Source organism: Deltaproteobacteria bacterium (assembly GCA_023382265.1).
Taxonomy (GTDB): domain Bacteria; phylum JAMCPX01; class JAMCPX01; order JAMCPX01; family JAMCPX01; genus JAMCPX01.
This window is the reverse complement of record JAMCPX010000022.1, coordinates 1-57671: the sequence shown is the minus strand read 5'-3', so window position 1 is coordinate 57671 and position 57671 is coordinate 1. Positions and strand designations below refer to the sequence as shown.

50 protein-coding genes and 1 tRNA gene (1 of these 51 running past the window's edge) are annotated in these 57671 nt (G+C 38.7%); 38 read left to right on the top strand and 13 right to left on the bottom strand.

The features are described from left to right. Positions 1-760 carry the 3' portion of a hypothetical protein gene (locus M1381_04485; GenBank protein ID MCL4478343.1) on the top strand. The gene continues 698 nt to the left of window position 1, outside the view, so the window shows 760 of its 1458 coding nt (coding positions 699-1458); its start codon lies beyond the left edge, outside the window; the stop codon is at positions 758-760. A 91-nt stretch (positions 761-851) separates the two neighbouring features. On the opposite strand, the gene M1381_04480 is transcribed toward M1381_04485, so the two are convergent. From M1381_04480 to mnmA, 6 genes are all read right to left on the bottom strand, one after another. Next, positions 852-1751: an ABC transporter permease gene (locus tag M1381_04480; protein MCL4478342.1), complete on the bottom strand. Its 900-nt coding sequence runs from the start codon at positions 1749-1751 to the stop codon at positions 852-854. 15 nt (positions 1752-1766) lie between these two features. Continuing rightward, the gene (gene ftsE / locus M1381_04475) at positions 1767-2423 is read right to left on the bottom strand and encodes a cell division ATP-binding protein FtsE (GenBank protein ID MCL4478341.1); all 657 of its coding nucleotides are present in this window, start codon (positions 2421-2423) and stop codon (positions 1767-1769) included. A gap of 87 nt (positions 2424-2510) precedes the next feature. Beyond that, entirely contained in the window at positions 2511-2930 is a 420-nt protein-coding gene (locus M1381_04470; GenBank protein ID MCL4478340.1) for a hypothetical protein, read from the bottom strand. Further along, positions 2931-3413, bottom strand: coding sequence for a DoxX family membrane protein (locus tag M1381_04465; GenBank protein MCL4478339.1), 483 nt, complete (start codon positions 3411-3413; stop codon positions 2931-2933). Between the two features lies 1 nt (position 3414). After that, a complete protein-coding gene (locus M1381_04460) occupies positions 3415-3921 on the bottom strand; it encodes a rhodanese-like domain-containing protein (GenBank protein MCL4478338.1) in 507 nt (168 codons plus the stop codon). Beyond that, positions 3903-4976 (bottom strand): tRNA 2-thiouridine(34) synthase MnmA, encoded by a 1074-nt coding sequence (gene mnmA / locus M1381_04455; protein MCL4478337.1) that lies wholly within the window; start codon positions 4974-4976, stop codon positions 3903-3905. Before mnmA ends, M1381_04460 begins: the two co-directional genes overlap by 19 nt. A 222-nt stretch (positions 4977-5198) precedes the next feature. Here mnmA and fba point away from each other — a divergent pair, with 222 nt between their 5' ends. From fba to purB, 3 genes are read left to right on the top strand one after another with little or no spacing between them, the layout of a single operon-like run. After that, positions 5199-6122: a class II fructose-1,6-bisphosphate aldolase gene (gene fba / locus M1381_04450; GenBank protein ID MCL4478336.1), complete on the top strand. Its 924-nt coding sequence runs from the start codon at positions 5199-5201 to the stop codon at positions 6120-6122. A 2-nt stretch (positions 6123-6124) separates the two neighbouring features. After that, entirely contained in the window at positions 6125-7555 is a 1431-nt protein-coding gene (gene pyk, locus M1381_04445) for a pyruvate kinase (protein MCL4478335.1), read from the top strand. A gap of 21 nt (positions 7556-7576) precedes the next feature. Then, on the top strand, positions 7577-8872 hold the full coding sequence (purB, locus tag M1381_04440) for an adenylosuccinate lyase (GenBank protein ID MCL4478334.1): 1296 nt from the start codon (positions 7577-7579) through the stop codon (positions 8870-8872). On the opposite strand, the gene M1381_04435 is transcribed toward purB, so the two are convergent. Genes M1381_04435 through M1381_04420 form a run of 4 tightly spaced genes read right to left on the bottom strand, consistent with a single transcriptional unit; the run spans position 8873 to position 11349 of the window. After that, on the bottom strand, positions 8873-9604 hold the full coding sequence (locus M1381_04435; GenBank protein ID MCL4478333.1) for an alpha/beta fold hydrolase: 732 nt from the start codon (positions 9602-9604) through the stop codon (positions 8873-8875). Continuing rightward, positions 9597-10193: an RlmE family RNA methyltransferase gene (locus M1381_04430; GenBank protein MCL4478332.1), complete on the bottom strand. Its 597-nt coding sequence runs from the start codon at positions 10191-10193 to the stop codon at positions 9597-9599. Before M1381_04430 ends, M1381_04435 begins: the two co-directional genes overlap by 8 nt. Positions 10194-10202: 9 nt before the next feature. After that, positions 10203-11129: a M23 family metallopeptidase gene (locus tag M1381_04425; protein ID MCL4478331.1), complete on the bottom strand. Its 927-nt coding sequence runs from the start codon at positions 11127-11129 to the stop codon at positions 10203-10205. A 25-nt stretch (positions 11130-11154) separates the two neighbouring features. Further along, positions 11155-11349 carry a hypothetical protein gene (locus M1381_04420; protein ID MCL4478330.1) on the bottom strand — a complete coding sequence of 65 codons (195 nt, stop codon included), beginning with the start codon at positions 11347-11349 and terminating at the stop codon, positions 11155-11157. 280 nt (positions 11350-11629) lie between these two features. Between M1381_04420 and M1381_04415 the strand changes: the two genes are divergently transcribed. The 3 genes from M1381_04415 to bamA are packed head-to-tail and all read left to right on the top strand — an operon-like array spanning position 11630 to position 18565. Beyond that, on the top strand, positions 11630-11809 hold the full coding sequence (locus M1381_04415; GenBank protein ID MCL4478329.1) for a DNA gyrase inhibitor YacG: 180 nt from the start codon (positions 11630-11632) through the stop codon (positions 11807-11809). Then, a complete protein-coding gene (locus tag M1381_04410; GenBank protein MCL4478328.1) occupies positions 11787-15743 on the top strand; it encodes a translocation/assembly module TamB domain-containing protein in 3957 nt (1318 codons plus the stop codon). The genes M1381_04415 and M1381_04410 overlap by 23 nt, the downstream gene beginning before the upstream one ends. Beyond that, entirely contained in the window at positions 15743-18565 is a 2823-nt protein-coding gene (gene bamA, locus M1381_04405) for an outer membrane protein assembly factor BamA (protein MCL4478327.1), read from the top strand. The genes M1381_04410 and bamA overlap by 1 nt, the downstream gene beginning before the upstream one ends. Before the next feature lie 56 nt (positions 18566-18621). Here the strand turns inward: bamA and M1381_04400 are convergent, their stop codons facing one another. Further along, positions 18622-19269, bottom strand: a complete 648-nt coding sequence (locus tag M1381_04400) for a lysophospholipid acyltransferase family protein (protein ID MCL4478326.1) — start codon at positions 19267-19269, stop codon at positions 18622-18624. Beyond that, complete coding sequence (locus tag M1381_04395; protein MCL4478325.1) at positions 19266-21065, bottom strand: ABC transporter ATP-binding protein/permease; 1800 nt, start codon at positions 21063-21065, stop codon at positions 19266-19268. The genes M1381_04400 and M1381_04395 overlap by 4 nt, the downstream gene beginning before the upstream one ends. 304 nt (positions 21066-21369) lie before the next feature. On the opposite strand from M1381_04395, the gene M1381_04390 reads away from it, so the two are divergent. From M1381_04390 to lspA, 22 genes are all read left to right on the top strand, one after another. Then, the gene (locus tag M1381_04390; GenBank protein MCL4478324.1) at positions 21370-22002 is read left to right on the top strand and encodes a LysE family translocator; all 633 of its coding nucleotides are present in this window, start codon (positions 21370-21372) and stop codon (positions 22000-22002) included. Positions 22003-22131: 129 nt separating this feature from the next. Then, positions 22132-22914 carry a nucleotide exchange factor GrpE gene (gene grpE / locus M1381_04385; protein ID MCL4478323.1) on the top strand — a complete coding sequence of 261 codons (783 nt, stop codon included), beginning with the start codon at positions 22132-22134 and terminating at the stop codon, positions 22912-22914. A gap of 25 nt (positions 22915-22939) precedes the next feature. Then, on the top strand, positions 22940-24769 hold the full coding sequence (gene dnaK / locus M1381_04380) for a molecular chaperone DnaK (GenBank protein MCL4478322.1): 1830 nt from the start codon (positions 22940-22942) through the stop codon (positions 24767-24769). After that, positions 24766-25872: a molecular chaperone DnaJ gene (gene dnaJ / locus M1381_04375; GenBank protein ID MCL4478321.1), complete on the top strand. Its 1107-nt coding sequence runs from the start codon at positions 24766-24768 to the stop codon at positions 25870-25872. The genes dnaK and dnaJ overlap by 4 nt, the downstream gene beginning before the upstream one ends. Before the next feature lie 5 nt (positions 25873-25877). Continuing rightward, positions 25878-26441, top strand: a complete 564-nt coding sequence (locus tag M1381_04370; GenBank protein ID MCL4478320.1) for a response regulator — start codon at positions 25878-25880, stop codon at positions 26439-26441. A 33-nt stretch (positions 26442-26474) separates the two neighbouring features. Then, positions 26475-27992, top strand: coding sequence for a carboxypeptidase-like regulatory domain-containing protein (locus tag M1381_04365; GenBank protein ID MCL4478319.1), 1518 nt, complete (start codon positions 26475-26477; stop codon positions 27990-27992). A gap of 12 nt (positions 27993-28004) precedes the next feature. Then, positions 28005-28640, top strand: coding sequence for a hypothetical protein (locus M1381_04360; protein MCL4478318.1), 636 nt, complete (start codon positions 28005-28007; stop codon positions 28638-28640). A 6-nt stretch (positions 28641-28646) separates the two neighbouring features. Further along, complete coding sequence (locus M1381_04355; GenBank protein MCL4478317.1) at positions 28647-30776, top strand: hypothetical protein; 2130 nt, start codon at positions 28647-28649, stop codon at positions 30774-30776. Position 30777: 1 nt separating this feature from the next. Then, positions 30778-33993, top strand: a complete 3216-nt coding sequence (locus M1381_04350; GenBank protein MCL4478316.1) for a tetratricopeptide repeat protein — start codon at positions 30778-30780, stop codon at positions 33991-33993. Beyond that, on the top strand, positions 33993-34991 hold the full coding sequence (locus M1381_04345; GenBank protein MCL4478315.1) for a tetratricopeptide repeat protein: 999 nt from the start codon (positions 33993-33995) through the stop codon (positions 34989-34991). Before M1381_04350 ends, M1381_04345 begins: the two co-directional genes overlap by 1 nt. Next, a complete protein-coding gene (locus M1381_04340) occupies positions 34988-35296 on the top strand; it encodes a hypothetical protein (GenBank protein ID MCL4478314.1) in 309 nt (102 codons plus the stop codon). The genes M1381_04345 and M1381_04340 overlap by 4 nt, the downstream gene beginning before the upstream one ends. After that, positions 35281-35919 (top strand): MotA/TolQ/ExbB proton channel family protein, encoded by a 639-nt coding sequence (locus M1381_04335; GenBank protein ID MCL4478313.1) that lies wholly within the window; start codon positions 35281-35283, stop codon positions 35917-35919. Before M1381_04340 ends, M1381_04335 begins: the two co-directional genes overlap by 16 nt. A gap of 1 nt (position 35920) precedes the next feature. Next, entirely contained in the window at positions 35921-36430 is a 510-nt protein-coding gene (locus M1381_04330; protein MCL4478312.1) for a biopolymer transporter ExbD, read from the top strand. After that, complete coding sequence (locus M1381_04325; protein MCL4478311.1) at positions 36430-36924, top strand: biopolymer transporter ExbD; 495 nt, start codon at positions 36430-36432, stop codon at positions 36922-36924. The genes M1381_04330 and M1381_04325 overlap by 1 nt, the downstream gene beginning before the upstream one ends. A 25-nt stretch (positions 36925-36949) precedes the next feature. Further along, on the top strand, positions 36950-38299 hold the full coding sequence (locus M1381_04320) for an AgmX/PglI C-terminal domain-containing protein (GenBank protein ID MCL4478310.1): 1350 nt from the start codon (positions 36950-36952) through the stop codon (positions 38297-38299). Positions 38300-38370: 71 nt separating this feature from the next. Further along, a complete protein-coding gene (purN, locus tag M1381_04315) occupies positions 38371-39039 on the top strand; it encodes a phosphoribosylglycinamide formyltransferase (GenBank protein ID MCL4478309.1) in 669 nt (222 codons plus the stop codon). Then, positions 39036-40364, top strand: a complete 1329-nt coding sequence (locus tag M1381_04310; GenBank protein MCL4478308.1) for a hypothetical protein — start codon at positions 39036-39038, stop codon at positions 40362-40364. Before purN ends, M1381_04310 begins: the two co-directional genes overlap by 4 nt. Before the next feature lie 9 nt (positions 40365-40373). Continuing rightward, positions 40374-40817, top strand: coding sequence for a hypothetical protein (locus M1381_04305; protein ID MCL4478307.1), 444 nt, complete (start codon positions 40374-40376; stop codon positions 40815-40817). After that, positions 40795-41139: a divalent-cation tolerance protein CutA gene (locus M1381_04300; protein ID MCL4478306.1), complete on the top strand. Its 345-nt coding sequence runs from the start codon at positions 40795-40797 to the stop codon at positions 41137-41139. The genes M1381_04305 and M1381_04300 overlap by 23 nt, the downstream gene beginning before the upstream one ends. A gap of 12 nt (positions 41140-41151) precedes the next feature. After that, a complete protein-coding gene (locus tag M1381_04295; protein MCL4478305.1) occupies positions 41152-42768 on the top strand; it encodes a metallophosphoesterase in 1617 nt (538 codons plus the stop codon). Positions 42769-42892: 124 nt separating this feature from the next. Next, positions 42893-45691: an isoleucine--tRNA ligase gene (gene ileS, locus M1381_04290; protein ID MCL4478304.1), complete on the top strand. Its 2799-nt coding sequence runs from the start codon at positions 42893-42895 to the stop codon at positions 45689-45691. Then, positions 45688-46173, top strand: coding sequence for a signal peptidase II (gene lspA, locus M1381_04285; GenBank protein MCL4478303.1), 486 nt, complete (start codon positions 45688-45690; stop codon positions 46171-46173). The genes ileS and lspA overlap by 4 nt, the downstream gene beginning before the upstream one ends. A gap of 69 nt (positions 46174-46242) precedes the next feature. Here lspA and nadB read toward each other — a convergent pair whose 3' ends face one another. After that, positions 46243-47853 carry an L-aspartate oxidase gene (gene nadB / locus M1381_04280; GenBank protein MCL4478302.1) on the bottom strand — a complete coding sequence of 537 codons (1611 nt, stop codon included), beginning with the start codon at positions 47851-47853 and terminating at the stop codon, positions 46243-46245. Positions 47854-48146: 293 nt separating this feature from the next. Here nadB and M1381_04275 point away from each other — a divergent pair, with 293 nt between their 5' ends. The 9 genes from M1381_04275 to M1381_04235 all read left to right on the top strand — a co-directional run bounded on the left by M1381_04275 (position 48147) and on the right by M1381_04235 (position 57455). After that, entirely contained in the window at positions 48147-49766 is a 1620-nt protein-coding gene (locus M1381_04275) for an FGGY-family carbohydrate kinase (protein ID MCL4478301.1), read from the top strand. 413 nt (positions 49767-50179) lie between these two features. Beyond that, positions 50180-50255, top strand: a tRNA-His gene (locus tag M1381_04270). A gap of 113 nt (positions 50256-50368) precedes the next feature. Then, entirely contained in the window at positions 50369-51355 is a 987-nt protein-coding gene (locus tag M1381_04265; protein ID MCL4478300.1) for an aldo/keto reductase, read from the top strand. A gap of 112 nt (positions 51356-51467) precedes the next feature. After that, positions 51468-51770: a YggT family protein gene (locus M1381_04260; protein MCL4478299.1), complete on the top strand. Its 303-nt coding sequence runs from the start codon at positions 51468-51470 to the stop codon at positions 51768-51770. Positions 51771-51884: 114 nt separating this feature from the next. Then, the gene (locus M1381_04255; GenBank protein ID MCL4478298.1) at positions 51885-53318 is read left to right on the top strand and encodes a GMC family oxidoreductase; all 1434 of its coding nucleotides are present in this window, start codon (positions 51885-51887) and stop codon (positions 53316-53318) included. After that, positions 53315-53893 (top strand): gluconate 2-dehydrogenase subunit 3 family protein, encoded by a 579-nt coding sequence (locus tag M1381_04250; GenBank protein ID MCL4478297.1) that lies wholly within the window; start codon positions 53315-53317, stop codon positions 53891-53893. Before M1381_04255 ends, M1381_04250 begins: the two co-directional genes overlap by 4 nt. Further along, positions 53874-54713, top strand: coding sequence for a hypothetical protein (locus M1381_04245; GenBank protein ID MCL4478296.1), 840 nt, complete (start codon positions 53874-53876; stop codon positions 54711-54713). The genes M1381_04250 and M1381_04245 overlap by 20 nt, the downstream gene beginning before the upstream one ends. 58 nt (positions 54714-54771) lie before the next feature. Then, a complete protein-coding gene (gene trmFO, locus M1381_04240) occupies positions 54772-56094 on the top strand; it encodes a methylenetetrahydrofolate--tRNA-(uracil(54)-C(5))-methyltransferase (FADH(2)-oxidizing) TrmFO (GenBank protein MCL4478295.1) in 1323 nt (440 codons plus the stop codon). 794 nt (positions 56095-56888) lie between these two features. After that, positions 56889-57455 (top strand): hypothetical protein, encoded by a 567-nt coding sequence (locus M1381_04235; GenBank protein MCL4478294.1) that lies wholly within the window; start codon positions 56889-56891, stop codon positions 57453-57455. The last annotated feature ends 216 nt before the right edge of the window (positions 57456-57671 follow it).

Below are 57671 nucleotides of genomic sequence, written 5' to 3'. Positions count from 1 at the left end.
AGAACTGAAAACTTCAATACTCATATTTACACTTGTAAATTCAGAAGCGAAGACGCTTACGAAATTCCTTGAAGAAGAATTTCTTAAATATAAAACGGAAGTTAAATACCGCGAAAAAACTGTATCCACAATAGATTCTCTTGCTTTTCAGCTGAGTATAGAATTGAGGAAGGTTTTTGACCAGATATTGAAGGATTCTGTTGAGATAGGCAATCTTACAAAATTAAAAGTAGTTGTTGATTCAGCAAAAGGCATACTAAGCAACTTTATACAGCAATCAATAATACTGCTTGCCCAGAGCTTTGATCCTTATATAAAAGGGAAAGAGATATTCCCTGATTTTATTTCAAAAGTTGAGCAATCCCTTAGACTGAGAGAGGATATATGGCTTTTTAAGAGTGTAGTAGAGTTTTTTGAGCAGAATACAAACGAGAATGGTTCTATGGGCAGCTATTCCATGGAAGAACTTTTTAATATTGTAAGGGATTATATTTATTATTTTCAGGACATAGGGTTTTCACTCGTAAGATACAGTGATCATGAAGGGTTTGAGGGCTTTTTTGATAGACTAAGCATGTTCAGGGATGAAGATCTTTTAAATAAATTTAAGCTTTCAGAACTTCGTAAAACAATGCATAATCTCAAGATATATCTTGAGACCACACTTGGCCATATAGAAAATAGAGCAGAACTGAAAAATATTCCTCCGGACTTGAAACACCTTAACGCAATACTATCGCAATTTATTTCTAAAAAATAGATTAATTCCGGAAGTGTATCAGGAGGATCTCAGTGTTGAGAAGCAGAAGATGGTTTAAAACCCGTTACTGCAACCCTATTGCATCGTTGGGTTAATTGGCATTTCGTATAAACTTTCCTGCTGTTATTATGCTGCCTGCTATGCCAAGAAGTATACTGCCTATGAATATGGCAATGATGGCTTCTCTTGATAAAAATATCACGCTTACATTTGTGAAAAATACTCCCATACTGCCTTCAAGTTTGTATATGAAAAATTCATATATGGCATAAAGTAAAAGAATAGAAAGTCCTGTTCCAAATGTAATTTGGACTATGCCTTCAAGAATAAATGGTATCTCTATAAAAAGATTCGTTGCACCAACAAGTTTTAATATCCCTATTTCGTCTTTTTTTGAAAATATAGATATGCGAATGGTATTTGATATAATGATCAGAATAGAAAATATGATAAATCCGCCTATTCCTATACTGAGCATTTTCATGAGAATAATAACACCGGATAGTTTTGATGCAAGTTCTTTTCCATACTGGACGTCTGAGATGCCCATAAGTCTTTTTATAGAAGATGCAACATTATCGATTCTATTCTCTGCTATAGCCTTATCTCTCAGTGAAATAACGAAATATGCAGGCAGGATATCGGGAGACACTCCCTTCAGTATAGCCGATTGACCTTTTAATTCTTTTTTAAACTCACTAAAGGCTTCCTGCTGAGAATAATACTTTATACCTTTTACACCGCTAATTGCCCTCAACCTATCACTTACTTGCCTTATCTCATCAGCACTAATCCCGTTTTTTACATACGCTATAATGTTTATCTTACCCTGCCATTCACCAAGCACAGAATGAACATTTATATATATAAGAAAGAATATATTCAGGATAAGTAAAGCTACAGCTATAGTAACAACGGTTATGATATTGAGATACAAATTGATCTTTATTCTTTTTATTGTGGTTGATATAAAATAAAAGATTTTGTCCATGTTATAAAAATGATTTTACTTATCCGTAATCCTTCCATGCTCAAGTGTTATCACCCTCTTCCTGTACTTTGAAATAAGATTTTTATCATGAGTTGCAACTACTACGGTGGTACCTTTTGCATTTACTTCTTCAAAAAGCCTTATGGTTTCAATTGTCAAATCAGGATCAAGATTACCCGTCGGCTCATCCGCAAGCAGTATTACAGGTTCACTGACAAGAGCTCTTGCTATTGCGATTCTTTGCTGTTCACCGCCTGATAACCTTATAGGATAAGCATTTATCTTCTGATGCAGCCCAAGCATTTTTAGTATCTCCAATACCTTTTTTCGGATTTCTTTTTTCTTAACATCTAATACGGATAGTGCAAGCGCAACATTATCAAAAACCGTCCTGTCATAAAGTAATTTAAAGTCCTGAAAAACCACGCCTATATTTCGCCTCAGATATGGTATGGAGTTTCTTTTTAAACGCGTTACATTATGGCCGTTAATTATGACCTGCCCTCTTGTTGGCAATTCGGCAGAGAACATGAGTTTAAGAAGGGTTGTTTTCCCGGCACCGCTTGGACCAGTTACAAAAACGAATTCTCCTTTCTCTATCTGCAGATTAAGATCCTCAAGCACCTCGCTGCCTTTTAAATAATATTTATAAACGTGAAAGAATTGGATCATTTTCTTAAGGTATCAATCTTTAAAGCAATTGTTTTTTGTTCGGGCTTATCATCAAGTGTGATGGTTTCCTGCAAGCCTTCTTCCATCTTATTTTTCTTCTGCCGTCTCTACCAGATAATCCAGTATTACCTCATCGAGATTCTTTGTTTCGTCAATATTTATTGTGTTCTCTTCTACCCTTTGAATTTTTTCGGATGATTGTTTCGGTTCTGCAGCAGCGGCTTTATTGTTATTAAGTTGCGATTTGATCATTTCGTGAGAATCATAAACACCATCCCTGAGTTCAATTATCATTTTTTTGTGCTGGTCTTTCATCAAATCATTAACGATCTTCTCAAGTCCATCAATTTTAATAATGTCCTGATAGCTGGTCTTTTTGGTAGCAAGTATATTCCCGCCGATAAACAGATGGGTTACTATATACGGATTATCCATGCCGCTATCTTCTGTTTGAATATGAAATGTTATACCCTTATGAACTATGTTGTGATTGTGGCCTAAAAGCATTTATTTGAAATATTTTTTAAGATAGTTATCTATACTGAATATAAACTCTCTCGTATAAACAAGAAATACGGAAACAACAAAGAATATTATGTCCCTTATTATTATAACAGATCCTATTTTCTCATGCATGCCAAAGATATCAAAGCAGCCGCAATCCATTGAAACGCCTCTGAATATGTTTATAGAAACAGCAAATATAAACGCCGCCAACAATAAGCCGACAGCCAGGGCAGAACCTCTTGTAAATATACCAAGGACGAGCATTATACCTGCTAAAAGCTCAGCCCACGGAAGAGCGTACGCAAAGTATCTTGCCATAAAGAGCGGCAATATATTATAATTGACAACAATCGACTCCAGTGATTGAGGATGCAAAAGCTTGCCATAAGCTGCTATAATAAATATACCGCCGAGCAATATCCTTAATACAAAAATAATAACCGGTCTTAACATTTGAAAATTAATTATACATCTTCTCTCCATATTACGGCTCCTTTCCAACAGATGTTGGCAGATTAGCACTAACCCATCCTGGCCAACCCTCGGTTAACACATAAACGTTTATGTATCCCATTGCTATGAGATGCTTTGCAACATCCACGCTCAATCCACAGCCAATCCCGTGGCAGTATGTGATTAAGATCCGGCCCTTGGGTAACATGCCTTCATTTTTTTGGTAGTACTCGCCAAATTTATCATAAGGTATGTTGATCGCACCCTTTATATGTCCTTCAACGTACTCTGCGTTATCACGCGCATCTATGAACACAGCCTTTTTGCCGGTAAAATCATTATACGCATCCTCTATGGAAATCGTTTTCAATGAAGTGATAGATTGTACATAGCTTTCCGGAAGCATCTGCTTTACGTCGGAGTTACTCCCCTGGGCATGAAGGATTATACCGAGTATAAATGCCGCCAGGTAAATACCTATTGTCGTAAAAATAACGGTCTTCCATGAATTGTTAAAATCTAATTTAGAACTTCCCATATCCAGCCTCCTCCTAAAACCTCAGAATCATAATAAAATACAGCAGCCTGACCGGGTGTAATAGCCCTTTGAGGTTTTTCAAATTTTACTATCAGCCTGTCTCGATCTTTATCAATCAATGCCCTTGATTCCTTATGCCTGTATCTTATCCTGACATCGGCATGCAATGGTAATAAGGGTTCTTCTCCGGCTATCCAGTTAACAGCACTTACTGTAAAAGTATCTCTCATAAGTTTTACTTCATCATCAACCACTATTTTATTGCCTTTCCCATCTATATCTACCACATAAACAGGCTTTAAGCCATACACCCCTATACCTTTTCTCTGCCCTATTGTGTAAAATGGTAAACCCCTATGTTTACCCATAGTCAAGCCTTTTGTGTTTACAATTTCACCACTATGTACTTCTATATTTGTGTATTCACTTAAAAACTCATCAATACCGCCTGACGGCAAAAAACACAGCTCCTGGCTGTCATCCTTAGCACATGTTATAAGTTCGGATTCTTGCGCCAGTTTTCTTACACCTGTTTTATCAAGCCGGCCGATGGGAAATAATGTTTTCGCAAGCCTGTTCTGATCAAGCATAAAAAGAAAATAAGACTGATCCTTGTTAAGATCAATACCTTTCAAAAGTTTATACTTAACACCATCATACTCAACCCTTGCATAATGGCCAGTCGCTACATAATCAAAGTTGTTTTTTAATGCGTAATCAAGCAGCAAACCAAACTTTAGCCTGTCATTACAAAAAATACATGGATTCGGCGTTCTGCCCGACACGAGTTCTCTTGTATAGTAATCAACAACATTATCTCTAAATTGATCCCGCATATCTATTATCTCAAATTCGATGCCGAGCTGTTTTGATATTATCTCTGCATCATGAAGATCTTTTAAAGAACAGCATGGGTTCTCTGAGTTGTAAGCCCATAGTTTAAGGGCCACACCCCTTATCCTATAGCCCTGCTCTTTGAGTAAAAGTGCGGTGACAGAGCTATCCACTCCGCCGCTCATTCCTACAATAACACTCTTTTCATTGTTTATCTTCATACCGAAAAATATTTTACAACAGAATCAATAAGGTTTCAAGGTATAAATCGTGCGTGTCGTTTAAAATTGAAAAGCGTATTGAAATGTGAAATGGATTGATAAACGGATGATAGGTTTGCCAGTAACCGTTAGCTCCGGCTTTCCAGCGTAATTTTTTGGTTATACAAGAATCCTTGAACCGGTTATTCCTTTGTTGTATAAAACTCGTAAAAGGAGATGCTGATGGCACTCGTTAATCTGAAACATATTCTAACACATGCAAAGGGAAACGGCTACGCAGTTGGTGCATTTAACTTTGTGAACCTTGAAATGCTTCAGGGTATTATTGATGCAGCAGAGGATGCCCATTCTCCGGTGATCATTCAAACAACGGAAGGGGCTATTGAGTATGCAGGCATAGAGTATCTTGCTGCTATAGGCATAACTGCGGCAGAAAAGGCACACGTAGATGTTGCGCTTCATCTTGATCACGGGAAATCCCTTAATACCATAATGACGGCAATAAGGCACGGATATACCTCTGTAATGATAGATGCGTCGGATAAGCCTTTTGAAGAGAATATTGTCTTGACAAAAGAGGTTGTAACGATCTCACATACTGTTGGTGTTTCTGTTGAGGCGGAACTCGGAAGGCTGAGAGGCATAGAGGATAGATTAAATGTAGATGAGGCAGACTCAAGCCTTGTTGTTCCGGAACAGGCACTGAAATTCGTAAACGAAACGGGTGTTGATGCACTCGCGACTGCAATCGGTACATCGCACGGTGCATTTAAGTTCAAGGGAGAGCCAAAGCTTGATCTGAACAGGCTTGAAACCGTAGCAAGACTTCTTGACATCCCGCTTGTATTACATGGCGCTTCGAGCGTTCCGCAGCATATTATAGAAGAGGCTAACCGATACGGTGCAATGATTCAGGGTGCAAAGGGTGTACCCGATGATATCATGAGCCAGGCAATAAGAAGAGGTATATCCAAGATAAACACGGATACCGATCTCAGATTATCCTTTACAACGGCTATTAGAAAAGAACTTAATACGCATCCCGGGGTTTTTGATCTCAGAGAGATCCTTGGTGCTGGGAGGCAAGCAGTAAAAGATATGGTGCTTAACAGAATAGGAGTTTTTGGCTCATCAGGGAAATGTTAGATATGGAAAGAAAGACAAAAATTGTGTGTACAATAGGACCTGCTTCAGGAGATATGCATGCGATTACAGGGCTTGCCAAATCGGGTATGGATGTGGCGAGGTTGAATTTCTCGCATGGGAGTTACGCCACTTTTAAGAAATGGATAAAGAATATACGAACCGTTTCCACCGATACGGGTAAACACATAGCAATACTGCAGGACCTACCGGGACCGAAGATCAGGGTAGGTGATATCGGTAAAGGTGTGGTGTTAAAAGACAGAGAATTTATTATTCTCTCTCCGGAAAAGGCAGACATCTCAAATCATATTATCAATATAACATACAGCGGTCTATCAAGAGATGTAAAAAAGGGTAATAAGATATTTTTAAATGATGGTGCTATTAGATTAAGTGTAACGGGTGTGACAGGTATCCAGGTGCAATGCAGAGTAGAACATGGAGGGCCGCTCAGTTCCGGTAAAGGAATAAATGTCCCGGGAGTTATTCTTAACACGCCGTCGGTAACGAGAGAGGATTTAAAATCTTTAAAATTCGGATTAAGTCACGGGATAGATATGGTGGCGGTATCATTTGTAAGGAGTGCAAATGACATTGGACTAATAAGAAAAAAAACAAAAGATTACGGGTATAAAGATATATTTATAGTAGCGAAGATTGAAAAGCACGAGGCATTGACAAACCTTGAAGAGATTATTAAGGCGTCCGATGGGGTAATGGTAGCGCGCGGAGATTTGGGGGTCGAGATACCTTTGGCCGATGTACCTATTGCCCAGCGCAGGATCGTGTCATTAAGCAGGATGTATGGAAAGCCGGTTATTACAGCAACACAGATGCTTGAAAGTATGATAGAAAACCCGTTGCCAACAAGGGCAGAGGTTAGCGATGTTGCAGAAGCGGTTTATCAAGGTAGCGATGCTGTTATGCTGTCAGCGGAGACAGCGATCGGAAAATATGCACAGGAATCTGTCCGGATAATGGATGACGTATTGACCAGAACCGCGCAGGTTCTTCCGTACAAAGAATGGCTTGATCAGGGCTCTGATAACAGTGCCGTTAATAATATATATGATGCGGTTAGCGTTGCAGCATGTAGTATGGCGGATAAGCTTGAAAGCCCCGTTATTGTGGTATTTTCAAGGACAGGTGCAAGTGCGATAAGGATCTCGAGACTCAGGCCAAAATCAAGAATAATCACGTTTACGCCTTCATCTTTGATTGTAAATCGCGCAAGTTTATGGTGGGGTGTTTATTCAATGCAGATGAAATTAAAACAGAATTCCACTTTACTTATTAAAGATGCGATAAGATATCTTACAAGAAGGCGGCTTGTAAAAAATAATGATAGTATCGTTTTTGTGGCATCTTCAACAAACTCGGAGCCCGGTTCTACGAACATGGTAGAGGTGTTAAAGATAAAAAAGAAAATATAAATACAGGAAAGGGAAACGTGTATGATTAAAAGGTACAGTAGAAAAGAATGCAGTGATATGTGGACTAATGATGCTAAATATAAGGCATGGCTGGATGTTGAGCTTGCCGTGTGTGAAGCATACGCAAAAACAAAAAAAATCCCGCAGTCATCTTTTGAAAAGATAAAGGCAAAGGCAGGTTTTGATACAAGAAAGGTGGATGAAATAGAGCTTGTTGTAAAGCATGATGTAATAGCATTTTTAACTGCTGTGAAAGAGAGGGTGGGGGAGGATGCCAAGTACATACACATAGGGCTTACGTCGTCGGACGTGCTTGATACGGCATTTGCAATTCAGCTTATCAATGCGGGTAAACTGATTCTTAACGATATTGATAATCTATTAGCGGTATTGAAGGAAAAGGCGTACAAGTACAGATCATTACCCATGATTGGAAGGACGCATGGTATTCATGCAGAGCCCATAGTGTTTGGTTTGAAGTTTGTATCATGGTACGAGGAAATGAAACGGAATAGAATAAGATTCGAAAGGGCAATAGAAAATGTAAGGTATGGTAAAATAAAAGGTGCTGTCGGCACCTACGGGAATCTTGATCCCTTTATAGAGGCTTATGCATGCGATAAGCTTGGATTAAATGTTGATCCCGTATCAACGCAGGTGATTGCAAGGGACAGACATGCAGAATACTTTTCAGCGCTTGCCATACTCGCAGCAAGCATGGAGCGGATAGCAATAGAGGTCAGACATCTTCAGCGGACAGAAGTTAGAGAAGCGGAAGAATATTTTACGGAAGGACAGAAAGGCTCATCCGCTATGCCTCATAAGCGAAACCCGATACTTTCTGAAAATATTACAGGACTTTCAAGGGTGGTAAGGTCATACCTTATTGCTGCACTTGAAGACGTACCATTGTGGCATGAACGTGATATAAGCCATTCTTCTGTAGAACGGGTTATAGCTCCAGATGCAACCATACTTATTGATTTTATGCTTGCAAGGGTTACATGGCTTGTTGATAATCTTGTTGTGCATGAGGACAGGATGCGGGCAAATCTTGATATGACAAAAGGCTTGTATGATTCTGAAAAGATCATGCTTGCGCTTATTGATAAAGGACTTTCAAGAGAAGACGCTTATGCAATGGTTCAAAGATGTGCTTTTAGTGCATTTGATAGTGGAAAGGATTTTGTAGAGGTGCTCTCAACAGATGAAAATGTGTCGAGACTTCTAAAACATTCAGACATAGAACAAATGCTTGGGATAGAAAGTCATTTAAAACACATTGATCATATTTATAAACAGGTGTTTGGAGGGTAACTATGATTTGCTCTTATAATCCAAAAAATGCAGTATGTTATCAGCAGCCTGTTCTTTATCAAGATCGATTGATATGACATGATAAGGTCTTCTGAGAACAATAGAGCTTTTTATCTCGGAATCCGCAAGTTTAATAATTGTAATGCCCGCATCTTTAGATATCGTATGATCCTGCTGCGAGTATATTGTAAGGATGGGGCAGGTGATGTGTTTCAGTTCCTTATATGCAAGCCTTCTTAATCTTTCAAATTCAAACAATGCTTTTAAGGGTATCTTTTTATAGCCATTGTAAGCGGTCTTTACATGGTTATCTGCTATGTCGCTGCCGTTTTTCTTACTGTAATATAATTCGGGTATATGGAACAGACTTCCATATACATAGAGAGCATGCATAAATATCCTGTTGAAGATGCCGTAAAGTTTTATAGCAGGCGCAAGGAGGATTATGCTTTTTATCCTGTCTTTAAAGATATAAGCCGCATGTACGGCTATTAAAGCACCCATAGATTGACCTATAAGGCATACTCCGTCATCAATGCGCATGATCTGCTCGAAAACGGCATTTATCCAATCCTCCATGGTTACCGGCAATAATGCCTCCGGATTTTTAGCGTGTCCGGGAAGTGTTATGTTTATTATATCATAACCCGGTTTTTTAAGCCTTTCTGCTAAATAAACCATATCGTCGGGGGTACCCGAAAGCCCGTGCATAAGAAGGATCTTTTCACTCAATTTTAAATCCTTTGCCGATCATGTATAGTTCTGAAGACGAGTTGCGGGATGCGTCCGGTTTTGTAATATAAACCGATTTGAAGAGGTGCTCTATCTCTTTTAAATAAGGTTTTAGCTCTGTACTGTAAAACAATTTTATGAGAAAGTTCCCGTTTGATTTTAAAAGTTCGTTTAAAAATCCGATGATATTTTTTACCAGCGAAAAATTCCTATAGATATCAGTATCGGTATTTCCTGAAAGATTAACGGACAGATCCGATACTATAGCATCGAATTTTTTATTGGCTATTTTTGAAAGTGCCTTTTCCCTGATTCCCGGTTCAAGAATATCGCCTTTCAAAAAGAACGAATTTTTATGGTTTAGCGGTTGTACATCAAGCAGATCAATACCAACTACAACCCCTTTTGCACCTATGAGTTCAAGTATGACCTGCATCCATCCGCCTGGTGAGGCACCGATATCAAGCACAAGATCGTTTTTGTTTATGATCTTATAAGAATTGTTAAGCTGCTGCAGCTTAAAAGAGGCTCTTGATCTGTAGCCTTTTTGCTTTGCAAGCCTGTAATAGCTGTCTTTTCTTACATACATGCAAAAAAATTATTGGCTTGAGCCGATCAGATATCGCATTGGATTTACAGGTACGCCGTTTATCATTACTTGATAGTGCAGATGCGGCCCAGTTGACATGCCCGTATCTCCTATATTGCCAATTAACTGGCCCCTTTTTACTATCTGTCCTACTTTTACGTCAACTCTGCTGAGATGACCATAAAGTGTGGTTACCCCATAACCGTGATCAATAATTACAGCGTTCCCAAACCCATCGTCGGGTCCTGCATGCGTTACAATACCGTTTGCGGGTGCAATAACCGGATTACCTGTTTGTGTTGCAATGTCGATACCCTCATGAAGAGCCCTTTTACCTGTAAATGGATCGATACGCATTCCAAATGGAGATGTAATCCATCCCCTTGCCGGCCAGATAGAAGGCGTTGCAAGTAAAATGTCTTTTTTATCAAGTATGCCCTCATATATCTGATGCAGGCTTTGTTCCTCTATACCTGTTTTTGAAAGCAGCTCATTCATATCCATATTCATTTTTTTTACGAGCATACCCTTATTTACATCGGAAGATGGTATTGAATAGCCTCCCATGTCAAGCGTTGGACCTCCCATGCTGTACGTTGTATTATTGTTTGTTCTTGGATTCTCTATGTTCGCAAGGATCCTGATCTTCATATCCAACTGCTGCAAGGATTCGAGCCTTGATTGTAAATCCTGTATCTTGTTTGAAAAGTTCATGATCTGATTATTCTGTTCTACTACCAATTTCTTCGTTTTAAACAACTCGTGCGACCGATATTGTTGATCGAATACACTGTAAATTAAAGTTAAAAAGGATATACCGATAATACCGATTACCAGAACAACCGCCTTAATAATACCAATACTTATTGAAAACCGCTTTGTCTTTTCAGTCCCATCCGGAATAACTAAAACAGTAATTCTTTTTTTCTTATTCATAACGGTCCTTTTTTTGAATTAACTATCAATACAGCATAAATAACGTTGTTGTGTCAACAATTCTCTTATGATGTGTCCCGCCCGGTACAGACGAGAGCACTTGAACAGATAAGCTCTGGACTACAGGCGATGCACCCTGTACAACCGTTCTTTTGCTTCCGGAGCAGACTGCCACGAACAATATAGCAGACATGAGTTCTAAGGCTATTTTATTCTTCATATCCTTATGCCTCCCTTCTTCTTTTTATTTTAATTTTGGTAATTCATTAATTGCATCTACATGCTATACTTCTATTGTGCGGGGAGCCACCTACCCTTGGAAAATTCCCCTGAGTCCCAGCTTTGTTTAAAGAACCGGATCCCCTAATCCTGCGAATACAAACGCAATGCCTGTAATCGTTAAGAATAAAAATATTGTTTCATTGTCTAATCTCCTCAACGGGTGAAGATTTAATTAATCTCTTTAAATATTTTTCTTTTATTGGTATACAATAGTTATGATGAAAGTGTGCTGCCCTACATGCGGTAAAGAAGTGGAATGGACCAACAATCCTTATAGACCATTCTGCTCTAAAAGATGCAAACTCATAGATCTGGGTAAATGGTTAAATGAAGAATACCGCATAGGAGCAGATGCACATGATGAGATAGTAAAACATGATAAAAGAAAGAAAAACTAAAGTATACATATTCTATGGTATCATAGTACTTCTATTGCTTGTTATAGGCATTGTTTTTGGTACCGGTATTATAGAGCGTAAACTCGAAAGAAAGTTAGAAAAGTACGTATATAACAAAACCGGTATTAGTGTTTCTATAGGCAATATTCATACATATTTATTTAAATCTACGATCATACTTTCAGCGCTTAATATAAAAAAAGGAAGCAGCTATAACGTAAGCATAGGACGGGTGAAATTGGTATTTGAGCCTCCAAGTATTCTTAAAGAAAAGCCAAGAATTAAGTTTTTAGACTTGCAAGACGTACATGCATTTGCCGTATTGAATGTTGGAAATAATTTGTTTGCAGCAAAAAGGCGAAAGTCGAATTTTGAGGAGAGTATAAAGAATTTGCCGTTTACGGTTGATCACATTATTGTAAGTAACGCAAACTTATCATTCAGTATTCCATCCTACAAAGCATTGATCAATATAAAAAACACTTCAATGAACATTTATACGGATATACACAACGAGAACGGCAGCGGGGTAATAGATTTGAAGGATATTTATTTATCGAATAACAGAGGTGCACTAACAATAGCTGGGGTGTCATTTGACGGCAGGGTGGACAGAACCGGTATGATGATTAACCGATTCAGAATAAAAGATAATTCCGGGAACATTGTGGTAAGTGGTTTTCTAAATAATTATGTGAATCCATATCTTACTATGCACGTTAAAGCGTCTTTCCCCGATGTTGCTCAGCTCAATGCTGCAAGAAGAATATTCCCGATTTCATTCCCGGATATTCAAGGCGGCATTGACATTGACAGCAGGATAAGGGGAAGTGTTTTTAACCCCGACGCTTATGGGTACATTGTTTTTGAAAACCTTAAAATAGGTAATATTCAGGGTGGTACAGGAAAAATCAATTATACCCTGAAGGCACATAAACTCCATATAAAAAATGCCGACATAGATATTGCGGGCGGTATGGTAAAATTCGACGGGTCAATTAATATGTTCGATAACAAAATACCTTCTAAGTTCGTGCTCAGCCTTGATAATGTAAGTTTCGGTAAACTCCTCAAGTCATTGGGAGTTCCAACACCTTATGTTGATGCATCCTTAACAGGAAAGGTGAATGTAAAAGGCAGTTTTAATCCTATTTATTTTTCAGGAACAACCCGCACTGAATTTAAAAGATTTTCTGTCTACAATGATTATTTTCTTGCGAGTAAAAAGATGAAGATCTTAACGGTGAAGCCGGCTCTCGTTGATTCCAGATTTATTATAAATGACCGGTATGCGTACCTCTATCAGACATCTGCAAAAACGGATCACTCTATCGTTTACACTAACACGGCTCTTTATTTTACAGGTGCAATGTTTCTTGAATTTAATTCATCCCACGTTGATATGATCGATGTCAGCCCAATAGCCTCTATACCGTATACAGGTATAGGAGCCGTGCACGGCTATATAGCAGGTCCATTTACAGATATTGTCATATACGGCTTAACCGATTTTTCGCATTATGGTATGGAGGGTATACACATGGGGCATACAAAAGGCGGGATAAGATTCAGTAAAAACGTCTTAGCTCTCGAAGCAATCCGGATAAACCGCGGGGATACAAAAGCTTATGTTAATGGAGGTATAAGTTTTACAAAAGGGGTAAGGCTCCATCTTGTGGCTATACTCAAACATCTTTCGATGGCTGATATCGCGTACAATATTGATAAAAAGCTTACAGCGGGTGGTTATGCCACGGGGACAATAATGATTGACGGGCCAGTAAAAAAGATGAACGGCTATACCGATCTTTATTTTTCTCAGCCATCCGTGCAATGGCAGTCCTTTGATAAAGGCGTTGTTAAAATAAGCATGAACAACGGTATTGTAAAATTCGATAGGTGCATATTTAAGAAGGGTAGGGGCGAAATAAATGTAAGGGGCACACTATCAGAAAGCAATGAGGTGAACCTTGATTTTGATTCAAACAAATTTTTCATTAAAGAGATTGATCTCGTCAATAAATCACAACTACCGGTAAAAGCATTGCTTTCTTTTACAGGCAATGTGTACGGGAAGCTGACAAAGCCAAAAGCAGACTTATCTGTAAAAGTACTGGATTCCTATTATCGAGATAAGTTATTATCCGACTCAAGAATCGAGTTGAACCTAAAGAATGATGAGCTTTTTATCCGGGCGAGGTTATTCGGTGATTCTCTGTATGGTGATGCAAGTCTCAGGATAGGTAATGGGTATGAATTTGAGCTGGCCTCAAAATTTAACAATTTCAGCATGTCTCCATTTATAAAACTTTTCTCAAAAAATGATATAGCGAACGGTATTACCGGTAAGGCATGGTTTGTGGGAAAGTTAAAAGATGTGCCGGATTCTATTGTCGGGTATGTGTACTTAACGAATCTCACGTTGGGTAATCATTTTGCTGTTCTCAAGAATGGGGGACCGGTATTTGTGGATGTGGCTAACAATGATTTATACTTCAGGAATTTTTTAATAAAAGGGAAGAGTAGTTTTTTACAGCTAAAAGGTTTTGTTAATTTTAACGGCAATATCGATACACTCGTTGATGCAGATATCAATTTAAACTATTTGCCATTGTTTACAAATATGGTTGCAGGTTCAAGCGGTAGATTTAAACTTGATGCCAGAATAGAGGGTAAAGCTGGGCATACCATGATAAACGGTAATTCAGAACTCAACGGAGCTATAACGCTTTCACAATACCCTGTTGCTATTTCATCTTTAAGAACATCGGTTTTTATCCGTAATAATAGTATTACTATAAATGAACTCACCGGCATAATCAATGGAGGCTCTATGTCTGGCAGCGGGAAAATAATTACTAAGGGGATCCTGCCGGAAGTCTTTGACCTCTCTTTAATGATTAAAGGTATGAACTATGTTTATAACAATACCATCCCTGTGCATTTTAACGCTTCACTCGGTTTGAAAGGTAATTATAAGCAGCCCGTACTTCAGGGTAACGTAGACATTATTAATGCATCATATACGGATTACATTAACTGGGAGGATGAGCTGTTAAAATTTCAACACAGAAAGTATGAAGTAAAAAGTATAGAAAATAAAAAGCTTAATCCTTTACATTTGGATGTAAGCATATACGCGAATGACAGCATAGTTGTTGATAATAATTTAGTGAACAGCGTATTAAGTATGGATTTAAAGGTTATTGGAGATATAGATGACCCTGTTATTCTGGGCAATATAACATCAAATAGCGGGCAAATTGTATATAGGTCATCTACATTTAATATAGATAATATTCTTCTTACGTACACGCGGGAGCATCCCGGAAACCCGTTTGTAGAAGTGCGTGCTTCTATGGAAAATCAATATATGGTTAATAATGAATACACTGATTATATGATTTACCTGAACGTTTCTGGTGAACTTGGCAAGCTTAATATAATACTCACGTCAAATCCCCCAAACCTTGATGAGACGGATATTATAAGTTTACTTACGTACGGTGTAACTACATTTGATCTTGCTAAAAGCGGAGTCAGCTCTGTAGCGGCTTATGAGCTTGGGGCTGCTGTAGGAAGCAAGCTTGCAAAGGATATGTTTTCCGAATTTATGGGCAGCACAAATCTGAATAATGTAAAGAAATACTTTTGGATTGATAATCTTCAGATCGAACCGTATTACCCGAGAGGTCTTTCATCGACGAGCCTAAAGGTTACTGTTTCTAAGAGGATAACCAATAACTTCGTGGTCAATTATTCTTATGATCTTAACGGATATAATTTTCAACGTTTTCAGTCCGAATACAGGCTGAGTAAAAGATTATATCTGACGGGTGATTGGGATAATGAAATGTCGGTCATACAACAATCCAATACAAATAATAACGTGGGGAATATTGGCGGAGATCTAAAATATAAATTACAATTCTGATGGCCGTCCTTAGATATATCATATTTATCATATTGATCCTGATCTCTTTATCTGCAAGTGCACCTGCAGATCAATATATCGGTTCATACAATGGTATGATGATATCCAATGTTGAGCTTAAGCTTCCCCCCGACGTGAAAATGGAAGGTATAAAGGCATTTATAAAAACAAAGATAGGTACGCCCTTTAACCTTAGCGACGCAGATAACACAATAAAGCTGATATACTCAACGTCTCAATGCTCGGATGTTGAAATGATGATTAATATTACAGCAGATAATACTATCGCAATTATATATAGGTGTGAGCCTATCGTAGGAGTGGAGAAGATCGAATTTAAGGGAGTCCATGCATTTAATAATGCAGAACTCGAACACGCAGTATATATCCAAAGAGGTACTGTTTTTTACACGGGTATTTTGGATAAATTAAAAGAAAGAATAAAGAAGTTCTATTATGATAATGGATATACACGGGCAGAGGTAACTGCAAAATTCAAAAAAACCTCATACAGCGGCGGTAATATCGTTGTAAATATAGATGAGGGACAGCCTACAATCATAAATAAAATAGAGGTGTTCGGGAATCCGCTCATAACAAAAGCTGCTCTTATGGATGAGATGGGAATAAAGAGGGGCGAGCCTATCGTAAAAAATAAAATAGACAGCATACCTGCATTACTTGATAGCTACTATTATTCTCTTGGCTACTGGCAGGTTTATATATCAAAACTCAAAATAATATATTCAGAGAATCTCGATAATGCATACATAAGTATTTATGTGAATACCGGAAAGAAATTTTTGTTTGAATTTAAGGGTAATAAAAATATTAGCAATAATGAGCTTTTGGATGTTATGGGAATTAAAAAGTCGGCAGGTTTTCTCAATTTTGAGCTTTATAAAACAAAAATAGAAATCGCATACAAAGACAGAGGATTTTTTTATGCAAAAGTCAATTATCACATTATAAGGGGAAAAGATATTCATGTGATTTATAATATTCATGAAGGTAAAAAGATATACATCGCGGGTATTTTTTTCCACGGCAACAAACATGAATCAAGCTCTGCTTTAAAAGCCCAGATGTTAACATCTCCATGGAGATTGTACGCTTATATCTATGATTATCAATATAATGGAATTTTATCGCCCCAGAGATTTGATGAAGACTTAAAAGCCATTGTTTATCTATACAAGATGGACGGATTTCTTGATGCAAATATAAAGGATATCAAAATAGATTTTATGGATAAAAGGAAAGAATGGATTAATGTAAATATCTTCATAGATGAGGGCAAACAAACCCTTGTTAAAAGTATAAGTATGAGTGGCTTATCCGAAGCTATGAATGCAGCAGTTTTAAATATCTTAAATAAAATAAAACCAAATAGTGCATTTGATATGTGGGAATTGCAGAATGTCAAAAGGGCTATAGAACGATTATACTTTTCGAAAGGCTACATAAATGCCTCCGTAGATTATAATTATTTGATAAATAAACATCTTGCAGATATTTCATTTACAATAAAAGAAGGTAAAAGAATTCACATAGGAAGGATTATTATAGTTGGGAATAGGCAAACAGCTACATGGGTTATAATGGAGAATCTCATTTTAAAGAGCGGGTCATATTTTATTCCCGATGAGGTTGTGCAGAGCAGAATTAATCTTTTAAGAACCGGATATTTTGACAGGGTGGAAATAAAACCCCTGTCAGCAGAAAATGGATCAGGTAACACCGTAGATATAGAAGTGATTTTAAAAGAACGAAAAAAGCATGGTATAGAATTCTCTGCCGGTTATAGTACTGCAGTAGGCTATAGGGGTACTGCAGATATTTATGACAATAATATAATGGGCACGGCAAGATCAATTGATCTTCATGTCGGTGGAGGTGTGCAGCCTCAGATTTATTCGTTTAAACCTATGTTCAATCATAGCAACTATATAACCAATCAGAGGGATTTAGAACTTGGGTATAAAGAAAATTATTTATTCAGAACTCATTTGACGGGCAGGGTTAACCTGATTGATTCTTACATAAGAAATTTGTGGGTCGGGTACAGTTTAAAAACGCTGGGTGCAATTATGGGTGTTGATAAAAACATTGATTCCAGAATAAAATTGTCCCTGCAATATGAGTTTGAATTAAGGGAGCCTCTTAATGTTAACCCCGCTGCCGTCCTCACCCCTGCCGATGTGGAGATGACCCAGCTTGGCATTATATCTCCGCTGATCTTTATCGACGAGCGCAATAATCCATTTAACCCTACAAATGGATTTTTGGAAATCTTCAGACTTGATTGGGCAAAAAACTGGTTTTATTCTCAGGAAGAGTATCTAAAATTGTATTCTGCAACTACCAAGTACATACCCTTAAACAAAGATCTGGTATGGGTTATATCATTAAGAGGTGGTTATGCATGGCCTCTCGGGACAACGCTTGATTTACCTATAGAAAAAAGGTTCTATCTCGGCGGCGGTTCAACTTTAAGGGGATTTACAGAGGACTCTGTAGGTCCCATAGGACCGGGAAACGTACCCCTTGGAGGAGATATTATGCTGAATTATCAAACAGAGCTTCGCATAAAAATGATATGGAATTTTGATGGGGTTATATTTACAGACGGCGGTAATGTGTGGTCATCACAGTCAACATTCGTTCTGAAGGGTATGCATGATATAAGAAAAACCGCTGGTGTTGGTTTAAGGTATGTTACACCGGCTGGCGCTCTTAATATTGATATAGGCTTCAAGCTCGATAGAAGGACGGGAGAGGCTCTTACGGCATGGGACTTCTACATAGGTACAATCTTGTAGCGTGAAGAATACTTTAGAGATGCCGGATGAGAAAAAATTGAATCGTGTTTTCCGGGTTAAAGATTTTCTATCGTTAAGTCTGCCTCTTTACCTTGCTCTTCAAGCTTTTTCTGGACAACTTCTACAGCTTCCTGTCTGTTCTTAGTTTTTATATCTATAAGTTCTCCATAAATAACGATAACCTTTGTAAATGGTACCGGTATGGCAAATTTATCCCATGAACCTAATTTTAATGAATGCTTTAACCTTACTGTAACAGTCACAACAGGGATGTTCATCTGCTGTGCAAGCCATACAGCTCCGGGTTTTAATTTGTGATAAGGCCCCCTTGGTCCATCCGCCGTTATACCTATAGCATAACCGTTCTTTATATAATTAATAGCCTCGCGGGAAGCCGACACACCTCCTCTTGTGCTTGACCCTCTTATCCTGCCGAATTTGTATCTTCTTAGAACCGCATTTGATATGTTGCCGTCTTTACTTGGACTTACAAATGTAGCCACCTTTTGTTTTCTATATAGGTAAGGTAAGAGGAAAAACTCGCCATGCCAGAATACAGCTACGGTAGGATTTTTCGAAATGAATTTATCGAATGTTTCTTTTCCTTTAAAAGTGTATCTAAGGGTTAATGCCATTAAATAGGTTAATGCCCATATTACCAAACCCAGGATCCACGTTTTAATAGAACTTATATAATGCTTCATTGCATATTTTTTTGTTCTTTTTCAAAAAGTGTGTGCTGAAGCATGTAAAGTTTTTTGTAATATCCATCATTCTTCATGAGCATGTCGTGATGTCCTTCTTCTTCAAGGATTCCTTTTACTATCACTGCTATCCTGTCTGCCCGTTCAGCAGTATATAGCCTGTGTGCAATTAAAAATGTGGTCTTACCGCGCATAAGGTTTTCAAGTGCCTTTTGCACCTCACCTTCTGATTTTGCATCAAGGTTTGATGTGGCTTCATCAAGAATAAGTATCGCGGGGTTTTTCAATATCGCTCTTGCTATTGAGATCCTCTGCCTTTCGCCTCCGGATAATTTAGCACCCCTTTCACCAAGATTTGTATTATAACCATCCGATAGTTCCATTATGAATTTATGTGCATAAGCAGCCTTTGCCGCATTTACGACCTCTTCAAAAGTGGCATCTTTGGCACCATAGATTATGTTGTTGTAAACGGTATCATCAAACAAAACGGTTTCCTGTGTAACTATACCAATCATGTCCCTCAAGGCTTTAATTTTTATTTCGCTTATATCAACGGAGTCTATCTTTATTGAACCTGATGTTACATCATAAAAACGAGGTATAAGGCTTACAAGTGTTGATTTTCCTGCGCCGCTATCTCCAACAATTGCAATGATCTCTCCTTTCCTTATATCCATGCTGATGTTCTTCAATACATCTTGATCCTTGTATTTAAAGCTTACATTTTTAAAGGATATGCCTTCTTTTACTTCTGTAACAATTTTACTGCCGTCCCTGCCCGTCTCTAATGGTTCATCGAGTACCTCGAATACACGTTTTGATGCTGCAAGCCCATCCTGTATTATACTGTTTATATTACTAAGGTTTTTAACCGGCTGATATAATAAACCTATGGCAGCAAAAAACGATAAAAAACTCTCGGGTGTAAGTGTACCGTTCATGATCCTCCATCCGCCATACCAGAATGCGCCGACAAATCCTACCACCATAAGAAATTCCATGGAAGGGGTGAACAATGCGTTTACCTTTACGCCCCTCATAATCGCTACGTAAAAGTCTGACGTAAATTTCTTGAACCTGTTCACTTCATGATCTTCACTGTTAAACGCCTTAACTATGTTGATACTCGAGATTGATTCGAATAGTTTATTGTTGAGATTGGCCGCGGCAACCTGTCCCTGTATACTCACCTTCTGAAGTTTTCTTCCAACCCATACGATGGCGTATCCTACTAAGGGATAAACAAGAAATGTGAGAAGGGACAATTGCCAGTCAAGATAAAAAGCAAGACCGATAAGTACGATTATAGAAAAGCTGTCCCTTAAGCTGCCCGCAACGGCGCTCGTTACTGCACCCTGGATAAGTCCCACATCGTTCATGATCCTTGAGACAAGCGTTCCCGTATTAACATTTGAAAAATAAGCTAACGGCAGGTATTGAATATGTCCGAACAGATCATTCCTTATATCTCTTATAATCTTCTGTCCTATATTCCCCATAAAATAAGCCTGCCCATAAAATGAAAGGCCTTTTAAAAAAGCAACAACGATAAGCGTAATCGGCAGATAATAAAACAACTCCTTTTTTGGTATTTTCAAAAGGAATTTAAACGGACCTGCTACATGCAAAGTCGTTTCCGACGGATTTATTATGTACTTCACGAGTGGACCTGCTAAGTATGCAATTGCACCTGTCATAAGCGAGAGCATGATCATTAAAATCATCGCAAAGATAAATCTATCGATGTATGGAGTAAGATATCCCAATAGCCTTTTTATATTACCTTTAAACATAATCAGTATTTATTTTTTTCCTTTCCATATTATTTGCGTATAAACCATTCTATAACATAAAGCATTTGCCCGGGAAGACGGTTCATGATTCGTCTATAAGCTTGTTTAATACTTATAATATCCTGCGCAAACAATCAAAGCATTTTTTATAGTGCGCCAGAACCTTAATCAAAAGGTACGTGCGATTTTTAATCGAGATAAGAAAAAAGTCCTTCAAAAGTCCGATTTTGTAAAAACCACATAAGTCTATTTTTTTACTAAAAAAATTGTTTATGTTAATCATGTAAGGTGTATAAAAGACTCTATGGGATTGATTGGAATATTTTTTAGTTCTTTTATAATTGCGTTCTCTGGTGCTATGATGCCAGGACCTATGTTTACCGCAACTGTTCTCCATAGCAGTAAGAAAGGATTGAGAGCAGGTATTTTTATTGTAATGGGACACGGGACACTTGAGGTCTTATTGGTACTGGGTCTTTATTTTGGTCTTGGGCATTTTCTAAAAAGCAATACCGCGCTTGCTATTATCGGTATAGCCGGCGGCATTGTGTTGCTGGGCATGGCTTATGGTGCTTTTCGATATTCGGGCGATTTATTAACGTATAATAAGGATACAAAGAGTAATTCGGCATACATATCAGGTATCTTAACCTCTCTATCCAATCCTTATTTGCTTATATGGTGGATTACTATAGGATTGAGTTATATTGTGCTTTCCTTTAAATATGGTCTGAAAGGTATAGTTGTTTTCTATATGGGACATATACTTGCAGATCTTGCATGGTATAGTGTAGTTGCCCTGTTTTTTGGATATATTAAAAGGTTTATAGGCTCAAAAGGTTTTAAGGTAATAATGATTATAAGTGGCTTTATATTTCTTTCTTTTGCATTATACTTTGGATGGTTTGGTATAAAACATACAATCTCTATTGACTAATGAAATCAATATATTAGCTTATATGATATATCTGTATATTGACATTATTATTTATGATTGTTAAAACAAAAAAATGGTGTTTTGATGGCACATGATAATAAAAAGAAGAGAAAAATCAAAGGTGGTAGAATGGAAAATAATAATCAAGAACAAAAAAACAGGGAGCAATCTGAATCAGAAAAAGAGATAAAGGAACAGGATAATGCAGAACACAGTTCTAAAACTGCGAATAAAGCCAATGACAGGACTGGGAATATTCGGGGAGAAGCCCTTATTGATTCAGAGGTTAGAGATCATGGTGCAGACCTTAAAAAAAATCAATCTGCCGCAGGGGTCAAGGATACTGTAGAGGAGGAATTCTTATCAGAGTCTCAAACGGCAGAAGTGGAAAGATTAAAAGCAGAGATAGATAAATTAAATAAAGAGGTTACACTTAATAAAGATAAATGGCTTAGAGCAGAGGCGGATTTTGATAATTTCAGAAAGCGCGTTCACAAGGAAAAACTCGATTCATTAAAGTATGGTTATGAAGCATTGATAAAAGAACTTTTACCAATCATTGATAATCTTGATCGTGCACTTGAGTATGCAAAAAAAAATGCACAACCTGACAGCCTTTATGAAGGTATAGAACTTACATCAAAATTGCTAAAAAAGGTATTGGCGGGATTCAACGTTACATCCATACAAACGGTTGGTCAGATATTTGATCCTAATTTTCATGAAGGTATCGGAATTGAAGAGGGCGGGGATTATGAAGACAATGTTATAGTAAAAGAGGTTGAGAAGGGTTACCTTTACAAGGATAGGTTGTTAAGGTCTGCCAAAGTAATTGTAGGGAGAAAGATCTCTAAACAAGATACCGAGCAATCGAGAGATCAAAATAACTCTGATAACTCGGATAATGGTTAATAATATAATGGTGTTGAGGGAGTAAGTGAGTAGAGTAATAGGGATAGATTTGGGTACCTCAAACTCCTGTGTCGCTTATATGGAGGGGGATTCGCCTGTTGTTATACCGAATGCAGAAGGTGGAAGAACTACGCCTTCTATGGTTGCTTTCAATGATAAAGGCGAATTAATTGTCGGAAATCTTGCAAAGAGGCAGTCGGTAACAAATGCTGAAAATACCGTCTTTGCCGTTAAAAGATTGATAGGAAGAAAATTCGATTCACCAGAGGTCGTTCAAAGCAGCAGGGTAATGCCTTATAAGATTATATGCGCGGATAATAATGACGCGTGGATTGAGATAAAAGATAAAAAAGTCAGTCCGGCAGAAGTCTCTGCCTATATACTTGCAAAAATGAAATATTACGCGGAGGATTTTTTAGGAGAAAAAATTGAAGATGCTGTGATTACGGTTCCTGCATACTTCAATGATAGCCAGAGACAGGCAACAAAAGATGCGGGAAGGATAGCGGGACTTAATGTATTAAGGATCATTAACGAGCCAACTGCGGCATCCCTTGCTTATGGGCTAAACAAGGATCAAAATTTAAAAATAGCCGTTTTTGATCTCGGCGGCGGGACATTTGATATATCCATTCTTGAACTAAATGATGGTGTATTTGAAGTTTTAGCAACAAATGGCAATACATTTCTTGGAGGAGAGGATTTTGACAGGGCATTGATCGGTTTGCTTGTTAAAGAGTTCAAAAACGAAACGGGTATAGACCTTACGAAAGATAAGGTGGCTATACAAAGAATAAAAGATGCAGCAGAGAAAGCCAAGATGGAGTTGTCAACTTTAAAGGAAACAGAGGTAAACCTCCCATTTATTGCATCGGACGGCTCGGCGCCAAAACATCTTACAAAAACGATCAACAGATCACAGTTTGAATCACTTGTACAGGATTTGCTTGATAAGCTTAGTGAGCCGTGTGAGATTGCTATTAAAGATGCAGAACTTAAAAAAGAAGATATAGATAATATCATTCTTGTTGGAGGTATGACAAGGATGCCTGCCGTTGTGGCAAAGGCAGAAAAGATTTTTGGGAAACAGCCTGTAAAAGGTGTAAACCCTGATGAAGTGGTTGCAACTGGCGCTGCAATACAAGGTGCTGTATTGAAAGGGGTTGTAAAAGACATTATCTTGCTTGATGTTACACCGCTATCTCTTGGTGTTGAAACGCAGGGTGGTATTTTTACAAAGATCATGCCAAGAAATACGACGATTCCAACAAGAAAAACCATGGTATTTTCAACAACAGAGGATGATCAGGATTTTGTCAATATCCATGTATTACAGGGTGAAAGGGAGCTTGCAAAGGATAATAGGACACTTGCAAGTTTTCAGCTCATGGGTCTTCCTCCTGCTAGGATCTCTATCGATCTTATAGAAGTAACTTTTGAAATAGATGCAAATGGTATTCTAAATGTAAGGGCAAAAGATCTCGGTACTGGGAAAGAACAAAAGGTCAGGGTCAAAGGCGGGAGCGGCTTAACAGAGGAACAAATAAATGGTATTATAGGTGATGCGCAAAAGCATGAAGAGGATGATCGAAAAAGAAAACAATTGGTAGATCTTAAGAACAGAGCGGATGGACTTGTATACGCTACGACTAATTCGATTGAGGAATACAGGGATTTCCTCACAGAAGAAGATTACGATAAAATTCTATCAGCCATTGAAGATGTAAAAAATAAAAGGAATATGGATGATATAGCCGTACTTCGAGATGCTGTTGATAATTTAAGTACACTGTCTCATAAGATAGCAGAAGTGCTTTATAGAAAAACTCAAGCAGAGGAGAATAATACACAGTGAAGAAAAAAGATTACTACGAGATACTCAACGTCAGCAAAGATGCCAGCGATGTTGATATAAAAAAGGCTTATAGAAAATTGGTATTGGAATATCACCCTGATAAAAGGCCGGGAGATAAAGAAGCGGAAGAAAAGATCAAGGAAATAAATGAAGCGTACAGCGTACTGGGTAATGCTGAAAAAAAAGCACAGTATGATAAGTACGGACACGGTTTTGAAAGGATGAATTCATCTTACGATGATTTGTTCGGTTCGACAACGATCTTTGAAGATTTGATAGGTGATGTTTTTAGTGACTTTTTTGGTACAAGGGGTGCTTCCAATAAAAGGGTTCGCGGGAGAGATGTGGAAACTATTCTTGAATTAGAATTTGAGGAGGCTGTTTTAGGTACAGAGAAGGAAATCCCCATTGAACGCATAGGCTTGTGTGATGTATGCTCGGGAACGGGTGCAAAACCGGGTACAAAACCAATTACATGCAGGACTTGCGGAGGAAGAGGACAAATAAATTATAGGCAGAGTTTCCTTACCGTTACAAGAACATGTAATGTATGCAATGGTGCGGGTTATGAAATAATAGATAAATGCAGGAATTGTGGAGGAACGGGCAGGATAAGAAGGCAGGATAAAATAAAAATAAATATTCCGGCGGGTGTTGACAACGAGAGTGTTTTAAGAATACAGGGTAAAGGTAGTGAAGGTTATAACGGCGGAGCTTCCGGTGATCTGCATATAATAATAAAAGTAAAAGATCACCAGGTATTCAAAAGAGACGGTCATGATATTATACTTGATACGAATATTTCTTTTACACAAGCTGTTCTTGGTGATACTATAAAAATCCCGACTTTATATGGTGAGGAAGAACTTAAAATCACCCCAGGAACAAACTCAGGACAATCATTCATATTAAAACATAAAGGCGTAACGAGTCCTTATGATCGGAGAAAAGGAGATCAGGTTGTAAAAGTTCATATAGAGGTTCCAAAATATGTAACAGAGAGACAAAAGGAGCTTCTAAAAGAATTTGATGAAATCTTAAAAGAAAATAAACAAAATAATGCAAAAGGTATCTTTGATAAAGTAAAGGATCTTTTCCAGTAAAACGTATGTCTTCGCAAGTACCGAAAGTTTTTTGTCCAAGCTGCGGCGAATCGGTTGATATATTCGTAATGATTTCTAACGGAGAGGAACGCATCCATTGTTCCGAATGCGGACTAGATCTTTCTAAAAAAGTGTATAAACAGGAAGTATTGAACAGAATCATTATCGCAGATGATTCCACAATAATGAGAAAGCAGGTTGCTGAAGCACTTATAAACAGTAGGATCTCTATCGATCTTATAGAAAGTGAAAACGGAAGGGCTTTCCTGTCGCGGTTGAGTGAACTTTTTAAAAACAACTTGGATGTGGATCTTGCAATACTTGATGTTAATATGCCGATTATTAGCGGGATAGACGCAGCGAGAACAATGAGGGCAATGGAAACCGGTTTAAAGAAAACAAAAAAAATACCCATTGTATTTTTCTCTGTTGTAAAATGCGATGACAACTTTAAAAAGATAATGAATCTTACAAAACCTGCAGCTTATTTAAATAAAGGGAACAGCACGGATAAGGAACAGTTTAGAAAAAGGCTTATTGATGTTATAGACAGGATCCATAATGTTTGACATAAGACTAATATTAAATTATAGAAGCCTCTAATGAGACAAATAAAATTATTTATAGGTATAATATTTTTTCTGGTGTTAGCCGGTTTATCAAATATTTGTTATGCGGCTGGGCAGTTTGTTATAGATGCGCCTTCTGCAACTGGCGGAACCGGCCTACTGAGAATTAGTATTCCATACTCACTCGACCCGGGGAGTTTTAGTCTTATAGGAGGTATGAATTACTATTATTCAAACGAGCTGTCTATGACCAATGCCTCAAACACAGAGAATATTGGTAGTTTTGGATTTGTTACAGGCGGTTTATACAAAGGTCTTGAAGGGTTTGCAGGTGTGATTGCATCAAGTACACAACAGTATTATCCTCAGTATAGTTCTTATAGCCTCTTGGAATCAATTGCGGATTTTAGGGTTGGACTAAAATATGCTTACAAGATCAATTCTGTGTTCAGTATAGGTGTCAGCGGTAGTATACAAACAATGAGTCAGATCCAGCAACTATTTTATAATTTTTCAGCTACCGGTTTTTACGGCCTTTTGCTTTTTAGCTATGATGCAAGAAGAGATACAAAATTACCACTAATGTTGAATGTGAATTTAGGTTATCATTACGATAACTCGGATAAACTTTTATCTAACAGCTATCTTACTCCACCCGACATAAAAACTGCTCTTGGTATCTATCCGTCGGATCAATATCTTTTTTCATTCGATATATTAGCCCCTATCCCGAACACATTTGTAACTCCGTTTATAGAGTATAATTTAAGGAAAATACTCATAGAAAGTTTTGGGGACAGCCCCCAGAGGATTACCCCCGGAATCAGGATTCAGCCAATAAAACCATTAACAATAGATACCGCCGTTGATATCGGACTGAGTTCTGTACAGAATATAATCGGACACAATATAAGAGCGGTGCCTGCGTGGGATTTATATTTTTCCCTGGCTTATATATTTAAACCTTCATTCATGAAGGCAGTTTTCAGGCTTAAAAGGGTGATGCCCAATCTTCAACTTCTGGTGCCAAAAAATACATTACCTTACGGATGGTTTACGGGTAGCGTTTATGATGCAAAAACAAAAGAAATATTGCCGCGCACTATCATTTCAATAAAGGGTACTAATGTTAAATGTTCCGATATTATTACAGGAATAACGACGAGTACTTATAAATCATGTTTGTTGAATATAGGACCTGTCACAATAGAGGCACGAAAAAATGGTTATGAGAGTGTTACTGTAACAAGGCTTGCTTTACCACATCAGGGTATTACTCAAAACTTTTATTTGAAGAGAATCTATTCATTTGGCAGCTTTATAGGCAGGGTTGTGGATGCGCAGGGTAAACCAATTCTTGCTACAATTAAGTTTGATAAGTGGAACGTTGAAGACGTTTTAACGGATCCGTCAACAGGGTATTTTTCTACAAACTTAAAGCCCGGGATTTATTACATAACAATCCTTGCACAGGGATATCAACCTGTGGTATCAAAAGTAATTATTGCAGAAGGTAAAAAAACAATGCTTGAATTTGTACTAAAAAAATAGGAGAGATAAAAAATGATGAAACACATATTTAAACATAAATACATATATTCAACTTTTCTGCTGTTTATCTTTTTTCTTTTGAATCCGTTAAATGTTTTTTGTGCAGGTGATAGCCTCTTAAGTTCGGACAGTTTCTCAAGCTATTACGACACACACAATATGAAGGATATTGATGCTACTTTAAGTGAATTGAACAGGCAGATGATTAAACTAAAAGGAAGATTATTGTTATTTGGTGAAGGCATTGTCTATAGTATATCACAAGGTGCACCTGTTCAGATTAATCTTAATACATATTTCCCGCACGGTGATTTTGTACCCAAAAAAATAGCTGTTTACATAGATGGTTTTAAATTAAATATTCCTGGCAGCACGTCACTCGCAAAGGCAAAAGATATGATTTTCAACGGCCCCATAGTTCCCGGTAAGCATAGCGTAGAGGTTTATGTACTTCTTCAAACATCCGGTTTCCTCGGTATTGGTGAGGGGAAGAATTATAACTTTACTGCCACGGGTACTCTTGATGCCAGGCCCGGTGTTTTTACCCATCTGGATATAGTTTGTATCGACACAGGTAAAGGAGACACCCCTGCAAGGACGAGTGTAAAATTTGAGCAGTCTGTAAGGCAGCCACCCGGGATAAAATAAATCTTTATGAAAAAATTATTTCTGTATTTAATACTATTTTTGGCTATATCCTTGTTTTTATCCCAATCCAAAGCGGTTGCGGATTTCAAGTATCCCGAGGCTTATAATAAGGACATACTGCCATTGCAGGCCCTATTGGAAAAGGGTATGTTGTTTTATAAACAGGGGAACTATGAGGCTTCCTTGGAATACCTTATAGCTGTTACCGATTCTCTGGATATGAACATGAATGGATGGAGCATGTCGATAGCTCCATTAAAATATTTTATGGGTGTTACCGATTCTACCAATTTTTATAGCATAAAAAATAAAAACGAAATATATTTTACCATATCAAAATGCTTTGGGCATACTGGTGATGTTTTAAGCGCAATTCATTATCTTGTTCCCGTTATTTCAGGAACCAACAATAGAGTACTCCTGAGGTCGGCGATTTTAGAAGGAATTAAATATTTTTATATAGAACATAGTTATAATCTTATGAATGTTATTAATTCGGGCATAAACAGGATGGGAGATGTGTCGGACGATGATTTTGATTTTTCAGCGGGATGGTTTTATCTATTAGCTGGTTATCCTATCAGTGCACAAACCTTTTTTGTTAAGATAAAGGATAATACCGATACGGGTTTAAAAGCGCGTTATCTGTTGGCTGTATCGCTGTTAAAGCAGGGCAAAAAAAAGAAGTCTCAGGATATATTTACCGGATTAATAAATGAGAAGACCTTGGCAAGGAATAGAGAGCCTTATATACTTTCGCTGCTTTCAATTGCAAGGATATTATATGATGCGGGTGATTATAAAGATGCCATGACATTTTACGAGCAAGTACCGAGTACTTCTGTTTATTATACAGACGCTCTTTATGAAGGATCATGGGCTGCCCAGAAAGCGAATGATTTTGCAAAAGCGTTAGAACTTGTAGATAAGCTTATAGCTGATAAAATGCCGAGTCTCGATAAGTTGAAGGCAAAGGTTTTAAAGGGTTATATACTTGTAAAACTTAAAAGATATGATCAGGCAACAGATTATTTTAATGATGTAATAGACCAGTATGATCAGGCTATTCATATATTAAAAACCAATCCAGCATTAGATGTATTGCAGAATAGCAAGAATTGGACAGCAGCAAATGTTGGCTCTTTTATAAGGAGCAGCAGTTTTTATAATCAGATAAATAACATTTATAATAAATCAGCGATGGTGTATCCGAATATGAACGGCCTTAACAGCTTTGTAAAAGAGTCTAAGATGCAACTCGATCAAGATATTTTTTTAAATGATAAGTTACTCAGAGGTTATTCCGTTGGTGTTGAAGATGCAGAGGATTCGGTGTTGAGGATTCTTCTGTCCGAATACTTTAACAGCGCGAAAGACAAGATTTCCATTTTAAAAAGTTTTGATTATGCCGGGCTGTCAAGAGAATTGATGATGCGATATTTTATGACGTTAAGTTCTGCCAGCATGGAAGACATCAATTTGCCGGCTTATGCGAAGGCGCATGAAAACACGTTTTACGTTTATGATCCATACAAAAACATGATGAATTTAGGGCGGGACATAAGTAAAGCACGAACTAATTCTTTGAATTTACAAATGATGATGGTAATGAAGGACGGCTTGCTTAATGATAAAACTAAACCGGTTATGCATGCTGTTCAGAAAGATGAGAGCATGCTTGCAGGTATAAAACAAACAATGGAAAACCTTATAGATTACAAGTACAGAGATGCTTCGAATGAAGCATTAGAACTTAACAATACGTACACCAGTCTGACCTCGGTATGGCTGAAGTATGCAGAGGGATTAACTCTGAAAGACGTGTACAGTAATATTGCAGGCTCTCTGGAGGTTCTTGCATCACAAGCTACTATAGCTTTTATTGATGTAAGAACCTTGAGTAAAGAGGCATATACTGAACGAATTAATAAAGCGTATAATGAAAGTGAAAAGGATGTAAGAAATATAACAAATGAGTATACCAATATGAGAAAGCATGAAGCTGGTATTGTTGGAACTCTCCCGACGACGACCACGATCAATATTGAAAGAGGGAACCTCAATTCGCTTAAGGGATATTTAAATCGTTTGAAAGAGAATATGAATAAACTTAAGGAAATGGAAAAACATATTTGACATGAATATTGTAAACCGCATTATATTATTGATATGTATTGTATTCGCGTTCCTCTCTGCGTTTACTTCTGAACTGAATGCGGATATGATTAGTGATTCTCAATCGGATATCGATACGAGAATAGATATATTGTACACAGTACAACAGATATCACATTTAAATAAAGATGTGAATGCTTTTATCATAAGAAGGGAGGCAGACGCTGTTAATCGTGCAAAGCAATCATTAAAAGAGGCAACAGAAAGTCTTGTTAAGATTGAACACGAGAAAAGGCAAAATGAGATTAAGGGTCTCACCCTGATATTGAATAAGTATCCGTCATCACCTCTGATACCATATGTTATCTTAAGGCTCGCTGAGCTGCACTATGAGCATTCAAATGATCTATTTATGCAGAGCATGCGGCAATTTGAGAAAGGGCTATCAACCGGTAAATCGACAGGCCCGCCGCCTCATATTTCCTATAGTACTTCTATATCGCTCTATAAACGCTTTTTAAGCCAATTCCCTCACAACAAATACGACGCCCTGGCTTACTATTTAATGGGTTACTGCTACGGTGAGGAGGGAAACGAAAAAGAAGCTGCAGACAGCTATATCACTTTGACAAAGCTGTTTCCCGAATCAACATTTATGCCGGAAGTGTGGTTCAGGATAGGGGAGTATTATTTTAATAATGATTTGTTAAGTTCTGCCGAGAATGCATATTCTAATGCAATGAAATATAAGAATAGCCAGTTTTATGATATGGCACTTTATAAATTAGCATGGACATATTATAGAGAAAATAAATATGATCAGGCTTTATCATTTTTTGTCCAGGTTGTTAACAGGGCAGATATGGCTGCCGGCTCAGAAAAAAGAGAGTCCATGAAAAATGAAGCGATAGAGTATATAAGCTTGATATTTGGAGAGAACAAACCTCCAACGGATGCGGATGCCTTCCTAAAAAGTATAAAATGGAACAGGTATTACCCTCTGATTATGAATAAAATAGGCGCAATTTATACAAAGCTTGCCCTTTATGATTTTGCAATTCAGGCATACAATTATACAACTCAAAATGCGCCCGAAACCTTAGACTCGTTAGAGGCTCTTTATGGTGAAATGGAGTTGTACGAAAAGATAGGTAAGTTTAATAACGCGAATGACGTAAGATTAAATATTATACAAAACTATGGTGTTGGTTCGCCATTTTTAGCGGGTGTAAAAGAGAATACGACAAAGAAATATGCTATAAATTTAGTAAAGAAGGCGATGCTATCGCTTGTAAAAGATCTTATTGCATTGCCCAAGCAAAAGCATAAACAACCAACAACCGGGCAGTATCTCAGTGCACAAAAGATCCTTGAAAGCTATATTAGTGAGTTTCCTGGTGATAAAGAGCTGCCCATTGTGTATTTCTTTTATGCAGACATAGCTTATCAGTTAAAGAATTATGCACTTGCGGGTGAGTTCTACAGTAAGGCAGCACTAACGCCTATGTATGAGGATAATAAATATAGAAGTGATGCTGCGTTCGATATGGTCAAATCTTATGAAGAAAATTTGAATATCACCGACACATCAACATACTATAATAAATTAACCGTATTTGTAAATGCGTGCGATATGTATGTATCTCTTTATCCTGAAAATCCTGATTCCCCCAAGATGCTTTACAAGTCAGGAGAGGTCCTATATAAAGCCGATTATTTTACGGATTCTATAAAAGTGTTTCGGAAACTGCTCCTTACGTATCCTAACGACAGCCTTATCATGGATTCCCTTAAATATATTGTTTCTGCATTCATAGCAGATAAAAACGATACAGGGCTTGAGTCGTGGGCTGTAAAAACGTTAAAATACAATATCTTAAGAAATAACAATGAAGCCATCATGTATCTTAAAAATGTGCTCGGTAAACTATGGTTTGTAAAGGCAAATAAGGCTTACGATAAAGCTCAATGGAAAGAAGCATACAGGTATTACAAAAAGGCCGTCGCATACATTAATTCAAATCAGCAGGATAAAACCATTACCATTGATTCTGCGGTTTACAATATGGGTGTTGTTCTTAATAAACTAAATAGATTTAAAGAGGCAAGAAGTGTCTTCAACACACTCATAAAAAACTATCCCTCATCAAAATTTGTTTCTTCTGCCAGGCTGGAACTTGGATTATCGTATGAAAAGGCTTTAAGATTTAACAAAGCGATAGAGATGTATGAGTCAATCATTAATAATTATTCTGAGAGTGATAAAGCAAAAGATGCAATGTTTAACCTTGCCATTCTAAAAGAGAAACTCGGGCAGTATGGTGACGCCGCATCAGAATACGGGAAATATGAAAAGCTGTATGCTTCAAAAGATGAAAAACCGAAGATCGCTTTATTTACAGCAGAAGACTATTCAAAAGCAGGGAACACGGGAAAGGCATTAAATATTTATAAAGATGTATGTTATAATTCTGCAGATGTCAAAATATCGATTCAGGCTTGTTTCAAAGCAGGTAAGATGCTGGAGATTGATTCATCCAGAGAGGCTAAAAAATTCTATGACAGGGTAATATCACAGTTTGACAAGCTTAATGCAAATGAAAATGCGCCATATCTCTTTTACTATGCGGGTGCACGCTTTTTTAATGCAAAAGAGTACTTCGCACTCTATAACTCATTGAAGTTTAAATCCACCGCAAAGCTACAAAAGGTTTTTACTGAGAAGACCAATATGCTTGCAAAATTGAACAAGATATTAACAGGTATAGTTGATCTCGGGGTGCCTCATTACGTAATTGCTGCATCGTATCTTGATGCAAACGCGTATGAACAGTTTTATACCGATGTAATGAATTCACCGGTACCGAAAGGTTTAAGTGATGCTGAACAAAATATTTATATGTCTGTGCTTTCAGAAAAGGTTTTACCCGTAAAGAACAACGCTATTGGTATCTATAAAAAAACGCTGAACAAGGCTTATCAGTTTGGTATTACAAATAAATATGTTGTTAACGCAAAAGAAGGTTTGGATAGACTTGATCCCAACGCCAGTCTTTCATATCCGGATCGGGAATTGAATATACTAAAGACACCTGTACTTCAGGTATCAACAGAGAAGATAAATATAACTGCTGAACACAATGAATCGTATATCAGAAGATTCAGGGGACCGTTTTTATTGTTTTATGAGTCGAATAACGGCTATAGAATAACTACCTTAAATTTAGGGACAGACTAATGTATAAAAAACATTTTGCAATTGAAATTATAATGTGTATACTACTTATTCCATCTGTTGTTTTTGCCGATAATATGATTAACAGAATGGACGAGTTTCATAAAGCAGAGGTAATGTATAAGGTAGGGAATACAAATATGGCGGTAGACGTACTAAAGAATTTATTGAAGCATGACAATACATTCACGCTTGCATACATAGATATTGTAAAATGGCTAACAGAGACCGGGGCTTTTAAACAGGCTATTAGTTATGGCGAAGCTGGTTTAAAAGCTACCAATGGAAACCCGTACGTTGTTATGGAATTAGCGAACGCTTATGAAAAAGATGGGGATGTTCAGCAAACCATAACACTCATACAGGGATTAAACGAAAAATATTTCAAATATAAAAGTATGCTTGAGAATATCGCAGATGCTTATCAGCAGATAGGGTTATCGGAATTGGGATTATCTATTTTGAAAGAGCTTCAAAGCAGATATCCGGATGATCCATACATATACAACAAGCTCGGCATTTTATATTATAAACTCGGAAGGAAGGATCTGGCGCTCGAGTCATTCTCAAAAGCTGCTAAGATACAGCAGGACGATCCTGTAGTACTTAACAACATCGGCATCATTTATTCGGATGGCGGTGATTATAAATATGCTATAAGCTATTATAGTAAAGCCATATTAAGAAAACCAAACTGCGCATACTGTTATTTAAACCTTGGTGTGGCGTATAGATTTATGAATAATTATAATGATGCACTTTATGCATATAAGAAATCTATAGAAATAGATCCCGGGCTCAAAGAAGCATATTATGATCTTTCTGTCCTTGAACAGGGTTACCTTAAAAATTATCCTGAAGCCATAAAGTATTTGGAAAAGTATAGATCATTATTACCGGGAAATGATAAACGGAATATTGAAGTTGAAAAACAGATAAAAAATCTAAAAAATGCTATAAGCGTAACTTTTACAACTACATCCAATGGAGCAAAACAATGAGAAAAACCTTAAGATTTATTCTCTTATTGCTTATAACTTTGTTCGTTGTAACAGGTAATATTTATGCGAAAGAAAAGAATAAAAAAGAAAAATCTACATACGAGAATGTACAATTATCGGGTTTTCTTATAAGAGGCAGGTTACCAAAACCACAGGCTATGTATATTATTCACAAGTCATCTACAGAGATATATGCTGCGAATCCGCTTGAAGCTGATTCAAAAGATTTTTCTAAAAAGATTTATAAAACAATAAACAATAAAACTTTTAAAAATGAGGAGGAGAAAAAATGGGCGGGCCATTAAGTTTTTTAATCAATTTTTTTAAAGAAGGTGGGCCATTCATGTATGCTATATTGCTTGTAGCTGTTTTTGGCTTATCCATAATAGCGGAAAGGTTCATAGTTCTTGTGTTGCTATGGAACCTTGATGGTAAAACTTTTTGGGAAAAGATTAAAAGGTACCTTACAGAGGGTAAGGTGAATGAGGCTAAAATTTTATGCGAAGCCATCAAAGCACCGGTAGCTAAAATATTCCTTCGGGCCATAATCAATTTCCATGAAAGTGACAAAAATATTCAGAATGCTGTGGATGAAAGCGCACTGGAGGTAATACCTGTGGTAGAAAAACGCACGCATTATCTTGCCATGCTTGCCAATGTTTCAACGCTTTTCGGGTTACTTGGCACGATCACCGGACTTATCAAGGCTTTTGCTGCTGTGGGAGCGGCTGATCCGTCACAAAAAGCTGCTTTACTTGCGTACGGTATATCAATGGCTATGAATAATACGGCATTTGGACTCTTTATGGCAATAACGTTTATGCTTGCGCATTCATATTTATTTACAAGACAGACCTCAATAATTGATGAAATAGATGAATTATCTATAAAGATGATGAACCTGATTACACATTTAAAACGAGGTTAAAATGATTGAGAAACCATCTGCGCGAAGTCATATAGATAGGGGTGCCTTAGGGCTTAACCTTACTCCTTATATTGACTTCCTTGTTTCACTCATTGTCTTCCTTATAGCTACGATTGTTGTAGCTCCTGCCGCTATCTTGAATGTGAATCTGCCGTCGGCGAATTCACCCGCAGTTGTTAATAATAAGGTGCAGCCGCAAAAAAACAATATTAATTTAACGGTTGCAATAGACAGTAAAGGATTCACAATAGGCGGAAGCGGCGCTATTTTACCACCGATTCCATTAAAGAATAACGAGTACGATTATAAGGCTTTGTCCGACAAACTTGTTGAGATTAAAAAAATGTATCCGGACACAGAGGATGTCATATTACTTTCAGAACCGAATATAAAGTATGATATCTTAATACATGTTATGGATACTGTAAGACAAGCAACTGTAATAGAAAATGGGGTTAAAGAACAAATGGCATTATTCCCGAATATCTCAATAGGGGAGGTTGTTAGATAATGGCTTATATAAAAGGCAAAAAAAGAGATAGACACGTAATAACTAACCTTAATTTGACACCAATGATAGATGTGTTTACTGTTCTTGTAATATTTCTACTTAAAAATTATTCTGCCACCGGCTACGTCGGGGCAACAGCAAAGGATCTCGTACTTCCTGCATCTACGTCAAACAAACAGCCGCAGGCCGTTTTAACCGTTGCTGTTAATGAGAGCTATATTCTTGTAGAGGGTAAGGAAGTACAGACAATCAATCAGGCTGATATCTCATCACAAACATTATTGTTTCCGCAACTATACAATGCTTTGAAAAAAGAAGCACAGAAGGGGCTTTATTTAGAAAAACTCAGCAAAGGTGCCAATCCATTTAAAGGTGAAATGATGATACAGGGAGATAAAAATATACCGTTTCAATTGCTTGAGAAGATCATGTATACGGCAGGTCAAGCAGGTTATAGTACTATGAGTCTTGAAGTTATGCAGAAGGGCTCATGATATATTATATTTTTTAATAAAAATTATGGCTAATAAACTTACAAAAAAAGCTGTACCAAAATTGGTTATTTACAGGGGTGAAGAACGGCCTGATGTTATTTATTTAACCGATAAAAAACTTTTAGTGGGGACTTCTAATAATAATGATGTAATATGCCGTAAGAATGGTTTGCCAAAATCATACAGGTTATTCGGAGAGAAGCGCGGTGTGTTTTATCTGCGGCTTGTATCATGGCTTAACGGAACTATTCAGATAGGTAACAATACTATTGATCTTAAGGAGTTTGCAAGACTGCATGGAACAAGCGGAAAAATCAAGAAATCAGTAATTTATTTATCAGAGGATGGAAAGGGCAGCCTGAATTTTGGCGATATACATATAGATTTTGAATTTGCCGTACCCCCGCCGCCTCCACCCAAACCAATTACGATCAAAAAGGCTAAGCTTCCAAGAGAGTTAAAAAGGAAATATGTAACAAAAGATACCAGATTATTTTATGTAATTTTAATCTTGATGACTATTATAATGTCGGGTTTTGTGTATATGGTTAATACATTGACTATAAAATCTGCTTATTCGTCTACTGAGCTTAGCGGCATACCGCCAAGGCTGGCAAAGCTGTTAATACGGGTACCAAAGCCAAAAAAGACATTTAAAGGTCAAGCACCGCAACAGACTGAGCAAAAAGAAGTTCCCAAAGAGGGTGGCGGAGCAGGTAAAGGCAAAAGTAGTAAACCGGCGGCTGCACGTACACGACAAGAAATGGTAGCAAAGGTCAGTTCAAAAGGATTGCTCGCGCTTATAGTATCAACAGGAAAATCAACTGGAACGACAGGAGATGTTTTATCTCAAGCACCTGCTATGAATCTTAATAAGGCTTTGAAGGGAATAAGCGGTTTCCAAGTTGCAGGCGGTGCCGGTGAACTAAAGCAGGCAAGAGGTGCCGGACTTGTAGGTGGTGGAGCAGGTATCGCAGGTCTTGGCGGCGGCGGCCGTTATATTGGATTGGGTACAAAAAAGGGTGGGAAAATCGCATCCATATCCGGCGGGGAAGAGGGGGGATTAAATGTTAAAGGTGGTTTATCAAGCGATATAATCAGACAGGTTGTAAATTCTAATCTTGCATCTATTAAGTATTGCTATGAAACGGGATTAAAGAATAATCCGGAATTAAAAGGTAAGGTTACCGTACATTTTGTTATAGGTGCAGATGGTTCTGTTACTCTCTCTCAGATAAAACGTTCAACTATGAACGCCCCTCAGGTTGAACAATGTATTGCAATAGTTATCAAAAGATGGATATTTCCAAAGCCTTACAATGGCGGCACTGTAGATGTAGTATTCCCATTTATCTTTACACCGTCTTTGGGATAAACAAAAAATATAATTATAATATTGATTTTTTGAAACACATAATCAAAAGCTCCATGCAGGAGTAGGCATATATGAGTAAGATTAAACTTGCTGTGCTCGTTTCAGGGAATGGAACCAATCTTCAGTCTATTATAGATAATGTGAGAGCTAAAAAACTTTATGCGAGTGTAGAAGTGGTTATCTCTGACAATGAAGGGGCATACGCACTTGAAAGAGCAAGAGCCAATCATATTCCCATTCATATTGTAAATTACAAAGCTTCAATTAAGAGAGAAGAGACGGAAGATGGTATAATAAAAGTATTAAGATCTTTTAATGTTGAGCTTGTTGTGCTTGCAGGCTATATGAAACTTATTACGAGCAGACTTATTAATGCATTTTATATGAAGATCATGAATATCCACCCAGCGTTGTTACCGTCATTTCCGGGGGTTAATGTTATAAAAAAGGCATTTGATTATGGAGTAAAATTTACAGGTTGCACTGTTCATTTTGTTGATGAAGGAACCGATACGGGCCCTATTATCATTCAGGCAGTTGTTCCTATAAGGGATACTGATTCCGAAGAAACTCTGGCCAACAGGATACACGAAAAAGAACATATTATCTATCCCGTTGCTATTCAATTGTATGCAGAGGGCAGGCTTTTTGTACAGGGAAGAAGAGTTTTAGTGAAGGATTACAATAAACTGACGGATTCATTTGTTATTAATCCTTTTGACTCATTGGAATCACAATGAGTACCGGTAAATTTTTTGATGTAGCAGTTATAACGGAGGGAATTAACGGCTTATTATCAGCGTATGAGCTTTCAAAAACAGATATTTCTATTGTGGTTATCGATAATTACAATCCGGTTCTTAATATAAATAATTATAAATTTGAATATTATCCATATAATATAATATCTTATTATGAGCCGGCGGATGTTATTAAAGAATTAAATGTAAATTACGAAGTGTATAGTAATCCTGCCTATCATGTGATCTTACCGGATAGAAGGATTGATGTTTTCTCACATATTCAAAAAATGATTCCATCAGCCAAATTAAGGTTTGGGAGCGAGGCTGATCTGTTAATAGATTACTTAACGAAAGAAGACAAAATCAATGATATCCAGGACAAACTAAGGCAATTAGACAGAGATAAGAGCATAAGCCTGCTAAAAAGGACGTCAAATAAGATAAGATTAAATGAATTTTTGACAGGTGAAAGGCGCGTTTTAAAATCCATTTATCAGGAGATAGAAAAGTCCATACCGTTGAATGTATTTTTTAACTCGATTTCTAAATATGTTTATCCGTATTTTGAAAGCGATGCCCGCAAAATTAACGGGGTTGTTCCTCAGATATTAAAAAAGAGATTCTACATCTCCGACGGCAACGACGGTCTAAAAAAATTACTTTTAGATACACTTATTAACCGTAATGTAAACGTAATATCCGACAGAAGTGTACAATCAATAAATTATAAAAGATATTTTAATATATTTCTTGATCACTCTGACACGGTTAGATCGAGGAAAATCATCTTAGAACCGATACATGAAAAGAGTATGTCGATCCTTCAAGATGATAATCATATTCGTAAAAATATAAAGAAGAGATTTTATGTGGATAATATATTTGTCGGCATAAAGCGTGAAGCATTACCTGAGGTGTTCAGCAGGGTTAATAACGCAGTACTTGTGTTCAACTATCATCATCCGCTTATTGACGGCAATATTGTTTTTTTAAACGCAAATCCCTTAAACAACATAAAAATGGCCAGCCATGAAATGACTGCATTATCAATAACTACTTTGATAAGTGAAAACAGCATAGTGAGATTATCCTCCATAAGGGATACGGTACTTAAATATATGAAATGGTTTATTCCGTTTTTTGATGAGTATGTGGATAATATTTATTTTACAGAGCCGTACATACTATGGGATACAAAAGATGTACGTATGTACAATAATAACATTATGATGGTGAATACCGAGTTTCTGCATAATTATACTTATGAAGACACATACGAATCCATCAGGGAACAAATAAATTTATTTATCAGAAAACTTTAAGGAGGGTTTATGTCTGGAAAAGAATTGACAAGAACAATAGAAATAAACGGCGTTATTGGTAAATGCTATCATAGGATATGCGATTTTGTAAGCTATCCCGATTGGCAATCTGCGGTGAAAGAAGTTAAGGTGTTGAAAAAAGATAAAACAGGAAAACCAAAGATAGTTGAGTTTAGAATTAGTGTACTCGGTAAAGAAGTAAGATATGTCCTCGATTACAAGTATAATGAAAAAGAATATGGGATTAGCTGGAGTTATGTAGAGGGAGATGTAAAGGACGTGACGGGAAGTTACACATTTGAAAAGATTGATAAAAACAAAACGCTTGCGACATTTTCCACTTATGTTGATCCCGGCTTCTGGGTACCAGGCCCGATCATCAATACACTCAACAACGTTGCAATGAAAAAATCAATGGAAGAGCTGAAAGATGCGGTTGAAGGAAAAAAATAATAAAGCAGGTTATGTCATAGTTTATACAACAGTGGAAAGAAAGAAAGATGCAATCCGCATTGCAAAGATACTAGTCAAAGAAAGGCTTTCAGCCTGTGTTAATATAGTTTATGGATTGAATTCCATTTATAGATGGAAAGGGAAAATGGTTAACTCAAAAGAGTCACTCCTAATTATTAAGACGCATCGCAATTTATTATCGGCGATAGAAAAAAGATTGATTGAAATTCACCCGTACGAATTACCAGAGTTCATTTCGGTTGATATTAAATATGGATTGCATAATTATTTAAAATGGATTAACGATAATATAATCAAATAAAAGGAGGAACTTATGGGTAAAAAATGTTACAGTTTAGCAATATTTATAGCTATTTCATTAGTTTTTTCGGATTGCGGTAGCGGGACAACAGCCAAAAACTATACGGCTATAGGACATCTGCCCGGTCCCAATTTTACACTTTCAAAATCGACTACAACACTTGTTCAGACACTCGTACCTGTTGAACCGGCTGTAAATCCAGTTGATCCAAATAATATCCCTCAAGATATGCTTAACAATTTCGGCAAGTTCATAACAGGCACTGGTGAAAATTTTATATTTAGAGATGATCTTGGCATCGTCGGTTCAGCCCCAGCTCCATCCATATCGGCACGCTCTGTAATCTATTTCCCGGTTATAACAGATATACACATTATGGATACGAAATCACCTTTGAGGTTTTGCGATATGGACAGCTATGGTTTATTTGAAGGTGCGTACAGACCGCAGGATCGTTACACTACCCAGGTACTTGATGCAATGATAAGAACACTTAATGATTTTAGCCATGCAAGGCATTATGATTTTTTAATTGCGCTTGGTGATACCGTAGATAACACACAAACAAACGAGGCTCGTTGGTTTATCGGTGTGCTTGACGGTACTGTTATCACTCCGGACAGCGGCAAGCATGTGGACGTTGTTCCTGGTCCTCTGAACGATCCACATGACCCCTTTCTACCATGGGGACTTGATAAACAGGTACCATGGTACACGACTGTCGGTAACCATGACGGGCTTATCAATGGGAATTTTGCAATAACAGCTCAATTTGCACAGATAGCAACAGGTGGTGATGTTTATCTCGGTTCAGAAGATGATTATGGCAATATAATTCATAAAGGGACGACGATAACACCAGATACCGTCAGAGCCTTGCTTGGCCCTGTTGATTATATGCAGCTGTTTTTTACGACTGCGTCACTACCCGTTGGTCATGGCTTTAGCACAACGAATATAACAAACGGATACGGTGATTATGCTTTTGACCCCGACCCATCCATACCTTTAAGGGTAATAGTGCTTGACTGGGAATGCAGGGGCGGTGGTGATAACGGATGTATCAGATCGGATGAGGTAAACAACTTTCTTATACCTGAATTGGAAGATGCGTATAATAATCATAAACTGGTGATTGTTGTAAGCCATCAGTATCCTGATGCTCTCGATTCCGGTTCCGAGATTACAGGTACTGAGTTTATTAATATACTTGCAAGCTATCCGAATGTTATTTTGCACCTTGTTGGGCACGGGCACTATAACATGGTAACACCAAGGGCCGGTTTGTCGGCAACGCAGCCGGGTTACTGGGAAATAGAAACCTCAAGTTTGATAGATTACCCACAGCAATCAAGGATAATAGAGATTGTTGATGATGGAAACGGCACAGGATACATTTTTGCAACAATGGTTGATCATAACTCTCCGGATGGCTCTATGTCCGCAATTTCGAGATCGCTTTCTTTGAAAGATATTCAGGTTGGGGATAATACAAGCGGTGCAGAAGGTCAGGTATCCGACAGGAATGTTGAACTTGCCATACAAATTCCGCCAGATGTTGAAAATGCATTAAAAGCAGCAAACCTCCCTTCAAAGATTGAATCACTTACAACCTTACAGGAAAAATGAAATAGACTATATTATAAAATGCTGTTTTTGGATTTGTTGTCTTGCAAGGATAAAACCGAGTGAGGACAAAGTACCTGTCATACTTGACACGGCGGTGTATTGTCGTTAAAAAAATAAACTTATTATGGATTATAAAAATACATTAAATTTGCCGAAGACCGATTTTCCGATGAAGGCCGACCTGCCAAAAAAGGAACCGGACATCCTGAAGTTCTGGGAGGAAAACTCTGTCTACGAAAAGATCATAAAGAAGAACAGCGATGGCAGGACATTTATGCTGCACGACGGACCGCCGTATGCAAACGGACACATACATATAGGCCACGCGCTCAACAAGATCTTAAAAGATATAATCATCAAGGACAAGGCAATGCGTGGTTACAAAGCAGAGTATGTGCCCGGCTGGGACTGCCACGGCCTGCCCATAGAGCATAACGTTGACAAATCACTGGGTCAGAAAAAACATACCATGTCAAAACTTGAGATACGCAGGGAGTGCAGGAAGTTTGCACAGCAGTTTGTTGATATACAGAGGCAGGAGTTTATACGACTCGGGGTACTCGGCAGGTGGCAAGAGCCGTACCTTACCATGAATTACAGCTATGAATCCGCGATCGTGGAAGAACTGTCAAAGATCATGCGGAATGGGTATGTTTACAAGGGGAAAAAACCCGTTTACTGGTGTGCCCACTGTGTAACAGCACTTGCAGAGGCAGAGGTTGAATACGAAAACCATGTGTCTCCTTCTGTTTATGTACGGTTCAGGGTAAAAGATGACAAAGGAAAACTGCCGGCATCATTAAGAGACAAAAATACTTATTTTGTAATATGGACGACAACCCCGTGGACACTGCCGGCAAACCTTGCGATAACGCTTCATCCGGAGCTTGAGTATGTTGCTTTCGGGGTCAAAACAGATGCTTCTTATGCTCCGGGAGTAACGTCACAACCCATAGAGAATGTTTATATTGCCGCGCAGGCATTACTTGAGAACCTTAAGGAAATACTGCCGGGCTGGAGAGAAGGCCGTACTATAACATCATTCAAAGGAAAAACGCTTGAAGGTATTGTTGCACAGCATCCCATGTATCAGAGAGACTCTGTCATCACACTCGGGGATTATGTTACAACCGATATAGGTACCGGTTGTGTTCATACCGCACCGGGTCACGGCGCAGATGATTACCAGACCGGAGAGAGATACGGGCTTGAGGTTTATTCCCCTGTGGACAAGTACGGCAAGTTCACACAGGACGTGGAGTTTTTTGGAGGTCAATTTGTATTCGATGCCAATAAAGAGATAATAGAAAAGCTCAAAGAAAACGGTGCTCTGTTAAAACAGCAGGACTACCCGCATTCATACCCGCACTGCTGGCGGTGCAAAAAGCCCGTGATAACGAGGGCCACGGAACAGTGGTTCATATCGGTTGAAACGCATGGCCTGAGAAAAGAGGCGTTGAAAGCGATAGATAAAGTGGCATGGATACCTTCCTGGGGCAAGGACAGGATACAGGGAATGCTCGAAACAAGACCGGACTGGTGTATATCCCGCCAACGCATATGGGGCGTTCCAATCCCTGTTTTTTACTGCAAGCAGTGCGGACAGAGCATAGCTGACCCGGACGTGGCTTTGCGTGTGTCGGAGCTGTTTAAAGAAAATGGTGCCGATATCTGGTTTGAGAAGCCGGCAGATTACTTTATACCCCAGGGTTACAAATGTCCTAAATGCAAAGGTGAAACATTTGAAAAGGAAGAAAATATACTTGACGTGTGGTTTGATTCCGGTGTCAGCCATGCAGTTGTGCTGAAACATGCCAATAATCTTGTCTGGCCTGCGGACCTTTATCTCGAGGGAAGCGATCAGCACAGGGGGTGGTTCCAGTCAACGCTCCTCACGTCCATGACAGCGGGACACGGTATACCGTACCGGTCAATACTTACCCATGGATTCGTTGTAGATGAAAAAGGCAGAAAGATGAGCAAACAGGTCGGTAACGTTGTTGCACCGCAGGAGGTTATTGATAAGTATGGTGCCGATGTCCTCAGGCTGTGGGTCTCTGCCGAGGATTTCAGAGGAGATGTAAGTGTTTCAAATGACATACTGGAGCGGTTGAAAGAGGCTTACCGAAAGATCAGAAACACAATAAAGTTTATACTCGGAAACCTGTACGATTTTGATCAGAAAAAAGATAGAATGGATTACAAGGAGATGCGGCCCGTTGATCTGTATATGCTGTACAAGACTGCGGAACTCGTTAAAAGGATAGACAGGGCTTACAATGAGTATGATTTCCACGTTGTATATCATGCGATCCTTGATTTTTGCGTCGTTGACCTTAGTTCATTTTATTTGGACATCCTAAAGGACAGATTATACGTATCAAAATCCGGTTCAAAGGCAAGGCGTGCCTCGCAAACAGTGCTGTACGACATCCTGATTTCTCTTGTTACCATGCTTGCGCCGGTATTATCCTTTACAGCAGAAGAGGCATGGAAATATATCCCTAACAGGGAAACAGAAAGTATCTTTTTAACGGATCACCTTCAGAAGACGGTGTTCCCTGAAAAAGACAGCACCGTTTATCAGGATTACGAAAGGTTGAGAGTAATAAGAAACGAGGTAAACAAGGCCCTTGAGGTACAGCGGGCAAACAAGACAATCGGTTCATCGCTTGAGGCGCTGGTTGTTGTTCAGTCGGGAAAAGAAGACCACGTATTATTAGAAAAATACAAAGATGATCTGACCGAGCTATTTATCGTTTCCAATGTTGAATTAAAAGAAGGGGCAGAAATCATGAACGTACAGATACAAAAGGCGCACGGAGAAAAGTGTGAGAGGTGCTGGAATTATTCAGAAACAGTTGGCACGGATAAATCGTATCCGACATTATGCCATAGATGTGTTGAGGTGATAAAAGCATGATCCCGTTTAAAAAGAGAATAAGTTATTTACTTATTATTAGTTTGATTGTGATCCTCATTGATCAAATCTCAAAGTACGTTGTCGTTCACTATCTATCCTATCCTCTTGTTATAATTCCAGGGATGCTGGAACTTGTTAAGGCGTATAACCATGGTATAGCATTCGGATTTTTTAACAAGCCTCAATGTCTTCTAAACAGTAAGTTGCTTACACTGCTTTCTGTCGGCGTATTGATTATGCTTATTTCTGTCTACATAGCTTCAAAGGATATAACATTGTTATCAATGGTTTCATTGTCCATGATCATAGGCGGTGCCATGGGTAATATCATAGATAGATTAAGACAGGGGTATGTCGTTGATTTTATAGATGCGTATATTAAACATTCACACTGGCCTACATTCAATGTGGCGGATAGTGCAATTACCATAGGTGCTGTATTGCTTGGTATAGATCTTCTTTTCTCAAGAAAGAAGGTGTAGAAACTTAGGTGACTGATATTTGCGTTCACTTCACCGATCACTATTACAGTAAGCGGGAGTTAGACCATTTTATGTCCTCTTTATTATGGTATCTTTGAGCCAGTTTGCTTCATCTTTGTGCGGATAGTCAATATTATAATGTATACCCCTTGATTCTTTCCTCATCTGTGCTGATTTTATAGCGAGTTCTGCTGCTGTAGCAATATTTCTCAATTCAAGGAGATCCTTTGTGATTCTAAAGTTCCAATAATATTCATTGATCTCTTCTTTTAGTAATTCGATCCTTGCTCTTGCGCGTGCAAGCCTTTTGTTTGATCTTACTATACCGACATAGTTCCACATGAGTCTTCGTATCTCATCCCAGTTGTGCGATACAACAACCATTTCATCACTATCTACTGCATTCCCGGATGTCCATGGAGGTATTGCCTCATGGGAGAGATCATTCTTAAGATATTGCGGTGTAATCATTGCAACCTGGTTTGCAAATACAAGCCCCTCTATAAGGCTGTTTGATGCAAGCCTGTTTGCACCATGCAATCCTGTGCAGGCTGTCTCTCCAATAGCAAATAAACCTTCAATATCTGTTTTGCCATTAAGGTCAACAAGTACCCCGCCGCATGTATAATGTGCCGCAGGGACAACCGGAATCGGCTGGCTCGTCATGTCTATTCCGTATTTGAGAAGTGTGTTATAAATGTAGGGGAATCTGTTTTTTATAAAATCGTGATCAAGATGTGTAATATCAAGTAATACATAATCATCGCCTGCTTTTTTAAGCTCACTATCTATTGCTCTTGCTACAACATCTCTTGGCGCAAGTTCTTTCAATGGGTGGTAAGATTCCATAAAAGTAGAGCCGTTTTTCTTTCTCAATATTCCTCCTTCTCCTCTTACCGATTCCGATATAAGAAAAGACTTTGCTTCAGGATGATAAAGACATGTCGGGTGAAACTGTATAAACTCCATATTTGCTATAGATGCACCCGCCCTGTATGCCATTGCAATCCCATCCCCTGTTTCCGTATCCGGGTCGCTTGTGTACAAATAAACCTTGCCGGCACCACCTGTTGCAATAATGACAACCTTTGCGAGTATTGTATGGATCTCTCCTGTTTGTGTGTCCAGTATGTATGCGCCAAGCACACGGTCATCCGGATTTTTTGTCTTAAAAATCTTATTTTTTGTGATAAGATCAACGGCCATATAATGTTCATGGACCTTAATACCAAGTGACTCAAGTATACGCATAAGAGTTACTTCTATCTCTCGTCCTGTAAGGTCATCCGCGTGCAGGATCCTCCTTTTTGAATGCCCGCCTTCGCGGGTCAGGTCATAGACAAGATCGTTATCAATAGGATCATTCACTTTGCTAAAATGAACACCAAAGTCTATAAGCTCTTTAATCCTTGCAGGAGCATCTTTTACAACAAGTGTTACCGCATCTTTATGGCATAAGCCATCACCGGCTATAAGTGTGTCATTTATATGCTCTTCAAAACTATCCTCCGTAGAAAACACGGATGCGATCCCTCCCTGTGCATAATATGTGGCAGATTCGTATTTGTTTGGTGTTTTGTTTATGATCATAATACTGCCATATTTGTGAGTCTTTATCGCATAGTATAGCCCTGATACCCCGCTACCTATAACAAGCATGTCTATTTTTTGAATACTCATAATCTTCCTTTCTAACAAATTAGAATTCTATAGCACGATATTTTATCATAGCACACAATTACTGGTATATAAATATCTGTCTACCATCGGTTTTATCTTTGACACTGATATGGATGTAGTTCCCGAAGCAGACTATTTAGACATATCATGCGGTCCGCTGATTCTTCACTTTGCTCAGGATTCAATCCATTCCACCTGTTATTGTATTGACGCTTTTGCAATGAGATTATAGCAGCAAATCTTGTCTATTGCATTCTTTTAGGTTAATAATAAATCTGAAGGAGAATTAAAATATGAACCCTATGTCAGTGGATGGAACATATATCCTTGCGTTTGACCTCGGAACTACCGGCAATAAATCCTGTCTTTATAAAATCGGCGGTAAAATAGAGCTTATAGATTCTTATCTTGCAGAATACCCTCTCTACACAACCGTGGATGGTGGTGCCGAACAAAAAGCTGATGACTGGTGGAATGCCGTATGCAGTTCAACGCGTGAGATTATAAAACGCACATCATTAAAGCCGTCCCGGATCAATGGCATTGCATTCTCTTCACAAATGCAGGGATCTGTCGTGGTTGATAAGGAAGGAAATGCACTGCGAAATCCTATGACATACATGGACCAGCGGTCAACCGCACAGATTGCAAAATATCTTTATCACGGCTTCCCGAGGATTGATAATTGGAATGCTCTTATAGGATTAAAATCGCTCTTTATTACAGGCGGACTTGCTGCAACTCCAAATGACCCGCTCTGGAAATATCATTGGGTCAAAGATAATGAACCAGAGGCATTTAAAAAAGTTTATAAGTGGCTTGACGTTAAAGATTATCTTACACTCAGGTGCACAGGTAAGTACGGCATGACATACGATTCTGCTCATCTGACATGGGTTTTTGATACAAGAAAAGGGAAACTGAGATGGTCGGAGAGTCTTTGCAAAACATTTGATGTAAACATGGATCATTTACCGACCGTTGTAAGGTCAACCGACATTATAGGAGGTTTAACGCAGCAGGCGGCTGATAAAATGGGACTTATACCCGGCATTCCGGTTTTCGGAGGCGGAGGTGATACATTTCTTACGGCTGTCGGCTCAGGAGCACTCGACCTTTATGATACACACATCTATGTTGGAACTTCAGGATGGGTAGCAGCAAATATTGACAGAAGGACAGTAGACATAAGTAACTTTGTAGCATCAATATTGAGTGCAATCCCCGGTGAATACGTTTACACCGCGGAACAAGAAACCTCGGGTATATGCCTCCAATGGGTGCGAGATCATCTTGCCCTTGATGAAATAGGCATGTATCCTGATGCAAAGCATATAGTTGATACAAATGCCGTGTATACAAGTCTTTATGAATTCTTAAACGAAGTTGTTGGACAAACACCTCCCGGAGCAGGCGGCATTATATTTACGCCATGGCTGCAAGGCAATAGATCTCCTAGAGAGGATGCATACGCAAGAGGCATGTTTTTCAACCTCAGTCTAAGCACAGGCAAGCGCCAGATGATCCGCTCTGTGCTTGAGGGTGTTGCATTCCACAAAAGGTGGATGCTTGAAGCGATAGAGAAAAAGATACCATATCAAAAAAATATCCGTTTTGTAGGCGGAGGCGCAAAATCCGATGTCTGGTGTCAGATCATGGCAGACATAACAGGCAGGAATATTGAGACTATTGAAAATCCTCAGAATGCCGGCACAAACGGTGCAGCTATTGTATGCGCTGTAGGGCTCGGATTGATCAAATCCTTCAAAGAGGCAAAACCCCTTATACCGGTCGACAGGATATATACACCGAGAGCCGAGTACAAAGAAATGTACGATAAGAGTTTTACCGTGTTTAAAGAGTTGTACACGAAAAACAAGAAACTGTTCAGGATGATGAATAAATCATCTTAAACCCAAAAATGTGGCTGGGAATAGAGGAAGTTTGTGTGGTGAGTGAAAAACCTGCTTTATCCCGTGTCATTACCACACGCGTCAAGTACGGGGTGAATTCCAGTGTGAATCCAGCAGGGACACGGGTATGGCCAAAAACCGGGGTAATTTATTGTATGGACAGACCTATGTGGTTGACCATCCGCATACAACATCTTAGATGTTTGACAGACGATGAAGAGCAGGCTTTACTTAATGCATGTTAGATTTATATTGATAACAGCGTTATATACTGGTATGAAAAAATAATATCAGAGAATTGAGATGACATGATGTTGATCTTAATAGAAATCTGGTTATACTTGAATACACGAAGAACGGCGAAGGATTGGTATTCCCAATCGGTTAAATGGTAGAGAGTATTTTGATTTATGGTGGGTGTAGCTCAACGGTTAGAGCATTGGACTGTGGCTCCAAGGGTTGAGGGTTCAATTCCCTTCACCCACCCCATGATGTGATAACACCCGGATAATGTATTTTCTTCTTTTACCTATTATTGACAATGGAAGCAAAAATACTTTAATATGATTATTGAAGTACTATTAAACCAGGGAGGCAATAACTTGGAACAAAGAAAATTAGGAAAACAAGGACTGGCGGTTTCAGCCATTGGGCTTGGCTGCATGGGTATGTCTGATTTTTATGGTGAAAGAGATGATGAAGAATCTATAGCTACGATCCATAGAGCTATTGAACTTGGTATAAACTTTTTTGATACGGCTGATATGTATGGGGTCGGTGCAAACGAAGAACTGGTTGGTAAAGCCCTGAAAGGCTATCGCGATAAGGTTATTATTGCTACAAAATTTGGAAATGTTCGCGGCAGGGATGGTAGTTTTCTTGGAATAAACGGCAAACCGGGGTATGTCAAGCAGGCATGCGAAGCAAGCCTTAAGCGGCTTGGGATAGAGACCATCGATCTTTATTATCAGCATCGTGTTGATCCGAACACCCCTATTGAGGAAACTGTGGGTGCTATGTCAAAACTTGTAGAACAAGGTAAGGTGAGATTTATTGGATTATCGGAAGCGTCGGCTCAAACAATTAGAAAGGCAAATAAGGTTCACCAGATTAGTGCACTTCAGACGGAATATTCTTTGTGGACACGCGACCCCGAGTCTGAAATACTTCCGGTATGTAATGAGCTTGGGATAGGTTTTGTTGCATACAGTCCCATGGGACGCGGATTCCTTACAGGAAAGATAAACGATAAGGAGAGTTTAACACAGAATGATTACAGGAGAAATCATCCGCGGTTTCAGGATGAAAACCTTAAAAAGAATCTCAATTTTCTTAAACGTCTTGAAGAGATAGCAAAAGAAAAAAACTGTACGCCTTCACAACTCGCGATTGCATGGGTTCTATCCCGTGGCAAAGGTATAGTCCCCATACCGGGTACAAAAAGAAGAAAATATCTTGAAGAAAATGTTCAAGCACTCACGGTTAAATTGACACCACAGGATATTGAGAAGATAAACAACGTTGCACCCGTCGGGGTTGCTGCCGGTATGAGATACCACGAATCCGGGATGAAAACGATTAATGGATAAGAATAAAGTAAAAAGCAGCTTAAACGTTTTTAATAGAATATCAAAAATGGAGCAAATCACTTCTTAACCTGATAGAGCCGCCTGTTCTATTTGAATAAAGAAAGAATGTATAATGAACATACTATCGGATTTTATAATAATTTTAGCTAAGATTATAGATGTGTCACTTACGGTACTGTATTTGTTAATTATTGTACGTGCATTGTTAAGCTGGGTTAATCCTGATCCTTATAATCCGGTTGTAAGATTTATATATAGAGTAACAGAGCCAATACTTGCACCTATAAGAAGGATCATTCCTCTTGGTATTGGTTCCGGTATAGATATATCTCCGATCATAGCGTTTCTTCTTATCATGTTTTTACAACCGCTTGTCTACAGGGGATTGATATCCCTGGCTTTAAGTATAAGATAAAATGATCATCGCTTTTTATTCTGTTTGTACATAAGCTATGGCAATATATTGCCGGAATAATTTGATTAAAAAAACATTGCAATAGGATAAAAAATTTATTAAAAAAACAATAATATGGTTACACATTATGATGTGGTTATAATCGGATCCGGATTCGGCGGTTCTATCCCCGCTCTGAGAATTGCTCAGAGAGGGAAAAAGGTAGTTGTTCTTGAAAGGGGTTATCGTCTTCAGGATAAGGATTTTAAACAGGACTGGTCGATGCGTAATCTTAATCGTTTTTACTTTATGATAAATGCGCCGGATTATTCAATAATATACAGAACTTCAAACCTTGTAGGCGGCGGTTCTATGCTCTATTCAGGTTTAAGCCCGAGAATGCCGAGCGATGCTTTCAATTTTGTTGATAATACCGGATATCCTGTGTGGCCGGTTGAGGTTAATAGGCAGGTGCTTGATCCATACTACGATGTTGTTGAGCAGAACATGCAGATAACACAGGCCGGATGGAACAATGTTCCCAAAAGCGGTGGAATCTTTGCACAGATGCTTAATAACATGGGCTTGACAGCCGATAGAGGCAGGTATCCCTATGTTAATTGCAGGCAGTGTGGTTTTTGCGAAGTTGGCTGCATGTTCGGTGTAAAACAGCATCTCCTTCATAATTATATCCCGCAGGCGGAGTCAGTGGGTGCTGAATTCTTGGATGGATGTAAGGCAAGACAAGTGTACCCGTCGAGCGGCGGTTACACGGTGCAGTATATAGATATGTATCAGAATACAAATGAGGTTGAAGGAGAAATCGTAATACTCGCAGCAGGGTCACCTTTTACGGCAGAGATACTGCTAAGATCACAGCAGAACAGCTTGCTTACCGGTCTTTCCGATCAGGTGGGTAAAAACTTCAATAACAATGGAAATTTCCCGGTACACTTTGGTTTACCCAGCAGCGGGTTTCCGTATTTTAACACTTATGAAGGTATGCTCAGCGCTGGAGTCATAACGTATGCATTCTGGAACCAATATCAAATGACCATAGAATCGGGTACATCGCCGGCCGGGATATTTGCAGGCAACATTATTCAAAAACAGGGCATGCAAACATGGGGATTGGCTTACAAGCATTTTGCAAAGGCTTATTATCCGCAGAGGATCATAGGCGGTACTGTTATGGGTCTTTTAACAGGTGAAGGCGAGGTTAATTTATCCAATGATTCACCGGTTATAAATTTACCGATGACAACCGGGTTATTAAACTATCAGCAAAAGGTTGTTAATATACTGAACAGCATTGCCAAGGCAAACAATGCGGAATTATTTGTACCGTCTCCCGATGTCCCATTTGGAGATGCACACCTTCTTGGCACATGCAGGATGGGCGATGATCCGGCACGCTCTGTTTTAGATCCCAATTGTCAGGTAAGAGGATATCCGGGGCTATTTGTTACAGACAGCAGTGCAATTCCGGGCGGGACAGGGATAAATCCTGCTTTAACTATTTCTGCAAATGCAGAAAGGGTCGCAAACTATATAGTATCATTAGTATGACACGAAGAGAATTTCTAAAATATATTGGATATTCTACACTGTACGCATCATTGTTTGGTGCACTCGATGTTTGCAGCTTAGCAGGCTGCGGCAGCGGGAAGTTTAATCCGCAGACGATTCCCCCTTCTTTTACACCCGCTACAACGGAGGAAAAGACGATGAGTGCATTTATAGATGCTGTCCTGCCGGGTTATGCTTCGGATCCGGAAGGCTCCCCCGGTGCATTAGAAGCAGGGGCACTCACGGTGCTTTTTGATAGGAGCTATCCAACCTACACATTTATTCCTATTGCTACGGCTTTACTAAACAATGAGGCGCAGAATAGTTATAATAAGGCATTCTATGAGTTAGACCTTAACTCAAGGACCTCTGTTCTGTCAATTGTGGAAAAACAGCTTGCCTATATAAGCCTGCTTATTCAATTTGTAGAAGGTGCTTTTTATCTTGCATTTGTTAATGATGTTGGATACCAATATATGGGTTATCCAGGGGCCAACCTTGGGTATGTGGATCAGGGTTTTTCTTTTAATACACAGATGAGTCAGGAGCTTACCAATGATGGTAATCTTCCGTAGATATACTGTTTTTATAATATTGGGTGCTGCTTTTCTTGTAAACAATTGTACCAGAGATGTCCCGCAAACAACTCCACCGCTTACAAGGGCTAGCTGCTATTGTCATGATTATTCAAATATAACACAGCCTTTATCAAATGAGAGTGCAGGACCGCGTGAATGGATGGATATCTCGAGTAATGGTCTTATAAGAACTTCGTCACTGATCTCTTCCGGTCCGCTTGATAATCTTTCCATGCAATGGCAAAACAGGGGCAGGCATCCTCAGGACCTCCAGGCATGCGGTGGGTGTCATAAACTTACAAACGGCACTCAAGGACATTCACTTGCTTTTTATCCTCCGGAAGCATTATCAAAGCTTTATGAGGGCGGGGTTAATTGTGCCGGGCAATGCCATACATGGCTCTCAACGAATATAACAACAGGGACATACACAGGCAGTATAATGCCCGAGACACTTTTACAATCGGGTGATTTGCATTCCCAGATATATTATCATGGCTATAATGGAAATCCATCCGACGATACCTTAAATGTGTACCATTTACCCTCCGGATGCGGTGCGTGCCATAATTATGAAACAACACGGCATGGATTTGTGCCGACATGCCTCAATTGTCACAATTTTGTCAATGTTTCTGCTCTTGACGGTTCTACTACCTTCACATCATTGCATACAATGCACTCTAATCTTATGCCCGGTTCATGTAATTACTGTCATGTATCGGTCAACGGAAGTTCCCCGAGCGAGCAGGCAAAGGCTGTATGTTACAACTGTCATCTAAGCGGTCATGCCCCCTCAATATTGATCTACAAATAGCATGGTATGGTTTTGATAAATATGAGTTCTTCTTTTGTACCCTTAATAATTCATAATAATGAGTAGAAAAGTTTATGTAATCGGTGCAGGGCTTGCAGGTGTTGAAGCCGTTCATCAGCTTGATAAATACGGAATAGACACGGTACTTTATGAAATGAGGCCATCCGTAATGACAGAGGCTCATAAAACAAATCTTTTCGCGGAACTTGTTTGCAGTAACTCTTTTAAATCATACGAGCCTGGCTCAATCGATGCCTTATTAAAACATGAGATGCAGATGCTGGATTCGATTATTTTGAAATTTGCTTATAAACACAAGACCCCGGCAGGCAAGGCACTCGCGGTTGATAGAAGTCTATTCTCAAAAGATATTACAGATCATGTTCAGTCTCTTAAGCACGTGCATGTTATAAGGGAAGAGATAAAAAAGATTCCCGATGATGAAATCATAATTATAGCAACAGGACCTTTAACCTCAAATGCACTTGCACAGGATATAAAAAGGCTCATCGGCAATGATATGCTTCACTTTTATGATGCTATATCCCCCATTATTATAGCCGATTCGATAGACCTCTCCATGGTATGGTTCGGCTCAAGATATCAGGAGAATCGGGATTATATAAATTGTCCGATGACGGAACAACAATACAAAGATTTTGTTGATGTTATTCTAAGAGCCAGGTCGGTTGAACCGGAGGCATTTGAAGATGTTAAATACTTCGAAGGATGCCTGCCTGTCGAGGTTATGGCAAAAAGGGGGACTGATGTGTTAAAGCATGGTCCAATGAAGCCTTTTGGTTTAATAATGCCTGATGGAAAAAGTCCGTATGCAGTTGTCCAGTTGAGAAGAGAAAATAAACAGGGGACATTATATAATATTGTTGGTTTTCAAACGAAGCTTAAATACTCAGAACAGATGCGCGTTTTTCGTATGATACCGGGACTTGAACATGCCGAGTTTGCGAGATACGGCAGTATACATAGAAATAGCTTTATCAATGCCCCGATTGTACTCGATAGATTCCTGAGGGTCCGTAACAAACCCAGCTTATTTATAGCAGGGCAATTAGCAGGTGTAGAGGGTTATATGGAATCCTCAGCGGCAGGTATTTTTGCAGGGATAAATGCCTCAAGAATAATAAGAGGTCTTGAACCGTTTGCAATGCCGGAGCATACTGCGATGGGTGCACTTATTAATTATATTACCGATCCTGCGCATCAGCCGTTTCAGCCAATGAATATAAATTTCGGGTTGTTTACGGATATAAATGGATTGAAAAAAGATGAAAAAAGGGCATTCATCATTAAAAGGGCACAATCGTATATACATAATTTAGTTAACGATGTTATGATTGCACCGGTTAAGTCCTATTTTTGATATGATTTTTAAATGCATTTTTTTTGGTTAAACCATATAATTCAATAAGGCAGTAAATGAGAAACCCCCCTTTTGTTGACCCGAATCAACAATAGATTATAAAGCATAAAACACATTATCTGGAGGAATAATCATGGATACATGGGCGCATGCCGGCGGGAAATTGCGGGAACCCGGTTCAGAGGCATAAACAGATTCAAAAAACATCCTGTAGAAGTATCTCTTGCAGTAAGTAAATAAAATTGATGAAACATTCCAAGCTTACAGAAAAGTCTACACGGGTCACTGGGCCCTATGACACAACATCACATAAAACAGAACGCACAGGCAATCAGAAGTTTGTTGAATGGATCAATCAGATAGTCAAAGAAAGGCATCTGCCCCTTGGTATTGCTGAACAGGAGACTGTTGGCGCTGACAGAAAGCAACCGGATGTAGTCCTTTATGATAGCCAAAACAGTGAGCAAGTACTATGCCTTATTGAATTGAAACCCCATATTTCAGCCTATTTGATGAAAATCCTCACCCACAAGTATGCTCGATGCAACCGCAGCCTTTAAAGGACTCTCATATATCTGACCTGTCATGGCTTCTACAAACTCAACATATTTCATCTGCCCTCCTCTCAAACGTTCATCAAAATACCCAAGAATAAAATCTATAGTAAGCTACCCGGGCCGCGGGGGAATAAGTTTGCTGCCCTGTCCATGATCCGCTCTTGACGAATTCGCAGGGAATTGTTAGTTTTTAAAAAAGTAAATAAAATTCTCTATCGTTACTAAGGAGGGAATAAAGTGAAAAAGTTCATGAAGTCTCGTTTTCTTATTGCAGTTGTTTTGATCTTTATGATGTTGTCGACGGTCAATTGCGGCTTCCTTCTCTACCCCGAAAGGAGAGGAAACAGGCCCGGGGTCATTGATGGAACGGTACTTGTCATGGATTGCCTGTGGCTTCTTGCCGGTGTTGTTCCGGGCGTGGTAGCGTTGGTTGTGGACTTTACCTCCGGCTCCATATACTTCGGAGGACACGGCAACACACACAGATGGAACAGGAGGCGCATTGACATAAGAATGAACGACTCCATGAATGCACCGGCGTTCCGCGTTCATCCGGGCGACAGGATCGGGTTTAATCTTGCGGGTCCGGCACCGGCTGCTGCAGAGGTTGATGTGATACTATCGCCGGAGTCCGGCGTTCATAAAGCAGTTACGCTTCTCGACAGGAAATATGTAAAGGGTGAGGCATCCGAGAAAATGGTCATGCTTACCATTCCCGGAAAACTGTCCCCTGGAGCATACAGGATTCAGGTTAAGGTAAACGGCCTCGCGTCATCGTCTCTGAATCTCAGCGTGACATTATAACTATAAACGGAACATATTCGCAGACGGCAGCAGGAGAGCTGCAATTATGGGGATGACACCGCCGGCAAGCACGTATGATGAAAACCACAGGGTCACCCATTTAAAGTGCACCTGTCAAGAGAAAAGTTTATTCCTATCGAGAGAAACGGAGTTTCTCTCGGCTGTTCTGTACTTTGGTGTTATCATCATCTCTACCATTGCCGTAGTTTCTTTGTG

What these genes read in the sequence shown, in the direction of transcription:
- M1381_04480 (MCL4478342.1), bottom strand. Translation starts at nt 1,751, where the DNA reads ATGGACAAAATCTTTTATTTTATATCAACCACAATAAAAAGAATAAAG.
- ftsE (MCL4478341.1), bottom strand. Translation starts at nt 2,423, where the DNA reads ATGATCCAATTCTTTCACGTTTATAAATATTATTTAAAAGGCAGCGAG.
- M1381_04470 (MCL4478340.1), bottom strand. Translation starts at nt 2,930, where the DNA reads ATGCTTTTAGGCCACAATCACAACATAGTTCATAAGGGTATAACATTT.
- M1381_04465 (MCL4478339.1), bottom strand. Translation starts at nt 3,413, where the DNA reads ATGGAGAGAAGATGTATAATTAATTTTCAAATGTTAAGACCGGTTATT.
- M1381_04460 (MCL4478338.1), bottom strand. Translation starts at nt 3,921, where the DNA reads ATGGGAAGTTCTAAATTAGATTTTAACAATTCATGGAAGACCGTTATT.
- mnmA (MCL4478337.1), bottom strand. Translation starts at nt 4,976, where the DNA reads ATGAAGATAAACAATGAAAAGAGTGTTATTGTAGGAATGAGCGGCGGA.
- fba (MCL4478336.1), top strand. Translation starts at nt 5,199, where the DNA reads ATGGCACTCGTTAATCTGAAACATATTCTAACACATGCAAAGGGAAAC.
- pyk (MCL4478335.1), top strand. Translation starts at nt 6,125, where the DNA reads ATGGAAAGAAAGACAAAAATTGTGTGTACAATAGGACCTGCTTCAGGA.
- purB (MCL4478334.1), top strand. Translation starts at nt 7,577, where the DNA reads ATGATTAAAAGGTACAGTAGAAAAGAATGCAGTGATATGTGGACTAAT.
- M1381_04430 (MCL4478332.1), bottom strand. Translation starts at nt 10,193, where the DNA reads ATGTATGTAAGAAAAGACAGCTATTACAGGCTTGCAAAGCAAAAAGGC.
- M1381_04425 (MCL4478331.1), bottom strand. Translation starts at nt 11,129, where the DNA reads ATGAATAAGAAAAAAAGAATTACTGTTTTAGTTATTCCGGATGGGACT.
- M1381_04420 (MCL4478330.1), bottom strand. Translation starts at nt 11,349, where the DNA reads ATGAAGAATAAAATAGCCTTAGAACTCATGTCTGCTATATTGTTCGTG.
- M1381_04415 (MCL4478329.1), top strand. Translation starts at nt 11,630, where the DNA reads ATGAAAGTGTGCTGCCCTACATGCGGTAAAGAAGTGGAATGGACCAAC.
- M1381_04410 (MCL4478328.1), top strand. Translation starts at nt 11,787, where the DNA reads ATGATAAAAGAAAGAAAAACTAAAGTATACATATTCTATGGTATCATA.
- bamA (MCL4478327.1), top strand. Translation starts at nt 15,743, where the DNA reads ATGGCCGTCCTTAGATATATCATATTTATCATATTGATCCTGATCTCT.
- M1381_04400 (MCL4478326.1), bottom strand. Translation starts at nt 19,269, where the DNA reads ATGAAGCATTATATAAGTTCTATTAAAACGTGGATCCTGGGTTTGGTA.
- M1381_04395 (MCL4478325.1), bottom strand. Translation starts at nt 21,065, where the DNA reads ATGTTTAAAGGTAATATAAAAAGGCTATTGGGATATCTTACTCCATAC.
- M1381_04390 (MCL4478324.1), top strand. Translation starts at nt 21,370, where the DNA reads ATGGGATTGATTGGAATATTTTTTAGTTCTTTTATAATTGCGTTCTCT.
- grpE (MCL4478323.1), top strand. Translation starts at nt 22,132, where the DNA reads ATGGAAAATAATAATCAAGAACAAAAAAACAGGGAGCAATCTGAATCA.
- M1381_04370 (MCL4478320.1), top strand. Translation starts at nt 25,878, where the DNA reads ATGTCTTCGCAAGTACCGAAAGTTTTTTGTCCAAGCTGCGGCGAATCG.
- M1381_04365 (MCL4478319.1), top strand. Translation starts at nt 26,475, where the DNA reads ATGAGACAAATAAAATTATTTATAGGTATAATATTTTTTCTGGTGTTA.
- M1381_04360 (MCL4478318.1), top strand. Translation starts at nt 28,005, where the DNA reads ATGATGAAACACATATTTAAACATAAATACATATATTCAACTTTTCTG.
- M1381_04355 (MCL4478317.1), top strand. Translation starts at nt 28,647, where the DNA reads ATGAAAAAATTATTTCTGTATTTAATACTATTTTTGGCTATATCCTTG.
- M1381_04350 (MCL4478316.1), top strand. Translation starts at nt 30,778, where the DNA reads ATGAATATTGTAAACCGCATTATATTATTGATATGTATTGTATTCGCG.
- M1381_04345 (MCL4478315.1), top strand. Translation starts at nt 33,993, where the DNA reads ATGTATAAAAAACATTTTGCAATTGAAATTATAATGTGTATACTACTT.
- M1381_04340 (MCL4478314.1), top strand. Translation starts at nt 34,988, where the DNA reads ATGAGAAAAACCTTAAGATTTATTCTCTTATTGCTTATAACTTTGTTC.
- M1381_04335 (MCL4478313.1), top strand. Translation starts at nt 35,281, where the DNA reads ATGGGCGGGCCATTAAGTTTTTTAATCAATTTTTTTAAAGAAGGTGGG.
- M1381_04330 (MCL4478312.1), top strand. Translation starts at nt 35,921, where the DNA reads ATGATTGAGAAACCATCTGCGCGAAGTCATATAGATAGGGGTGCCTTA.
- M1381_04325 (MCL4478311.1), top strand. Translation starts at nt 36,430, where the DNA reads ATGGCTTATATAAAAGGCAAAAAAAGAGATAGACACGTAATAACTAAC.
- M1381_04320 (MCL4478310.1), top strand. Translation starts at nt 36,950, where the DNA reads ATGGCTAATAAACTTACAAAAAAAGCTGTACCAAAATTGGTTATTTAC.
- purN (MCL4478309.1), top strand. Translation starts at nt 38,371, where the DNA reads ATGAGTAAGATTAAACTTGCTGTGCTCGTTTCAGGGAATGGAACCAAT.
- M1381_04310 (MCL4478308.1), top strand. Translation starts at nt 39,036, where the DNA reads ATGAGTACCGGTAAATTTTTTGATGTAGCAGTTATAACGGAGGGAATT.
- M1381_04305 (MCL4478307.1), top strand. Translation starts at nt 40,374, where the DNA reads ATGTCTGGAAAAGAATTGACAAGAACAATAGAAATAAACGGCGTTATT.
- M1381_04300 (MCL4478306.1), top strand. Translation starts at nt 40,795, where the DNA reads ATGCGGTTGAAGGAAAAAAATAATAAAGCAGGTTATGTCATAGTTTAT.
- M1381_04295 (MCL4478305.1), top strand. Translation starts at nt 41,152, where the DNA reads ATGGGTAAAAAATGTTACAGTTTAGCAATATTTATAGCTATTTCATTA.
- ileS (MCL4478304.1), top strand. Translation starts at nt 42,893, where the DNA reads ATGGATTATAAAAATACATTAAATTTGCCGAAGACCGATTTTCCGATG.
- lspA (MCL4478303.1), top strand. Translation starts at nt 45,688, where the DNA reads ATGATCCCGTTTAAAAAGAGAATAAGTTATTTACTTATTATTAGTTTG.
- nadB (MCL4478302.1), bottom strand. Translation starts at nt 47,853, where the DNA reads ATGAGTATTCAAAAAATAGACATGCTTGTTATAGGTAGCGGGGTATCA.
- M1381_04275 (MCL4478301.1), top strand. Translation starts at nt 48,147, where the DNA reads ATGAACCCTATGTCAGTGGATGGAACATATATCCTTGCGTTTGACCTC.
- M1381_04260 (MCL4478299.1), top strand. Translation starts at nt 51,468, where the DNA reads ATGAACATACTATCGGATTTTATAATAATTTTAGCTAAGATTATAGAT.
- M1381_04255 (MCL4478298.1), top strand. Translation starts at nt 51,885, where the DNA reads ATGGTTACACATTATGATGTGGTTATAATCGGATCCGGATTCGGCGGT.
- M1381_04250 (MCL4478297.1), top strand. Translation starts at nt 53,315, where the DNA reads ATGACACGAAGAGAATTTCTAAAATATATTGGATATTCTACACTGTAC.
- M1381_04245 (MCL4478296.1), top strand. Translation starts at nt 53,874, where the DNA reads ATGATGGTAATCTTCCGTAGATATACTGTTTTTATAATATTGGGTGCT.
- trmFO (MCL4478295.1), top strand. Translation starts at nt 54,772, where the DNA reads ATGAGTAGAAAAGTTTATGTAATCGGTGCAGGGCTTGCAGGTGTTGAA.